Origin of the sequence: Sphingopyxis sp. MWB1 (assembly GCF_000763945.1) — a bacterium.
Lineage (GTDB): Bacteria > Pseudomonadota > Alphaproteobacteria > Sphingomonadales > Sphingomonadaceae > Sphingopyxis.
Genome location: NZ_JQFJ01000004.1, coordinates 1 through 56,385, shown reverse-complemented (window position 1 = coordinate 56,385; position 56,385 = coordinate 1). Strand labels below are relative to the sequence as shown.

At 62.7% G+C, this 56,385-nt stretch carries 53 protein-coding genes (1 of these 53 only partly in view); 33 read left to right on the top strand and 20 right to left on the bottom strand.

Translation table 11 applies throughout. The features are described 5' to 3' along the window. Positions 1–1,030: the 3' end of a family 20 glycosylhydrolase gene (locus JV18_RS0112985; protein WP_160174198.1), read on the top strand. Its footprint begins 1,529 nt before the window's first position; 1,030 of the gene's 2,559 nt are visible here — the last part of the coding sequence; the start codon falls outside the window, past its left edge; the stop codon is at positions 1,028–1,030. Positions 1,031–1,159: 129 nt separating this feature from the next. Next, a complete protein-coding gene (locus JV18_RS0112980) occupies positions 1,160–2,386 on the top strand; it encodes an NAD(P)/FAD-dependent oxidoreductase (protein ID WP_033075431.1) in 1,227 nt (408 codons plus the stop codon). 60 nt (positions 2,387–2,446) lie between these two features. On the opposite strand, the gene JV18_RS15745 is transcribed toward JV18_RS0112980, so the two are convergent. Then, the gene (locus tag JV18_RS15745) at positions 2,447–5,533 is read right to left on the bottom strand and encodes an autotransporter family protein (RefSeq protein WP_081944854.1); all 3,087 of its coding nucleotides are present in this window, start codon (positions 5,531–5,533) and stop codon (positions 2,447–2,449) included. A gap of 72 nt (positions 5,534–5,605) precedes the next feature. Next, complete coding sequence (locus JV18_RS0112970; RefSeq protein ID WP_443027799.1) at positions 5,606–6,160, bottom strand: DUF4126 domain-containing protein; 555 nt, start codon at positions 6,158–6,160, stop codon at positions 5,606–5,608. A 169-nt stretch (positions 6,161–6,329) separates the two neighbouring features. Here JV18_RS0112970 and JV18_RS0112965 point away from each other — a divergent pair, with 169 nt between their 5' ends. Together JV18_RS0112965 and JV18_RS0112960 are read left to right on the top strand one after the other, a co-directional pair. Beyond that, positions 6,330–7,130 (top strand): NUDIX hydrolase, encoded by an 801-nt coding sequence (locus JV18_RS0112965; protein ID WP_033075389.1) that lies wholly within the window; start codon positions 6,330–6,332, stop codon positions 7,128–7,130. A gap of 85 nt (positions 7,131–7,215) precedes the next feature. After that, positions 7,216–7,533: a hypothetical protein gene (locus JV18_RS0112960; protein WP_235303453.1), complete on the top strand. Its 318-nt coding sequence runs from the start codon at positions 7,216–7,218 to the stop codon at positions 7,531–7,533. 61 nt (positions 7,534–7,594) lie between these two features. Here the strand turns inward: JV18_RS0112960 and JV18_RS0112955 are convergent, their stop codons facing one another. Continuing rightward, complete coding sequence (locus tag JV18_RS0112955; RefSeq protein WP_052072237.1) at positions 7,595–8,461, bottom strand: carbon-nitrogen hydrolase family protein; 867 nt, start codon at positions 8,459–8,461, stop codon at positions 7,595–7,597. Positions 8,462–8,547: 86 nt separating this feature from the next. On the opposite strand from JV18_RS0112955, the gene JV18_RS0112950 reads away from it, so the two are divergent. After that, entirely contained in the window at positions 8,548–11,544 is a 2,997-nt protein-coding gene (locus JV18_RS0112950) for a M16 family metallopeptidase (RefSeq protein WP_081944853.1), read from the top strand. Positions 11,545–11,566: 22 nt separating this feature from the next. Here JV18_RS0112950 and JV18_RS0112945 read toward each other — a convergent pair whose 3' ends face one another. Next, positions 11,567–13,348, bottom strand: coding sequence for a cation:proton antiporter domain-containing protein (locus tag JV18_RS0112945; protein WP_033075426.1), 1,782 nt, complete (start codon positions 13,346–13,348; stop codon positions 11,567–11,569). A gap of 76 nt (positions 13,349–13,424) precedes the next feature. Further along, positions 13,425–14,639 (bottom strand): NADP-dependent isocitrate dehydrogenase, encoded by a 1,215-nt coding sequence (locus JV18_RS0112940; RefSeq protein WP_033075388.1) that lies wholly within the window; start codon positions 14,637–14,639, stop codon positions 13,425–13,427. Between the two features lie 210 nt (positions 14,640–14,849). Here JV18_RS0112940 and JV18_RS0112935 point away from each other — a divergent pair, with 210 nt between their 5' ends. Both JV18_RS0112935 and JV18_RS0112930 read left to right on the top strand, forming a co-directional pair. Next, a complete protein-coding gene (locus JV18_RS0112935) occupies positions 14,850–15,584 on the top strand; it encodes a phosphatidylserine decarboxylase (protein WP_033075387.1) in 735 nt (244 codons plus the stop codon). 53 nt (positions 15,585–15,637) lie between these two features. Next, positions 15,638–16,357 carry a CDP-alcohol phosphatidyltransferase family protein gene (locus tag JV18_RS0112930; protein WP_052072248.1) on the top strand — a complete coding sequence of 240 codons (720 nt, stop codon included), beginning with the start codon at positions 15,638–15,640 and terminating at the stop codon, positions 16,355–16,357. Here JV18_RS0112930 and JV18_RS15075 read toward each other — a convergent pair. Together JV18_RS15075 and JV18_RS15265 are read right to left on the bottom strand one after the other, a co-directional pair. Next, positions 16,341–16,595, bottom strand: coding sequence for a hypothetical protein (locus JV18_RS15075; RefSeq protein ID WP_081944852.1), 255 nt, complete (start codon positions 16,593–16,595; stop codon positions 16,341–16,343). The two genes, JV18_RS0112930 and JV18_RS15075, sit on opposite strands and share 17 nt — an antisense overlap. A gap of 66 nt (positions 16,596–16,661) precedes the next feature. Further along, complete coding sequence (locus JV18_RS15265; RefSeq protein ID WP_144243972.1) at positions 16,662–16,937, bottom strand: hypothetical protein; 276 nt, start codon at positions 16,935–16,937, stop codon at positions 16,662–16,664. Between JV18_RS15265 and rpsB the strand changes: the two genes are divergently transcribed. From rpsB to rpmE, 12 genes are all read left to right on the top strand, one after another. Beyond that, the gene (gene rpsB / locus JV18_RS0112925; protein WP_033075385.1) at positions 16,918–17,745 is read left to right on the top strand and encodes a 30S ribosomal protein S2; all 828 of its coding nucleotides are present in this window, start codon (positions 16,918–16,920) and stop codon (positions 17,743–17,745) included. The genes JV18_RS15265 and rpsB overlap by 20 nt on opposite strands. Positions 17,746–17,872: 127 nt before the next feature. Then, on the top strand, positions 17,873–18,799 hold the full coding sequence (tsf, locus tag JV18_RS0112920) for a translation elongation factor Ts (protein WP_033075384.1): 927 nt from the start codon (positions 17,873–17,875) through the stop codon (positions 18,797–18,799). Between the two features lie 115 nt (positions 18,800–18,914). Then, positions 18,915–19,646: a UMP kinase gene (gene pyrH / locus JV18_RS0112915; protein WP_033075383.1), complete on the top strand. Its 732-nt coding sequence runs from the start codon at positions 18,915–18,917 to the stop codon at positions 19,644–19,646. Between the two features lie 13 nt (positions 19,647–19,659). Then, positions 19,660–20,214, top strand: a complete 555-nt coding sequence (gene frr / locus JV18_RS0112910; protein WP_033075382.1) for a ribosome recycling factor — start codon at positions 19,660–19,662, stop codon at positions 20,212–20,214. Positions 20,215–20,317: 103 nt separating this feature from the next. After that, positions 20,318–21,004 (top strand): polyprenyl diphosphate synthase, encoded by a 687-nt coding sequence (gene uppS / locus JV18_RS0112905; RefSeq protein WP_033075381.1) that lies wholly within the window; start codon positions 20,318–20,320, stop codon positions 21,002–21,004. Then, the gene (locus JV18_RS0112900; protein ID WP_327195768.1) at positions 20,979–21,683 is read left to right on the top strand and encodes a phosphatidate cytidylyltransferase; all 705 of its coding nucleotides are present in this window, start codon (positions 20,979–20,981) and stop codon (positions 21,681–21,683) included. Before uppS ends, JV18_RS0112900 begins: the two co-directional genes overlap by 26 nt. A gap of 1 nt (position 21,684) precedes the next feature. After that, positions 21,685–22,848, top strand: a complete 1,164-nt coding sequence (locus tag JV18_RS0112895) for a 1-deoxy-D-xylulose-5-phosphate reductoisomerase (RefSeq protein WP_033075379.1) — start codon at positions 21,685–21,687, stop codon at positions 22,846–22,848. Further along, positions 22,841–23,974, top strand: a complete 1,134-nt coding sequence (rseP, locus tag JV18_RS0112890) for an RIP metalloprotease RseP (protein WP_033075425.1) — start codon at positions 22,841–22,843, stop codon at positions 23,972–23,974. The genes JV18_RS0112895 and rseP overlap by 8 nt, the downstream gene beginning before the upstream one ends. A 70-nt stretch (positions 23,975–24,044) precedes the next feature. Then, entirely contained in the window at positions 24,045–26,717 is a 2,673-nt protein-coding gene (gene bamA / locus JV18_RS0112885) for an outer membrane protein assembly factor BamA (RefSeq protein ID WP_052072235.1), read from the top strand. Next, positions 26,717–27,391, top strand: a complete 675-nt coding sequence (locus JV18_RS0112880) for an OmpH family outer membrane protein (RefSeq protein WP_033075378.1) — start codon at positions 26,717–26,719, stop codon at positions 27,389–27,391. Before bamA ends, JV18_RS0112880 begins: the two co-directional genes overlap by 1 nt. A gap of 2 nt (positions 27,392–27,393) precedes the next feature. Further along, the gene (gene fabZ / locus JV18_RS0112875) at positions 27,394–27,873 is read left to right on the top strand and encodes a 3-hydroxyacyl-ACP dehydratase FabZ (protein WP_033075377.1); all 480 of its coding nucleotides are present in this window, start codon (positions 27,394–27,396) and stop codon (positions 27,871–27,873) included. 163 nt (positions 27,874–28,036) lie between these two features. Next, positions 28,037–28,264: a 50S ribosomal protein L31 gene (gene rpmE, locus JV18_RS0112870; protein WP_033075376.1), complete on the top strand. Its 228-nt coding sequence runs from the start codon at positions 28,037–28,039 to the stop codon at positions 28,262–28,264. A 32-nt stretch (positions 28,265–28,296) separates the two neighbouring features. Here the strand turns inward: rpmE and JV18_RS0112865 are convergent, their stop codons facing one another. Beyond that, a complete protein-coding gene (locus JV18_RS0112865) occupies positions 28,297–29,769 on the bottom strand; it encodes a glycerol kinase (protein ID WP_033075375.1) in 1,473 nt (490 codons plus the stop codon). Positions 29,770–30,093: 324 nt separating this feature from the next. Between JV18_RS0112865 and JV18_RS0112860 the strand changes: the two genes are divergently transcribed. Together JV18_RS0112860 and JV18_RS0112855 are read left to right on the top strand one after the other, a co-directional pair. Beyond that, the gene (locus JV18_RS0112860; protein ID WP_033075374.1) at positions 30,094–31,488 is read left to right on the top strand and encodes a DEAD/DEAH box helicase; all 1,395 of its coding nucleotides are present in this window, start codon (positions 30,094–30,096) and stop codon (positions 31,486–31,488) included. A 114-nt stretch (positions 31,489–31,602) separates the two neighbouring features. Next, complete coding sequence (locus JV18_RS0112855) at positions 31,603–33,273, top strand: MFS transporter (protein ID WP_052072232.1); 1,671 nt, start codon at positions 31,603–31,605, stop codon at positions 33,271–33,273. Here the strand turns inward: JV18_RS0112855 and JV18_RS0112850 are convergent. The 3 genes from JV18_RS0112850 to rimO all read right to left on the bottom strand — a co-directional run bounded on the left by JV18_RS0112850 (position 33,267) and on the right by rimO (position 35,868). After that, a complete protein-coding gene (locus JV18_RS0112850; RefSeq protein WP_033075373.1) occupies positions 33,267–34,037 on the bottom strand; it encodes an alpha/beta fold hydrolase in 771 nt (256 codons plus the stop codon). The genes JV18_RS0112855 and JV18_RS0112850 overlap by 7 nt on opposite strands. 49 nt (positions 34,038–34,086) lie before the next feature. Then, complete coding sequence (locus JV18_RS0112845; RefSeq protein WP_033075372.1) at positions 34,087–34,332, bottom strand: hypothetical protein; 246 nt, start codon at positions 34,330–34,332, stop codon at positions 34,087–34,089. A gap of 168 nt (positions 34,333–34,500) precedes the next feature. Continuing rightward, entirely contained in the window at positions 34,501–35,868 is a 1,368-nt protein-coding gene (gene rimO / locus JV18_RS0112840; RefSeq protein WP_033075371.1) for a 30S ribosomal protein S12 methylthiotransferase RimO, read from the bottom strand. A 90-nt stretch (positions 35,869–35,958) separates the two neighbouring features. Here rimO and JV18_RS0112835 point away from each other — a divergent pair, with 90 nt between their 5' ends. Then, on the top strand, positions 35,959–36,360 hold the full coding sequence (locus JV18_RS0112835) for a DUF1761 domain-containing protein (protein WP_033075370.1): 402 nt from the start codon (positions 35,959–35,961) through the stop codon (positions 36,358–36,360). 131 nt (positions 36,361–36,491) lie between these two features. Here JV18_RS0112835 and JV18_RS0112830 read toward each other — a convergent pair whose 3' ends face one another. From JV18_RS0112830 to serS, 4 genes are all read right to left on the bottom strand, one after another. Further along, positions 36,492–37,550, bottom strand: a complete 1,059-nt coding sequence (locus JV18_RS0112830; RefSeq protein WP_033075369.1) for a potassium channel family protein — start codon at positions 37,548–37,550, stop codon at positions 36,492–36,494. 3 nt (positions 37,551–37,553) lie between these two features. Next, complete coding sequence (locus JV18_RS0112825) at positions 37,554–38,654, bottom strand: LysM peptidoglycan-binding domain-containing M23 family metallopeptidase (protein ID WP_052072231.1); 1,101 nt, start codon at positions 38,652–38,654, stop codon at positions 37,554–37,556. Between the two features lie 223 nt (positions 38,655–38,877). Then, entirely contained in the window at positions 38,878–39,645 is a 768-nt protein-coding gene (surE, locus tag JV18_RS0112820; RefSeq protein WP_033075368.1) for a 5'/3'-nucleotidase SurE, read from the bottom strand. Positions 39,646–39,740: 95 nt separating this feature from the next. Beyond that, positions 39,741–41,021 (bottom strand): serine--tRNA ligase, encoded by a 1,281-nt coding sequence (gene serS / locus JV18_RS0112815; protein WP_033075421.1) that lies wholly within the window; start codon positions 41,019–41,021, stop codon positions 39,741–39,743. 85 nt (positions 41,022–41,106) lie between these two features. Here serS and JV18_RS15675 point away from each other — a divergent pair, with 85 nt between their 5' ends. From JV18_RS15675 to JV18_RS0112795, 3 genes are all read left to right on the top strand, one after another. Next, positions 41,107–41,994: a hypothetical protein gene (locus JV18_RS15675; RefSeq protein WP_235303451.1), complete on the top strand. Its 888-nt coding sequence runs from the start codon at positions 41,107–41,109 to the stop codon at positions 41,992–41,994. A 786-nt stretch (positions 41,995–42,780) separates the two neighbouring features. Then, positions 42,781–43,242: an RNA polymerase-binding protein DksA gene (dksA, locus tag JV18_RS0112800; protein ID WP_033075367.1), complete on the top strand. Its 462-nt coding sequence runs from the start codon at positions 42,781–42,783 to the stop codon at positions 43,240–43,242. A gap of 301 nt (positions 43,243–43,543) precedes the next feature. Continuing rightward, on the top strand, positions 43,544–43,936 hold the full coding sequence (locus JV18_RS0112795) for a PilZ domain-containing protein (RefSeq protein WP_052072246.1): 393 nt from the start codon (positions 43,544–43,546) through the stop codon (positions 43,934–43,936). Positions 43,937–43,969: 33 nt separating this feature from the next. On the opposite strand, the gene JV18_RS15070 is transcribed toward JV18_RS0112795, so the two are convergent. Then, on the bottom strand, positions 43,970–44,128 hold the full coding sequence (locus JV18_RS15070; protein ID WP_081944851.1) for a DUF465 domain-containing protein: 159 nt from the start codon (positions 44,126–44,128) through the stop codon (positions 43,970–43,972). A 122-nt stretch (positions 44,129–44,250) separates the two neighbouring features. Here JV18_RS15070 and JV18_RS0112790 point away from each other — a divergent pair, with 122 nt between their 5' ends. After that, positions 44,251–44,451 carry a DUF465 domain-containing protein gene (locus tag JV18_RS0112790; protein WP_081944850.1) on the top strand — a complete coding sequence of 67 codons (201 nt, stop codon included), beginning with the start codon at positions 44,251–44,253 and terminating at the stop codon, positions 44,449–44,451. Positions 44,452–44,614: 163 nt separating this feature from the next. Continuing rightward, the gene (locus JV18_RS0112785) at positions 44,615–45,082 is read left to right on the top strand and encodes a DUF1465 family protein (RefSeq protein WP_052072230.1); all 468 of its coding nucleotides are present in this window, start codon (positions 44,615–44,617) and stop codon (positions 45,080–45,082) included. Between the two features lie 13 nt (positions 45,083–45,095). On the opposite strand, the gene JV18_RS0112780 is transcribed toward JV18_RS0112785, so the two are convergent. Next, a complete protein-coding gene (locus JV18_RS0112780; protein ID WP_033075366.1) occupies positions 45,096–46,190 on the bottom strand; it encodes a DUF2332 domain-containing protein in 1,095 nt (364 codons plus the stop codon). A 40-nt stretch (positions 46,191–46,230) separates the two neighbouring features. Here JV18_RS0112780 and hisG point away from each other — a divergent pair, with 40 nt between their 5' ends. The 5 genes from hisG to JV18_RS0112755 all read left to right on the top strand — a co-directional run bounded on the left by hisG (position 46,231) and on the right by JV18_RS0112755 (position 52,018). After that, positions 46,231–46,905 (top strand): ATP phosphoribosyltransferase, encoded by a 675-nt coding sequence (gene hisG, locus JV18_RS0112775; protein WP_033075365.1) that lies wholly within the window; start codon positions 46,231–46,233, stop codon positions 46,903–46,905. Beyond that, positions 46,892–48,190: a histidinol dehydrogenase gene (gene hisD / locus JV18_RS0112770; RefSeq protein ID WP_033075364.1), complete on the top strand. Its 1,299-nt coding sequence runs from the start codon at positions 46,892–46,894 to the stop codon at positions 48,188–48,190. The genes hisG and hisD overlap by 14 nt, the downstream gene beginning before the upstream one ends. Next, complete coding sequence (gene nusB / locus JV18_RS0112765) at positions 48,187–48,642, top strand: transcription antitermination factor NusB (protein ID WP_033075363.1); 456 nt, start codon at positions 48,187–48,189, stop codon at positions 48,640–48,642. Before hisD ends, nusB begins: the two co-directional genes overlap by 4 nt. A 130-nt stretch (positions 48,643–48,772) precedes the next feature. After that, positions 48,773–49,714: a thiamine-phosphate kinase gene (gene thiL, locus JV18_RS0112760; protein WP_033075362.1), complete on the top strand. Its 942-nt coding sequence runs from the start codon at positions 48,773–48,775 to the stop codon at positions 49,712–49,714. A gap of 186 nt (positions 49,715–49,900) precedes the next feature. Further along, the gene (locus JV18_RS0112755; RefSeq protein ID WP_033075361.1) at positions 49,901–52,018 is read left to right on the top strand and encodes a sodium-translocating pyrophosphatase; all 2,118 of its coding nucleotides are present in this window, start codon (positions 49,901–49,903) and stop codon (positions 52,016–52,018) included. Between the two features lie 639 nt (positions 52,019–52,657). On the opposite strand, the gene JV18_RS0112750 is transcribed toward JV18_RS0112755, so the two are convergent. Then, on the bottom strand, positions 52,658–53,485 hold the full coding sequence (locus JV18_RS0112750; protein ID WP_033075416.1) for an SDR family NAD(P)-dependent oxidoreductase: 828 nt from the start codon (positions 53,483–53,485) through the stop codon (positions 52,658–52,660). Positions 53,486–53,796: 311 nt separating this feature from the next. Between JV18_RS0112750 and JV18_RS0112745 the strand changes: the two genes are divergently transcribed. Continuing rightward, a complete protein-coding gene (locus JV18_RS0112745; RefSeq protein WP_033075360.1) occupies positions 53,797–54,324 on the top strand; it encodes a CarD family transcriptional regulator in 528 nt (175 codons plus the stop codon). A 148-nt stretch (positions 54,325–54,472) separates the two neighbouring features. Here the strand turns inward: JV18_RS0112745 and truA are convergent, their stop codons facing one another. Next, positions 54,473–55,213 (bottom strand): tRNA pseudouridine(38-40) synthase TruA, encoded by a 741-nt coding sequence (truA, locus tag JV18_RS0112740; protein ID WP_033075359.1) that lies wholly within the window; start codon positions 55,211–55,213, stop codon positions 54,473–54,475. A gap of 136 nt (positions 55,214–55,349) precedes the next feature. Beyond that, the gene (fmt, locus tag JV18_RS0112735; protein WP_033075358.1) at positions 55,350–56,270 is read right to left on the bottom strand and encodes a methionyl-tRNA formyltransferase; all 921 of its coding nucleotides are present in this window, start codon (positions 56,268–56,270) and stop codon (positions 55,350–55,352) included. Between the last annotated feature and the right edge of the window lie 115 nt (positions 56,271–56,385).

Below are 56,385 nucleotides of genomic sequence, written 5' to 3'. Positions count from 1 at the left end.
CATCGATACGGTGGTCGATGCGCTGGCCGAGATGCACCAGCAGGCGGGCGCGCCGCTCAAGGTCTTTCACCTGGGCGCCGACGAAACCGCGGGCGCCTGGGTCAATTCCCCGGCCTGCCAGGCGATGATCGCCGAAAATGGCGGCAAGGCGAGCGAACTGGGGCCGCGCTTCATCGAGAAGGTGGCAAAACAGCTCGAAGCCAAGGGCATTCGCACCGCCGGGTGGAGCGACGGCATGGGCCATACCCGGGCCGCCGCCATGCCCGCCAATGCCCAGACCAATATCTGGGGCGTGCTCCACCAGAATGCGGTTCGCGAAACCCATGAGCAGCTGGCGCGCGGCTGGGAAACGGTGCTTTCGATCCCCGATGTCACCTATTTCGACATGCCCCACACCACGCATCCGGCCGATGGCGGCTATGACTGGGCGGCGCGTGTCGTCGATGAATATGGCGTCTTTGGTTTCATGCCCGACAATCTGCCCGCCAATGCCGCGACGATGCGCGACATCATGGCACGGGCGCGCCCCATTGCCGATGACCCGGTGCGCGGCGCCGGGCAGCGGATCGCGGGGCTGCAGGGCCAGTTGTGGAGCGAGACGATCCGCATTCCCGCTCGCGCCGATTACATGCTGTTCCCGCGCCTTCTCGCGCTCGCCGAACGGGCCTGGGCGCCGGCCGACTGGGCGCCCGCTTATCGGGCGGGCCAAAGCTATGAATGGCAGGACAAGCGGGTTGATCACGCTGCGCTCAAGGCAGGGTGGCAGGATTTCGCGGGCCGCGTCGCCGCGCAATTCCCGATGCTCGACCGGCTCGACATCGCCTATCGCGTCGCGCCTCCCGGCGCTCGCATAAAGGGCGGCATGCTGGAGGCGAACAGCGTGTTTCCGGGCACCGCCATCGAATATCGCGCCTCGGGCGGAGACTGGACCCCCTATGCGGGGCCGGTGGCGGTCAACGGTGTGGTGGAACTGCGCAGCCGTTCCGCCGACGGTCGCCGGACAAGCCGCACGGTACAGGTCAAACCCTGATCGATCAGCAATGAACCGGGCGAGGTCGCGCAGGGGGCAACCCCCGCGCGGCCTTGCTTGCACCGCCGTCTTCCCCGTGCAAGGGACGCTGCCAAAGGGCAAGCGTGTCTGATCGGGAGAATGACGGCGATGCAGTTTGACGTGGTGATCGTGGGCGGCGGCCATGGGGGCGCGCAGGTCGCGGTGATGCTTCGCACCCAGAAATTCGAAGGCAGCATCGCGATCATCGGCGAAGAGCCGGAACTGCCTTATGAGCGCCCGCCCTTGTCGAAGGAATATTTCGCGGGCGAAAAAAGCTTCGAACGGATCCAGATTCGCCCCGCCAAATATTGGGAAGAACGCAGCGTCACCATGTTGCTGGGCCGGCGCGTGGTCGGCGTTGACCCGGCGGCGCATCAGGTCACCACCGCCGATGGCACGGTGATCGGTTATGGCAAGCTGGTGTGGGCCACCGGCGGCACGCCGCGGATGTTGCCGGTGCCGGGCGCCGACCTGCCGGGGGTGCAGGGGGTACGCACCCGCGCCGATGCCGATGCGATGAAAGCCGCGTCGGACACCGCGCGCCAGATCGTCGTGATCGGCGGCGGCTATATCGGGCTGGAAGCCGCCGCGGTTTTGACCAAGGCGGGCAAGAAAGTCGTGCTGCTGGAAGCCCAGCCGCGCGTGCTCGCGCGTGTCGCGGGGGAGGAGCTGTCGCGCTTTTTCGAACAGGAGCATCGCGCACACGGCGTCGATATTCGCCTGGGCGTTGGCATTTCCGCCCTAGAGGGCGATGGTCATGTTACCGGCATCCGCCTGTCGGATGGAGAGGTGATTCCCGCCGATCTGGTGATCGTTGGCATCGGCATTGTCCCGGCGGTCGAACCTTTGCTCGCGGCGGGGGCCGAGGGCGGAAATGGCGTGCGCGTCGACCCGCTTTGCAAGACCAGCCTTCCCGACATTTACGCCATTGGCGACTGCGCCGAACATGTGAATGATTTTGCCGATGGCGCCCATATCCGGCTGGAATCGGTGCAAAATGCCAATGATCAGGCGAATGTGGTGGCCAAGGGGATTTGCGGGGCAGAGGCGCCCTATCATGCCATCCCCTGGTTCTGGTCGAACCAATATGATCTGAAATTGCAGACCGCCGGGCTTTCGGGCGGCCATGATGCAACGGTGCTGCGCGGCGATCCGGCAACGCGCAGCTTTTCGATCCTTTATCTGAAGGCGGGCCGGGTGATCGCGCTCGACTGCGTCAATGCAACCAGGGATTATGTACAGGGGCGGATGGCGGTCACCGCCGGGTTGATGGCGCCGCGCGAACAATTGGCCGACGTCGCCACGCCGCTCAAGGCGCTGCTTCCGGCTGCCTGAATGCCGATGGCCGCACCCCCGCAAAGGGGCGCGGCCACCGGATATCAGGCCCTTGGTCGCTTACCAGCGGATCGTCAGACCCACCGTGCCGCCCATGCGGCGATTGCGCGGCCCCTTGACCTCAAAACCATAATCGCCCTTGGCATGCAGCGCGACGGCGCCAAATGTCGCAAGGAAACCGACGCCGACTTCGGCCTGGGTGCCGTCGAATTCGGTGCGAATGGGATCGGTGTCGAACCAGGTGGTCTGGCTACCCGACAGATTGTGGATCAGATTGGCGTGGAGATAGGGGCGCAGACGCGATCCTTCGCCGCCCGAATCGCCCTGCAGGCGCAATCCCAACCGGCCGGTCAGCGACTTCGCCGTCCCATAATCGACGGTCGAGAAAGCATCTTCACCATCGTCGAGGCGGATACGATGCCAGACGACCTGCGCTTGCGGCTCGAGCGTCCAGCGGCTTGAGAGGGCGAGCGGATAGCCGGTCTCGAAAGAGGCGGACAGCCCCTTGCCATCGATATCGAGCCCCATGCCGCTGGCGGCAACGGTTTTCCCATCGAACCAGCTATGCATGACGACGGCATCGACATACCAGCCGGGTTCGCCGACGACGGTGATATATCCAGCCAGATTTTTGGCATGAGCATCGATCTGACCGACGGTCAGGTCATTCCATCCGAGCGAGCGACCGCGTGTGGTGCCGTCGCCGTCCACCTGGCTGTAAAATACGCCCAGGCGGATATTGGCGCCGTCCTCGGGACCCAGATTGGCCAGATCCTGACCAATTTGAAATCCGGAGACATCGCCGTCAAAGGATGGGGCGACGTCGCCTTTCCATTTCAGTTCGCTGTCCTCGGCAAAAACGCGGCCCCAGGTGGCGGGCAGGACACTGCCACCGCGCAGCAGCGGCTGACCGCCGCGGCGCGTGTGGAAACTGCGGATCGAAAGGTCCGACAAATGCCGCAGAACGGGGGCCGACACGACAAAGGCGGCCACTTCGGGGCGATAGAGCGGCACCACTTCGGCGGTGTCGACCGTCGCCTTGGACGTGGGCGGCGGGGGCGGCGGCGGCGCGGGCTCCGGATCGGGACCGGGCTCGGGTTCCGGCGGCGGCGCGGGAACCGGTGCCGGCTGCGTCGGCGGCTCGGGCGGCGGCGGCGGCGGCGAAGGCTCCGGCGCGGGCGGCGGCGGGGGTGCCGGTGGAGGCGGCGGATCGGTGATGACCACCGGCGGTTCCGGATCGACGGGGTCGGGATTTTCCGGCGTCGGTTCGGGCGGCGGCGGCGGTGGTGGCGGCGCGGGCGGTGGAGGCGGAGCCGGGGGTTCCGGCGCTACCGGTGGCGGGGGCGGCGGCGGAGGGGGCTGAATGGGCGACGGCGCCGGCGCGGGCTGCGGCGGCGGGGGAGGGGGTGGCGGCGGCGGCTGATTGGGCGGCGGTGCCGGCGGCGCGGGCGGATTGACGATGGTGGAGCGCAGATACCAGCTATTCTCGCTGCCGTTTGACAGGCCGCCGCGGAACAGCAGATATTCGAACGCGCCCACCGCAACACGGTGGTTGAGCGCAAAGGCGCCGCTGCTCGTCGTCGCGCCGTTAAGCGCCTGGACGATCATGATGCCGTCGGCGATGGTCGCCGCGCCCCTTCCGCCCGCGTTCAGAATGCTGACGCCCGTCGTTCCCGACGCGCTGCCGCCGTCGATGACCAGCTTGTCCGACGCCGAGCTGTCGTCACCCAACACGGTGTTGAGCAACAGCATTCCGCCCTGACCGACATAATCGCCGAATATGGTGAAACTGTCGCCGGCATTACCCCCGCCATTGGTCAGGTCGATGCGGCCGGCATTGACCAGCCGCGCGCGCTGTCCGGCGGTAAAGGGCATGATGCCGCCATTCTGGCCGCCGCCAAACAGGCTGCTGGTGGCGTCCACCATCATCTGTCCCGTCCCCGTCCCGGCGTCGCCGAGGGTCAGGAAGGAATCAAAGGTCAGCTCGCTGTCGTTGGTGACGTTGACCGTCTCCCACCCGGTAAAGCGCGAGACGCGGTTGGCGGTGATATTGGACAGGTCGATCCGGTCATTGCCCGTACCGCCGCTGATTTCAGGCGTGTTGCCCATATGGGCGGCGGTCAGGTTGGTGAGGGTCGCGACGTCATCATCGCCCCCCATGTCGATCATGCCGTGAACGATGCCGCCGCTGTCCCAGACGAAAATATCCTCGCCCACACTCATGCGAACCTCACCGCCGACCGATCCGCCGGTGATGGTCACGCTGTCGGTGCCGCCCGACACGCTGATGTTCCCGCCGATGGTGCCGGCGGACAGGATGATGGTGTCATTGCCAAAGCCTGCGACCAGATTGCGGTCGATCGTGCCGCCCGACATGTCGAAGACATTGTCCGCCAGCTTCAGATTGACGCGGCCGATGCGGCCCCCGGTCATGATGGCATGGTCGCCATCGTCAAAGGCGTCGATAATCCGGCCGCCGGTCATGACAAAAGTGTCGAGGTCGCCGCCTTGATTGAGCGACTGGATCACGCCGCCGCTCATCTCGAAATGATCGAGCCCGTCGCCTTGCTGAACATTGCCGCCAATGGTGCCGTCGGTGATTTCAAATCGGTCGTCGCCATCGCCCTGGCCAATATCGCCGCTGACGGAGCCGCCGGTCATCATGAAAGCATTGGTGCCATGGCCTTGCCATATGCCGCCGCTGACCGTTCCGCCCGATATTTCGAAGCGATCCGCGCCATTTCCCTGGCTGATATTGCCGGTAATCGTCCCGCCGCTTAGCTCCAGAATATTGGCGCCATGACCCTGATCGATATTTCCCTGTACCCGGCCCGACCGCATGATGATCCGGTCATTCCCGCCGCCAAAGCGCACATTGCCATCCAGAATGCCGGTGCCATTCGCCGGAAAGGTCAGGCTGTTGCTACCCTGCAAATCTTCCAGCCCGCCAACGGAGGTTCCGCTATCGCAAACATAGCTGTCGTCGCCAATTGTCGGGGTAAAGTCGCAGGCGGCCTGAGCAGGAATTGCATATCCAACGGCAAGGCCCGCAACGCCGGCGAGAAGCAATCGCTTTGAACCGCGTGCGGCGTAACTTTTGATAACGGGTTCAGAGGAAAGAATAGGCGCAACGGATATAAGCGGCATAAGCCTCGCTCCCTGGCGGCAATTTCGGTCCCCACGGAAACTTAAGGGTCATCTATTGCTAAAATACTAATTTTACACGGGGGAATCGGTCCGCGCAGGGACCAGGCCTTTCAGGCTCGCCTTCACGTTGCGCAGCACCTTTTGCAACGTCCACAGCACCGCAACCGCCGCCGCCATCAGAAAAATGGCAATCAGAATGGCCAGCGGCGGAAAGGCGATGGCCAAAGCCAGCAAACCACCGGTCGCCACATCTTCGCCTGTTGAAACAGCGGCATTGCTATAGGGCTCGGGGCTCATATTGACCGCCGTGCGCGTCATCGCCTTGGCTCCATGGCTCAGCAGGGCGCCGCCACCGCCCAGCAGAAACACAACAACCTGCCAGACGGGATCGGACGCATCGACCAGCGCCAGCGCCAGAAGCGCCCCGCCAAGAGGGCGGATCAGGCTATGGATCGAATCCCATGCCGTATCGACCCATGCGATCTTGTCGGCCAGAAACTCGGCGGTCGTGCCCGCGGCAGCCACGGCAATAATCCAGGGGTTTGCCAATATTTGCAGCGATTGCAAATGATCGGGCAGCGGCAGCCAGCCGAAGTGCATCGCGACGCCGGTTGCAAATATAGTCAAATATAATCGCCAGCCAGCCAAAAGGCTCAAACTGCCCGCAACTCCCAAAATCTCCGCGATTCCCATGGGCTCGCTCCCGCTCTGTGCAGCGGTGTCACTTTGGAACTTGCGGGGCGAAACTGCAAGGTCGGGATGACAACGGCTTTTCTTATGCTATTCCAATATTCAAATGAACAATTCGGTGTCTTCTTCCTCATCCCCTTCTTCCGAGCTTCCCGAAGGCGCCGTGCCGGCCGCGACCCTTGTGATCATGCGCCCCGCGGCGGATGGCGGGCCTGACGAAATATTGATGGTAAAGCGCGCCCAGACCATGTCCTTTGCTCCGGGCGCCGTGGTCTTTCCGGGCGGCCGCGTCGATCCCGATGACTATCTGGTCGCCTCGCGCCATGGCTTTGCCGAAGGCGACCCTGACGGTGCGGCGCGCGTCGCCGCCTTGCGAGAGACAATGGAAGAAACCGGCCTGCCGATAGGCTGGCCCCATCTCGGAGACGCGGCGCGCACCGAGGTTCGCAAGGCCCTTCTCGGTGGCACCTTATTGTCCACGATTCTCGAAAGCTGTTCCGCACGGCTCGCGCTGGATTCGCTCATTCCCTTTGCGCGCTGGTGTCCCGATTTCAAAAAGGCGCGCAGTTTCGACACCCGCTTCTACGCGGTTCGCGCTCCCCAGCACCAACATGAATTGACCGTCGAAGAGGCCGAACATAGCGATATTTTCTGGGCAAGCGCCCAGTCGGCGCTCACCATGGCCGACAAGGGCGAGGTGTCCGTCATCTTTCCGACGCGCCGCAATCTCGAACGTCTCGCCCATGTGCCGGATTTTCAGCAGTTTTGCGTGCATTCAGCGCAATATCCCATCGAAGTCATCACGCCTTGGGTTGAAATTAAGGACGGGCAAGAGCGGCTGCATATTCCCGATCATCTTGGCTATCCGGTGACGAGCGAGCCATTGGAGAGCGTTCGGCGCCGATAAAAAACCCGGTTCGTTGCAACTTTAACGATACTTAGCCTTTTGATAAGAATTGCTGGTCTAGGGCAAATCATCGTTGCATTTGGGTGTGGCGATGCCTAAACAGGCGATGCAGAAGCAGACCGGGGAAAATTTCTGGTGTGATTCGAAGATAGCTATCCAGTGGACGGAGAATATGATGAACCTGCTGAAGAAGGCCGCGATCACTCTCGCGGCAACCTCGATGATTGCAGCTCCGGTTGCAGCATCGGCAGCCGATGCTACGCCTTCGGTTTCGACCGTTGACGGTCAGAGCGAACTGGCCGGTGGTTCGGGTTGGATCGTTGCAGTTCTCGCGCTTGCTGCCATCATCGGCGGTATCGTGATTGCTTCGGACAACGACGACGACAATCCGACCAGCCCCTAATAGGCTGTCGATTGATAGTTTAGAGAAGGGCTCCGGATATTCCGGGGCCCTTTTCTTTTGGTCAAAGCGTGATGTTTCGAGCAGCGCGAGAGCGACTTAGCGGAATGGCGGTGCGCGCTTTCTTGGTGGCAACGGGGTCGATTGGAACAAGCGCCAAGCGATAATCTTTCTCATCGCTTTCTCCACCTTCGATTTCCATGAGTATGCTTCCCCAAGGATTTATAGCGATGCTATGTCCATAGGTGGCGCGGCCATCCTCATGCTGCCCCTCCTGCGCCGTGGCGAGGATATGGCAGCCCGTCTCGATGGCGCGGGCGCGGAGCAGAATATGCCAATGCGCTTCTCCGGTGGGGACAGTGAAGGCGGCGGGAACCGCCAGCAACTCAGCACCCTCTTCCACCAGGCGGCGATATAATTCGGGAAAGCGCACATCGAAACAGATGCTCAGGCCCAGCCGACCCAGCGGCGTGTCGACCACGCAAATCTGTTCCCCTCCCAGAAACGCAGCCGATTCGACCCATTTTTCGCCCGTCGGCAGATCGACATCGAACATATGGATCTTATCATAATGCGCACGGAGGCTGCCGTCGGCGGCGATGACATGGCTGCGGTTGAGGCGCCGCCTTCCGTCGGAGGCAAGGAGCGGCTTTGATCCAGTATGTAGCCATATGCCATGGCGACGGGCAAAATCTTGCATGGCGCGGAGCCAAGCTTCGCCGCTTTCCAAGCTGATATGGTGGCTTGATCGTTCGCGATCCCGGTCGAGCAGAACCGACATTTCGGGCAAGAAGGCCATAGCGGCACCTTGGGCCGCGGCTTCGCCCAAGGCTTCCTCAATTGTCGCCAGATTGCGCTGGGGGTCGATTCCGCTCGTCATTTGAATCAGCGCCGCATGTGGCACGTCGCTTCTTTTCTGCGCTGTGGTCATGACCCCTCGCTATACCGGGTTATGCAAAGCCTCAAGGGCGGTGCAGTTCAGTGGTCAGCAAGCTTGGATCGCGATAAGGACAGGTGATGAATCATTTGATCGCGCCCGGCTCTACCAAGCCAGCCTCGCCTATCGCTCTCTCGGCCGTGATATTAGCGTTGGTCACAGCCCTTGGGCTGCTCTTGCCTGCGTCGGCCTCAGCGCGCGAGCCGCGTGTCGCCGCAGCGGCAGATAGCGCCACGTCCGACTGGCTCTATCGCGGGTCCGATATCCCGCGCGACCCAGCGTGGCATTTCGGGACGCTGCCCAACGGCGTGCGCTATGCTGTCCGCAACAATGGGGTGCCGCCAGGGCAGGTGTCGATCCGGGTGCGAATGGATGTCGGCTCGCTTTTCGAAAAGGAGAATGAACGGGGCTATGCCCATCTTCTCGAACATCTGAGCTTCCGCAGCTCGGTTCATATCCCGGACGGGGAGGCCAAGCGCATCTGGCAGCGCTTCGGGGTCAGCTTTGGCAGCGACTCCAATGCCCAGACGACGCCGACCCAAACTGTCTATCAGCTTGATCTGCCCAGCGTCACTGCCGCTTCGCTCGATGACAGCATGAAATTGCTCGCGGGCATGATCAAGGAGCCGCGTATCACGCCGCAAGCCGTGACGGCGGAGCGGGCGGTAGTTCTTGCCGAATTGCGCGAATCGAGTGGCCCTCAAAAGCGCATTGCTGATGCAACGAACGCTCATTTTTTTGCAGGGCAGCTTTTGGGTGATCGATCCCCGATAGGAACCAGCGCATCGCTGGCAAGCGCCGATGCGACCAGTGTCGGGGCTTTTCATCGGCGCTGGTATCGGCCGGAGCGTGCGTTGATCGTCGTGGTCGGGGACGGCGATCCGCAGGAGTTCGCGCAGCTGATTGCCAAACATTATGGCGGTTGGCGCGGCGAAGGCGCGCCAGCGCCCACGCCAGATTTTGGCGCGCCCGTGCCCGACGCGCCGGTTGCAAAGCTGGTGGTCGAGCCCGGCCAGCCCGCCACGCTGGCACTGGCCAAGATCCGTCCCTGGAAGAAAAGGGTGGACACCATCGCAAATACCCAGAGGCTTTATCTCGAATATCTTGCTCAGGCCCTCATCAATCGCCGTCTGGAAAACAGGGCGCGCACGGGTGGCAGCTATTTGGTTGCGAGCATAACCCAGGAATATCTCAGCCGAAGCGCCGATATAACCCTGGCCCAGATCGTTCCCCTAGGCGACTGGCGCGAGGCACTGGCCGATGTGCGCGGTGTGATCGCCGATGCCATAGAAACGCCGCCCTCTCAGGCCGATATTGACCGGGAGGCGAATGAAATTGAGGCCTTTCTTCGCAAGGAATTGGAGAATGCCCGTAACGAACCTGGCGCGCGATTGGCCGATGACCTGGTGCGGGCCGTTGACATAAATGAAGTCGTCACCAGCCCCCAGGGACAGGTGGACTTGTTCCGGGACATACGCCTCGCTGCCACGCCAGAAAAAATGCTGGAGGTCAGTCGTGCGATTTTCAATGCCCCGGTGACGCGCGCTATTCTGACCACGCCGGAACCCTTGCCCGGTGGAGAGGCGATGCTGCGAGCCGCGCTCAATGCCCCGATTGAGATTCGCAACGAACGCCTGGCGGCGGCGGACGTCGATTTTTCGCAGCTTCCTTCGCCCGGGCCGGCTGGGAAGGTGGTTGAGGCGTCGATCATCGCGGGGCTGGGTGCTGAACGGCTGGAATTTGCCAATGGTGTCACCGCGCTTGTATCGGACAATCGGGTGGAGCCGGGCAAGGTTCGGGTGAATCTGCGCTTTGGCAGTGGTCGGCGCAGCGTGGCCGCCGATGCTCCCAATCTCCTGTGGACTGGCGATTATGCCTTGATAGCCAGTGGATTAGGGCCGTGGGGCCAGAATGAGATCGATCAGATCACCAATGGCCGTCAGCTTCAGCTGGTGTTCGCCATTGACGACGATGCCTTTGAGCTTTCAGCGGAGAGCAGCACAGCGGATGTTGCCGACCAGCTTCGGCTGATGGCGGCTAAACTCTCGCATCCGCGATGGGATGCCGCCCCTGTGGAACGGCTGCGGATCGGTTTCCTGACCGGCTATGATCTTAATGACGCAACGCCCAACGCCGTGCTGGAACGCCATTTGCAGGGTTGGTTGACCGGCGGGGATCGCCGCTGGGCGCCGCCCGAACGTGCCGAGATGGAAGCGCTCACTCCCGACAGCTTTCGGAAATTCTGGGAACCCCGCCTTGCAAGCGGCCCGGTCGAGGTCCAGATATTCGGTGACCTGCAATCGGTGGATTATCGCAAGATATTGGCTGAAACATTGGGAGCTTTGCCGCCGCGGCCTGCGCTCGCCCCGCCGAGCGGCCACAATGTCGCTTTTGCAACACCCAATTCGCAGCCCATGATCGCCTATCATCGCGGCGACGGCGGGCAGGCCGCGGCGCTTACGGCGTGGCCTGCCGGAGCAGGGGTTGACGATCCACGCGACGCGCGGGCCATGGAGGTGCTTGCCGCAATTTTCAATGATCGGCTGTTCGATCGTCTGCGCGCCGAACAGGGAGCCTCTTATGGACCCGTGGTCGAAAGCCATTGGCCGACGGCTTTCGGGTCGAATGGCGGTTATTTGCTCGTCGGCAGTCTGCTTGCGCCCGGAGATATAGGGCGTTTTTACGAGATTGCCGATGCGATTGCCGCTGACCTAGTGGCGCGGCCCGTAAGCGCGGACGAATTAGCCCGCAATCTCACGCCTATTCGGGAACAGGTCGCGCGGGCTGCCACGGGCAATGTCTATTGGATGTTCCTGCTCGAAGGGGCCACGCGCGATCCCCGCATCATAGCCAATGCCTTGTCGATCCAGACGGATATGGCCGCGATTGATGCGACGGACATTCAACGGCTCGCGCGCCAATATCTGCGGGATGACCGGCGATGGTCGCTCGCCTTGCTGCCGCACGGCATGACTTTGGCCGAAGCCGCCACGCTGGACGAGGGAGAGGGCGGGCACACATCGCAGGCGTCGCGCGGTGTGACGGGTGGCGCAGGGGCCAGCAGCGGAACACGCTAACCCCTGCCAATCCTGCTAACGCCTATCTTTTGTCGTCCATCAGCCCCGCCATGCGGACGCGCTGGATACGTGGCTCGCGCTCCAGTTCGCCTTTGGTCATGATATCCTGCCGCATTTTGGCCCGGATATCATGAATGGATGCGACCACCGGCCCCATGGGCACGCCCAGATCGATGAGCACCGCCTCGGCGAGTTGCAAAGAGCTTTCGAGGGTTTCCGGCACGGCGTCGGTCGCACCCGAACGATAAAGTTCCGCGGCGTGATCGGCATCGCGGGCGCGGCAGATAATGGGGAGATCGGGATATTTCTGTCGCAGCATGCGTGTCATGCGAAGTTGTTGCACGGGGTCGTCCATCGTGAGAACGATGGCGTCCGCTTGCTCGATCCCCAGCTTGGCGAGGCTGTTGGGACGTGCGACATCGGCAAAGCGAATGGCGAGGCCCTCGCGCCGTGCCGACGCCACCGTATCGATATCGGCGTCGAGTGCGATATAGGGGCGCTCGTGCTTTTTGAGCAGTTCGACCACGGTGCGTCCTACGCGGCCGAAGCCGACAATGATGGTGCGATTGCTGGGGTCGACATCTTCTTCGGCATCGGCGCTCCCCATTTCAATACGCCGGGAAATATCATGCCCCACCCTTGCGAGGAGGGGGGTGATGGTAAGGCCGATCGCCGTAACCAGCTGCCAGAATTCGGCGGTGTTCCGCGTAATGAGCTGAGCATGAAGGGCGGCGGCCAGAACAATGAGTGTTGTTTCAGAAGGGCTGGCCATGAGCAGACCAACCTCTGCGGCTGTGCCGCGTCGAGCGCCCGAAAAGCGTAGCAAAAGTGCAGTAACCGTGGCTTTGATCGCCACCACCCCGATGACCGCTGCTGCAAGCAAGGGCCATTGCCGGGCGATGGTTTCCAGGTTGAGGCCCATGCCGACACTGATCAGGAAAACGCCGAGCGCCAGCCCCTTGAAGGGCGCGGTAATGGCTTCGACTTCTCCATGATATTCGGTTTCGGCAATCATGAGACCGGCCAAAAGCGCACCAACAATAGGGGAGAGCCCTACCGCGGCTGTCGCCAGCGCCGCTACAATGACCACCAACAGACTTGCGGCGAGAAAAAGTTCGGGGTCTTTGGCGCGTGCGGCCTGCGAGAAAATGCGCGGCAGCAGAAACCAGCCGGCAACAGCCAGAATCGCGACCACCAGCATGCCTTGCCATAAGGTGGTCAGGAGCAATTCGGTGTTGTTCCCTGCCGGATTGGGTGCAAAGGCGCCGAGAATGAAGATGATCGGGACAATTGCCAGATCTTCGAACAGCAGCATTGAGAAGGAAGCGCGCCCCACCGCAGATTTGGTGCCCGCTATGGGAAGAACCAGAGCGGTCGAAGAAAGCGCCAGGGCCACACCGAGCCCGATAGCTGCGGGCGTGGAGAGCGAACCCAGCATGTAAAGGGCGCCGCCCAAGATAAGCCCGCTGAAAAGAAGTTCCGCAGCGCCCACCCCGAAAACAAGGCGCCGCAGTTGCCACAAGCGACGGAAGGACAGCTCCAGCCCAATGGAGAAGAGCAGGAGGATGATCCCGAATTCGCCAAAGAGCGCGATGTCGTCGGCAGATTCGATGGTGACATGCTGGAGCCAGGGGTATTCGTCCGCGAGGGACCCCAGGCCGGAAGGGCCGACGAGCAGGCCCACGAGAATGAAGCCGATCACCGGTGTGATGCGAAAACGCGCAAAGGCAGGAATTACAATTCCTGCCGCGCCCAATACAATAAGCGCGTTACCAAGGCTCGCACCGTCCGCCGTTGTTTCCATCACCATGCGATGGTCTTAGGCAGAGGCGCGTGCCTTGGCTACCGCTTAATCTCAATCAAATTGATTTAATTAGGTGTCAGGCACCCATCGTCTTGTCTAGATTTTCGGCAATGGCTTCGAAGAAGCCTTCGGTGGTCAGCCAATTCTGATCGGGGCCGATCAACAGCGCAAGGTCTTTGGTCATCTTGCCGCTTTCGACCGTCTTGACGCAAACCTGCTCCAGTGTTTCGGCAAATTTGGTTACTTCAGGCGTGCCGTCGAGCTTGCCGCGATGCTTGAGTCCGCCGGTCCAGGCGAAGATCGATGCGATCGGGTTGGTCGACGTCGCCTTACCCTGCTGGTGCATGCGATAGTGGCGCGTGACGGTGCCGTGCGCAGCTTCGGATTCGACCGTCTGGCCATCGGGGGTCATCAGCACGCTGGTCATCAGGCCGAGCGAGCCGAAGCCCTGTGCGACCGTATCCGACTGGACGTCGCCATCGTAATTTTTGCAGGCCCAGACGAACTTGCCGCTCCACTTGAGCGCGGAGGCGACCATATCGTCGATCAGGCGGTGCTCATAGGTGATGCCGGCGGCTTCGAACTTGGCCTTGAATTCCTGTTCGAACACTTCCTCGAACAGGTCCTTGAAGCGCCCGTCATAGGCTTTCATGATCGTGTTCTTGGTCGACAGATAAACCGGCCACTGGCGCGCAAGGCCATAATTCATGCTAGCGCGCGCAAAGTCGCGGATCGAATCGTCGAGATTATACATCGCCATGGCGACGCCCGAGGAGGGGAACTGGAACACTTCCTCGTCGATCGTTTCGCCATTTTCGCCTTCGAACACCAGGCGCAGCTTGCCGGGACCGGGAACGCGGAAGTCGGTCGCGCGATACTGGTCGCCAAAGGCATGACGGCCCACGACGATGGGGTCGGTCCAGCCGGGGACAAGCCGTGGGACATTTTTAATCACGATGGGTTCGCGGAACACAACGCCGCCGAGGATGTTGCGGATCGTGCCGTTCGGCGACTTCCACATTTTCTTGAGGCCGAACTCCTCGACCCGCGCTTCGTCGGGAGTGATCGTGGCGCATTTGACGCCGACGCCATATTTTTTGATCGCATTGGCGGCATCGACCGTGATCTTGTCGTCGGTGCGGTCGCGCTCCTCGATGCCGAGGTCGTAATAATGAAGGTCGATGTCGAGATAGGGTTGGATCAGGCGTTCGCGGATCCATTGCCAGATGATCCGGGTCATTTCATCGCCGTCGAGTTCGACGACCGGGTTTACTACCTTGATCTTGCCCATGTTCGTGCCTTTTCCTGCGGGGAGTTGAGTTGAGCGGGCCTTAGGCAATGCGGCGCGATTGATCAACCGCCCTGGTGGCGCCGACCTATTGCATGTTTGGCGTTCACGGGGGAAGGGCGGGCAAGGCCGTTGGCCCTGCGGGAGCCTCCAGCCTTCATTTACGCGCCATATTCGATTGTCAGTCGCCCATCACGCTTTATAACGGCGCTCATGTCGAATAGCATTTCATCCAATCGACCGGGCGGCGGTATTAAATGGCGCTGGCCTTCGATTCATCCCGAAGGGCGCAAATTTGCGCTGATCGCGGCGATCGTCACCCTTTGTTTCTGGCTTTTGGGCTGGGAGATTGTCGGCTGGCTGATGGCGGGCGTGACTGCCTGGGTCTGCTCCTTTTTTCGCGACCCGGTGCGGGTGACGCCAACGAGCCCGGACTTGGTTATCTCTCCGGCCGATGGTTTGGTGACGCAGATCGCCGAAGTGCCGCCGCCGCCTGAAATTGCTGGCGCGGAAGGGCTGGGTGAGGGGCCGATGTTGCGGGTGTCCATTTTTATGAGTGTGTTTGACGTTCATATCAATCGCACGCCGATTGCCGGGACCTTGCGGAAAATAGCCTATATTCCCGGAAAGTTCGTCAATGCCGACCTCGACAAGGCGAGCGAGGAGAATGAGCGGCAGCATTTTGTCGTCGAGCGCGCGGACGGAGTGCGGATCGGCTTCACCCAGATTGCCGGGCTGGTGGCCAGGCGCATTCTCCCCTTTGTTAGCATGGGGCAGGATGTGAGCACGGGGCAACGTGTTGGCCTGATACGCTTTGGGAGCCGCGTCGACGTTTATCTGCCTGCCGGCACCACGCCGCAAGTGTTGCTGGGCCAGCGAGCCTTGGCGGGCGAAACGATTATCGCGCGGATCGGCGTGGCGGAGACGATGGACGGGGTCGCTCAATAGTGGGAGCGTCTGGCGAAGACCGTGTGCAGGACGAAGCGCGCCGTATCGGCGGTATGCCGCTGCGAGCGTTTGCGCCTAATGCAATTACAGCATTGGCGCTATGCTTTGGCTTGACCGGAGTTCGTTTCGCGATTGGCGAGGAATGGGAAAAGGCGTTGGCCGCCATCATTTTTGCAGGCGTGCTTGACGGCATGGATGGACGCATCGCCCGGCTTTTGCGCGCGCAAAGCCGTTTCGGCGCTGAACTGGATTCACTGTCCGACGTGATTGCCTTTGGCGTGGCGCCGGCGATGGTCCTGTTTCTCTGGTCCCTGCAATTTGCGCCGAAATTCGGCTGGACCGCTGCACTGGCTCTCGCGGTATGCTGCGCCTTGCGCCTCGCGCGGTTTAACTCGCGCATGGACGCGGAATTTCAGCCGCATAAATCAGCGGGTTTTATGACGGGCATTCCTGCGCCTGCCGGAGCCGGCCTAGCCTTCGTGCCCATTTACTGCTGGCTGGTCACGGGAAATGAAGTGTTTCGCCAATGGTATATTGTGATGCCATGGGCGCTGGCGGTGGCGATGCTGATGATCTCCGCCTTGCCGACCTATAGCTGGTCATCCATTCGTCTGCGCCGGTCCTGGCGGTTGTTCGCGTTAGCGGGCATCGGCTTGCTGGGCGCCGCCTTGATGACCGTCCCCTGGCTAACGTTGCTGGTTGTCTGTGCTGTTTATGTGGCGTTACTGCCTTTTGGCGTCGCCAGCTATGCAAAGGTCAGGCGGCGCAATTAAGTACGGCAGCCGGTAGCGCTTTCTTGGCTTGCGGGCTGCGGCGGTTTGAGGGCGCGCGCCGCGGGGGCAGGGAGTTGGGAGCAAGCCCGCTTTGGGGCGTGCGATAAGCCGGGAACGCCCCTTCGCCTATTAATGAGGACCAGATGGGTGCGGCATTTGAAGCGAGCATGGCTAAAATGACCATGACCGCCCCGCCGCCTGCAAGCGTGAAAAGGAGAGCGATGGCAATCTGCAGCATCAAATTTGTCCTTTCGGCATTTCTGTGCGAAACCCGTTTTCCTGAGCGGCAGGGTGCCGACGATTTCTAAAGGGGAATGTTCCATGTTCCCTTTTTGTTCTCAAATAATTTGCGGTGAAATGGTGTTTTCTGTCGACAGACTGAGATGTCGATGGCGGCGGCGGGGATTGGTGGGATGTCGCTGTCCTCTTGCTTTTCGTGTTCAACCCCGGTAACGGCGCGCGCATTCCACATGGAAGGCGCACATACCGGTGCCCGGCGATTCTTGAACGGATGAGCCAGGTTCTTGCCTTCCAGAGGATCAACCGGAAGGAGAAAGACTATGGCGGCACCTGTCGTCACGATGCAGAATCTTATTGAGGCCGGCGCGCACTTCGGCCACCAGACCCACCGTTGGAACCCGCGCATGAAGCCGTATATCTTCGGCGCGCGCAACGGCATCCACATCCTCGACCTGTCGCAGACCGTGCCGCTGTTCGCGCGCGCGCTCGACTTTATCGCGTCGACTTCGGCTGCGGGCGGCAAGGTGCTGTTCGTCGGCACCAAGCGTCAGGCGCAGGGGCCGATCGCTGATGCGGCGCGTGCTTCGGGCCAGCATTTCGTCAACCACCGCTGGCTGGGCGGCATGCTCACCAACTGGAAGACGATCTCGAACTCGATCAAGCGTCTCAAGACGCTCGAAGAGCAGCTTTCGGGCGACACCTCGGGCCTCACCAAAAAGGAAGTGCTCAACAAGACGCGCGAACGCGACAAGCTGGAACTCAGCCTGGGCGGCATCCGCGACATGGGCGGCATTCCTGACGTGATGTTCGTGATCGACGCGAACAAGGAAGAGCTTGCGATCAAGGAAGCCAATGTTCTTGGCATCCCCGTCGTCGCCATCCTCGATTCGAACGTCTCGCCCGACGGCATTGCTTTCCCGGTTCCGGCCAATGACGACGCGGCGCGCGCCATTCGCCTTTACTGCGAAGCCGTGGCCCAGGCGGCCACCCGTGGCGGCCAGCAGGCCCGTGCGGATCGCGGCGAAGACCTGGGTGCAGCGGTTGAGCCGGTTGCGGAAGCCGCGCTGACCGAAGCCGCCCCGGTGACCGAAGATGAACAGGTCCCTGCCGAAGCGGCAGCGGAAACCGAACGCCAGAGCGACGCCTGAGGCGCGCTTTTGACCGGGCGGCGCGCTATCAAGCCGCCGCCCTGTCATGGCTTTGACTTATCGCCCCGCCATGCGCGCGGGCGTCCGGCGGCCCCGATGGCGCCGCCCCTTTTGGAAAGGAACACTCATGGCTGAAATTACGGCCGCACTCGTCAAGGAACTGCGCGAACGCTCGGGCGCAGGCATGATGGACTGCAAAAAGGCGCTCGCCGAAAATGGCGGCGACATTGAAGCTTCGATCGACTGGCTGCGGACCAAGGGTCTTGCGGCTGCGGCCAAAAAGGCAGGCCGCGTCGCCGCTGAAGGTCTGGTTGGTGTTGCCACCGACGGGACGCGCGGTGCCATGGTCGAAGTCAACAGCGAAACCGACTTTGTTGCCAAGAATGAGCAGTTCCAGGCTTTTGTCAGCGACGTCGCCAAAGTGGCGCTCGACGGCAATATCTCGGACATTGAGGCGCTCGGCGCTGCTGCCTATCCGTCGGGCGGCACCGTTGCGGAAAAGCTGACCAACAATATCGCGACCATCGGCGAAAACCAGTCGCTGCGCCGTGCTGCCGTATTGGCGGTCGAATCGGGCGCGGTCACGGGCTATGTCCATAATGCCGCCGCCCCCGGAATGGGTAAGATCGGCGTGCTGGTTGCGCTGGAATCGACTGCCGGTGCGGACGTGCTGGAGCCGCTCGGCAAGCAGCTTGCAATGCATGTTGCTGCCGCGACCCCGCTGGCGCTCAATGGTGATGACCTTGATGCCGAACTGGTTGCGCGTGAGCGGGCGATTGCCGAAGAAAAGGCCGCCCAGTCGGGCAAGCCTGCCGACATCATCGCCAAGATGGTCGACGGCGCCATTGCGAAGTTCCGCAAAGAAAATGCGCTTCTGTCGCAGCCCTTTGTGATGGACGGCAAGACCCCCGTTGCGGAAGTCGTGGCGGCCGCTGGCAAGGATGTTGGCGCGACGATCACGCTCAAGGGCTTCATCCGCTTCCAGCTGGGTGAAGGCATTGAAAAGGAAGAAAGCGACTTCGCAGCCGAAGTCGCCGCAGCGGCTGGCCGCTAAGGCTTGTTGCGCGACTGCCGCGCTTTGGCGTGGCAGTCCGCTTGGCAATGGCGCGCACTCTGACTAGGGTGCGCGCCATTCGCATATAAACCCCTGACACAAGGTTCTTGATCACATGGCATTGCCCGGCCTGAAACGCATTCTTCTCAAATTATCGGGCGAGGCGCTGATGGGGCCCAATTCCTTTGGGATTGATCCCGATACCGTTGCCAGCATGGCCGCGGAGGTGAAGGAAGCGAAAGAGCGCGGGCTTGAAATCTGCCTGGTGATCGGCGGGGGTAATATTTTTCGCGGTATGGCGGGTGCCGCCAAAGGCATGGACCGGGCGCAGGCCGATTATATGGGTATGCTCGCCACCGTCATGAATGCCCTCGCCATGCAGAATGCGCTGGAGCAATTGGGCGTCCAGACCCGGGTGCAGTCGGCGATCGAGATGGACAAGGTGTGCGAGCCGGTGATCCGTCGCCGCGCCGAACGCCATATGGAAAAAGGGCGGGTGGTGATTTTTGCCGCCGGTGTCGGCGCCCCCTATTTCACCACCGACAGCGGCGCGGCGCTGCGCGCAGCCGAAATGAAATGCGATGCGCTGCTGAAGGGCACGAGCGTCGACGGCGTTTATAACGCCGACCCCAAAAAGGACCCCCAGGCGGTCCGCTATGCCAGTTTGAGCTATGACCGCGTCCTTGCCGACAATTTGAAGGTGATGGACGCGAGCGCGGTGGCTTTGTGCCGCGACAATCAAATCCCGATTGTTGTTTTCAACATTCGCGAACCCGGAAATCTGGCGCGCGTGCTGGCGGGCGAGGGCGTTGCCACCGTCGTCGGCGACGCAGCCGGTCACGCATAGAGAGGAAAGACAGATGGCGAAATATGACAAGGCGGACCTTGAGCGCCGCATGAATGGCGCACTCGAATCGCTTAAGCAGGACTTGGCGGGGCTGCGCACAGGACGCGCCAATTCAGCGCTGCTCGATCCGGTTACGGTTGAGGTCTATGGCGCGCAAATGCCGCTCAATCAGGTGGCTTCGGTGAGCGTCCCTGAACCGCGCATGCTGTCCGTGCAGGTGTGGGACAAATCCAATGTCGGTCCCGTGGACAAGGCGATCCGTTCGGCTGGCCTGGGCCTCAATCCGATTGTTGACGGGCAGCTCTTGCGCTTGCCCATTCCGGAAATGACGCAGGAACGCCGCAAGGAATTGTCGAAACTTGCCGGACAATATGCGGAAAAGGCCCGTGTGGCGGTTCGCAACGTCCGGCGCGATGGCATGGATGCGCTGAAGCAGGATGAGGCCAAAAAGGAAATCAGCGAAGATGACCGCAAGCGTGCCGAAACCGAGGTTCAGAAAATGACCGATGCGGTGATCGCGGATATTGATGCAGCCGCTACCGCCAAGGAAAAGGAAATATTGGGCTGACGCGCATGAGGCTCCGCTTTTGCGGCGCAAGGCGGGGTCGTGGGAAGGCGCCAGCTGTTCATGCAGGACAATGTCGCGCCCTGGACCGAATGACGGATTGAAGATGACCCAAACCCCTATCGGCGCGCGCCATGTCGCCATCATCATGGATGGCAATGGCCGCTGGGCGAAGAAGCGCCATCTTCCGCGCGTGGCAGGTCATCGCGCGGGCGTTGAGGCTGTGCGCAATATCGTCCGCGCTGCGGGGGATATGGGGCTGGAGGCAATGACGCTTTACGCCTTTTCCTCGGAAAATTGGAAAAGGCCGGAAGAAGAGGTCAGCGACCTGATGGGCCTGATGAAGCGCTTCATCCTTTCCGACCTTGATGAATTTGCCGCCAATGATGTGCGGCTCAAGGTGATTGGCGACTGGCGGGCGCTCGCGCCCGATGTGGTCGAACTGATCGACAAGGCGCTGGAGCGGACCGCGGGCAACAAGCGCACCACGCTGGCAGTGGCGCTCAACTATGGCGCGCAGGATGAGCTGGTGCGCGCGGCGCGCGCGGCGGCGGCCATGGGTGAGATCAGCGCAGAGGCCATTGAAGCCAATCTTGATACGGCAGATATGCCGCCGCTCGATCTGCTGATCCGCACGTCGGGCGAGGTGCGTCTGTCGAACTTTCTTTTGTGGCAGTCGGCCTATGCTGAACTTTATTTTACCGATTGCCTGTGGCCCGATTTCAAACCCGCTGATTTGAAAGCGGCGCTCGATCATTTTGCGCGGCGTGAACGCCGTTTCGGAGGCTTATAATATGGCAGCGGCGCGGAAATCGGATCTTCTGGTGCGGGCGGGATCGGCTCTTGTCCTTTTTGCCATCGCGGGCGTTGCACTCTGGTTCGGCGGGCTCGCCTTCGCCTTGTTGCTGCTCGTCGGGGCAGCGCTGGTCATGGTGGAATGGTTTGCGCTCGTGCGCGCCATGACACTGTCGGGCGCGGCGCGCGGCGCGCTGATGCTGCTCGGGCCGGTGCTGGTCGTCGGCGCGGTGGCGGGTCTTTGGTATATTCGCGAGCGTCTGGGGATGACAGCAGCCCTGTGGGTGTTCGGCATGGTCTGGGCCACCGATATCGGCGCCTATTTTGCCGGACGCGCTTTTGGCGGCACGCGGCTTGCCCCTTCGATCAGCCCGTCCAAAACCTGGTCGGGGCTGATCGGCGGCATGGTCGCTGCGCTGATCGCCAGCGCGACCATCGGCGACCGGGCGGGGGTGCAGGGTGTGCCCTTGTGGATCGGCCTGTTCGCCGGACTGGTCGCGCAATTGGGCGATCTGGCCCAAAGCTGGATGAAGCGGCGCGCAGGCGTCAAGGATTCGGGCCATCTCATTCCCGGTCATGGCGGGGTGTTCGACCGGCTGGATGGCTTGCTGCCGGTCGCGTGGATCTTTGGGCTGCTCGCCTTGACGGGCCATATTGCCGTCCGGGCGGTGGGCTGAGATGACGCGCCGCCTGTCGCTGTTCGGGGCGACCGGATCGGTCGGCCAATCCACGCTGGACCTCGTCCGGCGCGATCCCGGCGCCTGGCGCGTAACGGTGTTGACCGCGCATAGCGATGTCGCGGAGCTGGCCCGGCTCGCGCGCGAATTTCGCCCTGACGTGGCGGTGATTGCCGATCCGCGCCATTATGATGCCCTGAAAGAAGCGCTCGCCGGAACGGGGATCGAGGCCGCGGCCGGAAGCGATGCGCTGGTTGCAGCGGCGGAACGGCCCACCGATCTGGTGATGGCCGCCATTGTTGGCACCGCTGGACTGGCGCCAACCATGGCGGCGCTTGCCGCGGGCTATGATGTCGCGCTGGCGAACAAGGAAGCGCTGGTTTCGGCGGGCGCCCTGATGATGGCTGCGGCGCGCCTGTCGGGCGCGACCATCCTGCCGGTGGACAGCGAGCATAATGCCATTTTCCAATGCCTTGCCGGCGGACGGATTGACCAGGTGCGGCGCATCATCCTGACAGCGAGCGGCGGCCCCTTTCGCACGATGAGTGCCGAGGAGATGGCGCGGGTGACCCCGGCGCAGGCGGTGGCGCATCCCAATTGGTCGATGGGCGCAAAGATCAGCGTCGATTCGGCCACGATGATGAACAAGGGGCTCGAACTGATCGAGGCGCATCACCTGTTCCCCGTCGGCCTCGACCGGCTGGAAATATTGGTGCATCCGCAATCGGTGATCCACAGCCTGGTCGAATATGTCGATTGTTCGACCCTGGCGCAGCTTGGTTCCCCTGACATGCGGATTCCCATCGCCAGCGCGCTCGCCTGGCCCGAGCGTATGGCGACGCCCTGCATGCCGCTTGACCTGGCACAAATCGGGCGGCTGGATTTTGCCGCGCCCGACGAGGCGCGTTTTCCGGCTACCGCGCTTTGCCGTGCGGCGGTGGCCGAAGGGGGAGCGCGGCCCGCGCAACTCAATGCCGCAAATGAAGTGGCGGTGGCGGCTTTTCTGAAAGGGCGCATCGCTTTTCCGGCGATTGTCGATCTGGTAAAGCGGGTAATGGACGCCGAAGTGCCTGCTGTGCCGCAGACGCTTCAGGACATATTCAGCGTTGACGCCGCATCGCGCGCCGCCGCGCAGCAATTTGTGGACCAATATGAACATGCTTGAAGCGCCCGGCCTTGGCCTGACTATCCTCGCCTTTCTGCTGGTTCTCGGCCCGCTTGTCTTTGTCCATGAATATGGCCATTATATCGTCGGGCGCTGGTGCGGGGTGAAGGCGGACACTTTTTCCATCGGCTTTGGACGGCGCATTCTCGGCTGGACCGACAAGCGCGGTACGGAGTGGAAGATCGGCTGGTTGCCGCTCGGCGGCTATGTCCAGTTCGCTGGCGATCGCGACGCCGTCAGCCAGCCTGACGCGGGGTGGCGCGACCAGCCTGCCGCCGAACGGGCGCATAGCTTCCCGGCCCAGCCGGTGTGGAAGCGCGCGGCCATTGTCGCGGCGGGGCCGATCACCAATTTTCTGTTCGCCATCCTGATCCTTGCCGGCTTTGCCTGGATCAGCGGCACGCCGACCACGCCGCCGGTTGCGGGCGCGGTGATGGAGGGGTCGGCAGCCGAAGCGGCGGGGATTCGCCCCGGCGACCGGATTGTCGCGGTCGATGGGCGCGAGATGAAAGTCTTCACCGATATTCCCATGGCGGTTGCGCATCGTCCCGGCGAATCGATGGAGGTCAGGATCGAGCGGGGCGGCGCGACGGAGACGCTGCGCTTAACGCCGAAGCTGGTGAGCGATGCCGATCAATTCGGCAATAAATTCGAGCGCGGCGTGATCGGTATTCAGGCGGGCGCGGTGGAATTTGAGCGCGCGTCGTTGCTGGAGGCGCCCGTCATCGCGATGCGCCAGACGTGGCAGATAATTCGTCAGACTTTTGAGGTTCTGGGTCAATTGCTTACCGGCAATCGTTCGGTCAAAGATCTGAGCGGGCCGGTAAAGATCGCCAAGGTGTCGGGCGAAGCGGCAAGCCTGGGAGCGGCGTCGCTGATCTTCCTCGCGGCGCTGATTTCCATCAATCTGGGGTTCATAAACCTCTTGCCATTGCCCATGCTTGATGGCGGACATCTGCTCTTTTACGCCTATGAAGCGATCCGGCGGCGGCCTGCGCCCCCTCAGGCACAGGAATGGGCTTTTCGTTTTGGTTTCGTGGTCGTGGTCACGCTCATGCTGGTCGTGACTTTCAACGATTTGGCCTCATTCGGTCTGTGGGATCGGATCGCGCGCTTGATTGGATAGACGGACTGGGGCAGGGAGTGGCGCCGGCCCGCCATCAGGCGGGTTCGTCGCTTTTGAATTATTTTGCGGGATGAACAGCGTGGCTTCACAGAAATTTTCGACGCGGACGCAGCTGTCGGCACTCCTTTTGGCAGGAACGATGCTCGGCTGGCCGACAGCCTCGGCCTTGGCGCAGCAAGCCGCCACCCCGTCGACCGTCCCGGTGCCAACGCCGGAGGCTGCACCCGCAGCCTCGACGGTCAAGTCGATCACCGTTAGCGGCAATCAGCGGCTTGAGGCGCAGACCATCCTTTCCTACCTGCGCCTGCGCGTGGGGCAGCCTTATGATCGCGCGACGCTCGATCAGGCGCTCAAGGACCTTGCAGCCACCGAATTGTTCCAGGATTATCAGATCACCGACAATGATGGGGCGCTGACCATTCAGGTCACCGAAAATCCGGTGATCAACCGCGTCATCCTCGAGGGCAACAAGCGGCTGAAAGAGGACAAGATTCGCCCCGAGATCAAGATGGCGCCGCGCCAAATCTATACGCGCTCCAAAGTCCGCGCCGACGTTGCCCGCATTATCGAGCTTTACAAGCGGCAGGGCCGCTTTGCGGCGACCGTCGAGCCGAAAATGGTGCAGCTCGACCAGAACCGCGTCGATGTTGTTTTCGAAATCAGCGAAGGGCCGAAGTCGAAGGTTCGCCAGATCAACATCATCGGCAATGAGAAGTTCAGCGACGGTGACTTGAAGGACGAGATGGCGACGAAGGAGACGGGGCTTCTTACGATCCTGTCTTCGAACACCAGCTATGACCCCGACCGTCTGGCTTATGACCAGCAAAAGCTGCGTCTTTTCTATCTGCAAAATGGCTATGCCGATTTCCGCGTCATTTCGGCGGTGGCCGAGCTGACGAGCAACAAGCAGGATTTCATCATCACCTATGTGGTGGAGGAAGGCGAACGCTATAAATTCAGTGACGTAGAGGTCGAGAGCCAGATTCGCGACTTCCGCGCCGAAACGCTGAAGCCCCTGCTGCCCATGAAAAGCGGCGACTGGTATGATGCGAAACTGGTCGAGGATACGGTTGAAAGCCTCAGCGAAACCGCTGGCCTGTTCGGCTATGCTTTTGCCGATATCAATCCCGAGTTTCGCCGCGACCCGGAAAATCGCACGATGGCGATTACCTTCAACGTTAGCGAAAGCCCGCGCACCTATGTCGAGCGGATCGACGTCAACGGCAACACGCTGACCCATGACAAGGTGGTGCGCCGCGAATTTCGCTTGAACGAGGGCGATGCCTTCAACAGCTTTGGCGTGAAGCGTACCGAGAACCGGCTGAACAGCCTGGGTTACTTCCAGGAAAATCTGGAAATTGAGCGCAAGGAAGGCACGACGCCCGATCGCATCGTCCTTGAAACCAATGTCGAGGAAAAGCCGACGGGCGAGTTGTCGCTGTCGGCGGGCTTCTCGTCGATCGAGAATTTCCTGATGCAGGGCTCGATCCGCCAGCGCAATTTCCGCGGGTTGGGACAGCAGCTTCAGGCGTCGGTCAACTATTCCAGCTATTCGAAATCGGTCGAGTTCGGCTTTACCGAGCCTTATTTGTTCGATCGCAACATTTCGCTGGGCGGCAGCATCTATCGCCGCGACCTTAACTCCTTCAACTTCATCAATAATGATCGCCGCACCACCTTTGAACAGGTGACAACGGGTTTCCAGGTCAATACGGGCGTTCCGCTCACCGAATTCATGTCGTTGTTCGGGCGCTATAGCCTGAACTTTGATGATGTGACGCTCGATCGCGGTCTTTATTATTTCGACGGCGAGTGCGACCCGCTCGTTGCCGGACGCTATTTGTGCGATGCGATCGGCAAGCGGACGACCTCCTTGCTCGGCTTTACGCTCGCCTATGACGACCGCGACAATCGCATTCGTCCGACGCGCGGGCAGGCCCTGTCCTTGAGCCAGGACTTCGCGGGCCTTGGTGGCAGCGTCAAATATGTTCGCACCCGTGCTACCGGAAGCAAGCACTTCAATCTCGGCAGCAACTTCATCCTCAATATTTCAGCAGAAGGTGGATATATTCACCCGCTTGGTGAAGCCCCGACGCCGACTAGCGACAAGATTCGCTTGATTGATCGTTTCCAACTCGGTGAGCCGCAGATGCGCGGCTTTGACATTCGCGGCATTGGTCCGCGTGTCGTTCGCTACAGCAATGTCGATGTCACCGATCCTGCCAATCCGGTGCTCGATCTCACCAATGACGGGCGGCGGATTGACGATGCGCTCGGTGGCCGGGCTTATTATCGCGGCCGGTTTGAAATTGACATTCCGCTGGGTTCGGGCGCGAAGGAGCTGGGGCTGCGGCCATCGGTTTTTGTCGATGTCGGGTCGGTTTTCTCTGTGCGCAAGCCTGAGCTGACCACGCTGGAGAATTTCCGCGATCCCACCGATGGACTGACTAAAAATCTCTGCCGTAACTCGGCAACCGGCGATATCAGCTTTGGCGAACAGACGGTGGTCGATGGTGTGCCAACCGGGGCCTATAATGTCTGCCCCACGGGGACGACGTCGAACATGTCGCCCTTTGAAGAGCGCTTTTATGGTGATACATGGTTGCCGCGTGTCGCAATTGGCGCCGGGGTTAACTGGAACTCCCCCTTCGGTCCCTTCCGGATCGACTTCGCTTACGCCCTCCGCAAAGAAGAGGGTGATGATACCAAACGCTTCTCATTCAACGTAGGAACTCAATTCTGATGAAAAAACTTCTTGCCGCGTCGGCGATGGCCATTGCCACGCTGACCGTTTCGCCCATCCTGTCCGCGCCCGCCATTGCTCAGGCGAAGAGCGTCGCGGTTGCTGACGTTCGCGCGGCGGCTGCACGTTCCAATGCTTTCACCACGGCGTCGCAGCAGATTGAAACCACATATAAGGCGCAGATCGACCAGCAGCAGTCGCGCGGCCAGACGCTGCAGGCCGAAATCAACGTGCTGATCGCCAAATATCAGGAAGAAGCAAAGAAAAGCCCGCAAAATCAGGCCGCCCTTCAAGCGGCTGCGAAGGCTGTGCAGGACAAGCGTCAGGCGGCCGCGAACGAACTCGGCCAGATTGGTGCGCCGGTCGAACTCGCTGTCGCTTATGTCGAGGACCAGATCAGCGTTCGCATGAACGAAGCGATCAAGGCCGCAATGACGGCGCGCAAGGTCGATCTGCTGCTCAATCCCGATGCGGTTCTGGCGCGCGAAAATAATGTCGATATCACCGATGCGGTGGTTGCTGAACTCAACCGGATCCTGCCCAATGTGTCGATCGCTGTTCCCGCAGGCTATCAGCCCGGCCAGCTGGTCCAGGAACGCAACCAGCAACTGATCAATGCGGCGCGCGCGGCGCAGGGCGGCGCCCAGACCGGTACGCAGCCGACTTCGCGCTAATCATGACGGACGGGGCGCAAGAGGGCGAAGCGATGGGTCCGGCGGATATTCGCCGTGTCTTGTCGCTTCTTCCGCATCGTTATCCGATGCTGCTCGTCGATCGGGTGGAATCGATGGTGAAAGATACATCGATCCACGCGGTCAAAGCGGTAACGATGAACGAGCCCTTTTTCCAAGGGCATTTCCCCGGCCGGCCGATCATGCCGGGCGTTTTGATCGTGGAGGCGCTCGCGCAGGCGGGCGGCGTTCTCGCGATCGAATCGCTGGGGCTCGCGGGGAGCGGAAAGCTGGTCTATTTCATGGGTATTGACGGAGTGAAGTTCCGCAAGCCCGTGGAGCCCGGCCATTTGCTCGACCTTCATGTCACCATCCTTCAGGCGAAGCGGAATATCTGCAAATTTGAAGGTCGGGCCATGCTGGGCGACCAATTGGCAACCGAATGCCAGTTCACGGCCATGATCGCGGACCCGCCCGCCGACTGATCGGGCCTCCACTGGCTTTCCCGCGCCCGGACTTTCAGAAATGCGGGTAGCTGTTGCAATTTGCCCGTTTCGCCATTAGGGGACGCCGCTTCGCGGGTCCCATTGCGGGGACGCACAGACTCACGCGGCTGGTCGGAAACCAGCGGCACAGGAGCTTTAAGAAATGAAAAAAGGCATTCACCCCGATTATCACATGATCACCGTCAAAATGACCGACGGCACCGAATATCAGACGCGCTCCACCTGGGGCAGCGAAGGTGATGTGATGACCCTGGAAATCGACCCCACGGCTCACCCGGCGTGGACCGGTGGGCAGGGCCGTATGCTTGATGCGGGCGGTCAGGTCGCAAAGTTCAACAAGCGCTTCGGCGGCCTTACGCTCAAGCGCTAAAAGACTGTCGCCCCCGTCTTGGGGGGCGATGGTTATTCCAATATCTTCGCAAGCGCGCTTTGCCACCCGGCAAGGCGCGTTTTGCGTATGTCGGCGTCCATTGCGGGGGTGAAGCGGGTGGTGCGCCCCTGCATCGCCTCGCTAGCGTCGCGGAGGCGGGGATAAAGCCCGGCCCCGGTCGCTGCCAGCATGGCAGCGCCCAAGGCCGTGGTTTCGATAAAATTGGGGCGTTCGACGGTAAGGTCCAGCATGTCGGCCAGATCCTGCGCCATCCAGTCATTGGCGGCCATCCCGCCGTCGATGCGCACCCCACCCCATTTGACGCCATCGGCGGCAAAGGCCGTCATAAGGTCGTGCACCTGATAACTTTGCGCTTCCAATGCCGCGCGCGCGACATGCGCTTTGTTGCTCGCAAAGCTGAGGCCGGTGATCGATGCCAGCGCGTCAGGGCGCCAGTGGGGCGCGCCAAGGCCGGTGAGGGCGGGCACGAGATAAACGCCGCCATTGTCGTTCAGGGAACGGGCCAAAGCCTCGCTTTCCCCCGCGCTGGACAAGAGCCCCAATCCGTCGCGCAGCCATTTGATGAGGCTGCCCGCGACAAAGATCGACCCTTCGAGCGCATAGCTGCGCTCCTGCTCTTCCTGTACAAGCACCGTAGCGAGCAAGCGATTAGTCGAGCGGGGCCTTTTGGTTCCGCTGGCGGTGAGAATGAAGGCTCCCGTGCCGAAGGTGGCTTTGGTATCGCCCGGTGTCAGGCAACCCTGCCCGATGGTCGCCGCTTGCTGATCGCCCGCCATGCCGCAAATGGGAATGGCGCGGCCAAACAGTGCGGGATCGGTCTTGCCGACCTGTGCGGTGCATGCGACGATTTCGGGCAGGAGGCTTTGCGGAACGCCGAGAAGCTCGCACAAGGCCGGGTCCCAGCCTCCCTTGCCGTCAATGTCCATCAGCATCGTGCGCGAGGCATTGGTGGCATCGCTGACATGGACACCGCCAGTCAGCCGATAGACGAGATAGGATTCGATCGTCCCCACCGCGAGCCGCGACCCGGCTTCGGCAAGCTGCGGCCAGTTTTGAAGCGCCCAGCTGATTTTGCTGCCGGAAAAATAGGGATCGAGAAGTAGCCCGCTTTTTTCCTGCACCATCGCTTCCTGCCCCTCCTCTTTGAGGCGGTTGCACATGTCCGCGGTGCGCCGATCCTGCCAGACGATGGCGGGGGCCAGCGGTTCACCGCTTTTGCGGTCCCAGAACACAATGGTTTCGCGTTGATTGGTGATGCCAATTCCCGCCACGGCTGCTGGCCCGCCAGCCTTGTCGATCATGGCCCGGGTGCAGGCGAGCGTTGCCTTCCATATTTCCGCCGCATCATGCTCGACCCGGCCGGGCGCCGGATAATGCTGCCGAAATTCGCGCTGCGCGCTGCCGAGCGGCGTGCCATCGGCGGCGAACAACATGGTGCGGGTGGATGTCGTTCCTTCGTCAATGACGATAATCTTGTCAGCCAAGGCGTTTCCTCTCCTGTCGCGATGAACGTGCCAAAGGCGGGGGAGGGGAGCAAGGGGGAGCCGGGTTTTTGAGACGCGCTCGCTTGGTCGCGCAATTATCTTGCAATTTCCCCGGTGATGCGCCATCTATGCGGCAGCGCAGCATGATGGACAGATCCGTCACCCAGCCGGCAGCGTGATCGTCCCGCCCCCTAATCAGGCGGAAAGAGCCGGATTTGCGCCTTGTCCCCTTGAGGCACCCTTTCACGCGGGTCGTTTCGAACCCGCTTCGCCGCGCGCGACCGTTGGTTCGGCGCGCGCTTGGCGCTTTTGTGAGTTGATAAAATGGAATTTAAAGATTTTGGCCTCCACGCCGATATTGAGCGTGCGCTGACGGCCAAGCGCTATACGCAGCCGACACCTATCCAGCAGCAGGCTATTCCGGTGCTGCTTCAGGGTCGTGATTTGTGCGGTATCGCCCAGACAGGCACTGGCAAAACGGCCGCTTTTTCGCTTCCTTCGCTGCATCATATGTTGAGCAACCCCAAGCCGCCCGTGCCGCGCGGCTGCCGTATGCTGGTGCTGTCGCCGACGCGCGAGCTGGCGGCGCAAATTGCACAAAGCTGCCGCGACTATGGCCGCTTTACCAAATTATCCGTCTCCACCGTGTTTGGCGGTGTGCCGATTAACCGGCAGATCCGCGAGCTGGGACAGGGAGTCGATATTCTCGTCGCCACGCCCGGCCGCTTGCTCGACCTGATCGACCAGCGTGCGCTCCGGCTCGATGATGTCGATATTTTCGTGCTCGATGAAGCCGATCAGATGATGGACATGGGTTTCATTCATTCGCTGCGGCGCGTGGCCAAGCTGCTTCCCGCCAAGCGACAGAATCTCTTTTTCTCGGCTACCATGCCGAAAGAAATTGCCGCACTCGCCAAGCAGTTTCTGGAGGATCCGGTTACGGTTTCGGTAACGCCGCAGGCGACGACGGCGGAGAAGATCCGGCAGAGCGTGACCTTTGTCGAGCAAAAGGAAAAGCAGGCGCTGCTGCATCATGTGCTGCAAACCCAGGACATCGACCGCGCGCTCATCTTTACCCGCACCAAACATGGCGCTGACCGGGTTGTGCGCCATTTGAAGGGCGCAGGGATCGACGCTTTTGCCATCCATGGGAACAAGAGCCAAGCGCAGCGCACGACCGCGTTGCAGGCTTTTCGTTCGGGGAAGGTCAAGCTGCTGGTCGCCACGGACATTGCCGCGCGCGGTATTGACGTGTCGGGGGTGAGCCATGTGATCAATTTCGAAATCCCCAATGTTCCCGAACAATATGTCCATCGCATCGGACGCACCGCGCGCGCCGGGGCCGAAGGCGTGGCGATCAGCTTTGTCGCACCGGACGAGAAAGCCTATCTGCGCGACATTGAGCGGGTGACGCGTACACGCGCCGAACCGGTCAAGCTGCCTGAAGGTTTTTCGGAACTGGTCCGCAACCTGCCCAAGCCGGTAGCGCCCCCGCGCGATACGGGTGGCCAAGGCCGTAATCCGCAGCGCCAGCGTGAAGATGCCCGGCGCGGCAGAGGCGGTCAGGCGGGGCCCGGCGCCCAGAGCGACGGCAGTCAACGTAGCGGCGCGCGTCGCGAAGGCGGTGCGGTCGACGGACAGGACCAGCGCAAGCGGCGTTTCCGTCCTCGCAACAAGAGCGTCGGTGCGCATAAAGGGGCGGTGAAACGCGTCGGTTGATGGCTGGTCGCAACAGCTTTCCATGGTGATCGCGGTGTCGATGGGCTGAGCCCCATTGACGCTGCGCCGCCACCTATTACCCTTGCCGCAGAAAAGAGCGGAGAAGGGTAGAGGATGAACGAAAGCAGGGCGGTCGAGGCCAAAGGCCCGGGCAGACAGAGCGAACGCAAGGTCATTCTGGCCTCTTCGCTCGGCACCATTTTCGAATGGTATGACTTCTACCTCTATGGGTTGCTCGCCACGATTATTTCGGCGCAATTCTTTTCCGGAGTCAACGAAACCACCGGCTTCATTTTTGCGCTAGGCGCTTTTGCTGCGGGCTTTGCCGTGCGGCCTTTCGGGGCGCTGGTCTTCGGCCGGGTCGGCGATCTGGTCGGGCGCAAATATACGTTTCTGGTGACGATGGGCTTGATGGGGCTTGCGACCTTTTTGGTCGGGGTTCTGCCAAATTATGCGGCCATTGGCGTTGCCGCCCCGATCTTGCTGGTGCTGCTGCGGCTGCTTCAGGGATTGGCGCTTGGCGGCGAATATGGCGGCGCGGCAACCTATGTCGCCGAGCATGCGCCCGAGGGAAAACGCGGCCTCTTCACCAGTTTTATCCAGACGACCGCGACGCTGGGCCTGTTTGCTGCGCTGCTGGTCGTCATTGCGGTGCGTTATGCGCTCGGCGAAGAGGCATTCGCGGCCTGGGGCTGGCGAATTCCCTTTCTTGTCTCGGTGATCCTGCTCGGCGTGTCGCTGTGGATCCGGATGCAATTGGAAGAGAGCCCGGTCTTCAAGCGGATGAAGGAACAGGGGACGACCTCAAAGGCGCCGCTGACCGAGGCTTTTGGCCAATGGGCCAATCTCAAATGGGTGCTTGTCGCGCTGCTCGGCGCCGTCGCGGGGCAAGCGGTGGTCTGGTATACGGGGCAGTTTTATGCGCTTTTCTTTCTGGAAAAGACGCTGAAGGTCGATGGTGCGACCGCCAATATATTGATCGCCATCGCGCTGATGATCGGCACGCCCTTTTTTATCATCTTTGGCTGGCTGAGCGACAAGATCGGGCGCAAGCCAATCATTATGGCAGGCTGCGCGCTGGCAGCGCTGACCTATTTCCCGGCATTTCAGATGCTGACGGCGGCAGCGAACCCCGCCATGGCGGAGGCGCAGAGGAGCGCCGCCGTGCGCGTCATCGCCGATCCCGACAATTGTTCATTTCAGTTCGATCCGATTGGCGGCAATAAATTTGAAGGGTCGGGCTGCGACATTGCCAAATCGACCCTGGCAAAAGCGGGCGTTTCCTATAGCGCCGTGATACGCGAGGCGCGCAGCGGTGAGCCTGCGCGCGTGGAAATCGGATCGACCAAGCTGAACGCGCCCGACCCCTGGCGCTTGCCCGAAGAAGAACGCGCCGGAGCAATCCAGCAATTTCGCGAAACGCTGATCGCGGCGACATCGGAGGCGGGCTATCCCGCAGCCGCCGATCCCAAGGCGATCAACAAGCCGCTGGTTGTCGCCATTCTCTTCTACCTCGTGCTGCTCGTGACGATGGTTTATGGGCCGATTGCGGCCCTGCTGGTCGAGCTATTCCCCAGCCGCATCCGCTATTCGGCGATGTCGCTGCCCTATCATATCGGCAATGGCTGGTTCGGCGGTTTCCTGCCCACCACGGCCTTTGCCATGGTCGCGGCGACGGGGAATATCTATTATGGGCTTTGGTATCCGGTGGTCGTCGCGGTGCTGACCTTGATCGTCGGTTTGCTCTTCTTGCCGGAAACCTTCCGCCGCCCGATTGATCAATAGGCGGCCACCGGCGCGCCTTTTGCGGGCGTGTTTGCGGGCTGGTCCAGAAAGTCGGTGAGGCGCGCGGCCACGCGGGACGCGTGGGTGAAGGGGAAGAGATGCGATCCGGGCATTTCTTCCAATTCGGCCCCCTCGATCAGCGCGGCGAGCCTCGCGCCATGGGAGGCAGGGACGATGCCATCGCGTGCGCCAGTGAGAATGAGTACGGGGCGTTCACGCGGCGCGGGCAGCGTGGCGGTGCCATTCCATCCGGCCATCGCCAACGCCTGATAAGCAATCCCCAGCGGCGTGGCGGTGGGAAGGCGCAGGCCGCTGGCGAGCATGTCGCTGTCGTTCCAGACGCTCCAGCCGAGCCCGGGTGCCTCTATGGATCCGGTGGTGGCGAGCAGCGCCAAGCGGCGGATGCGCGCGGGATGGTTCGCGCCAATTTGCTGGGCGAGCGCGCCGCCCCAACTGAAGCCTGCTACATCGAAAAACCGGTGCCCCAACCGATCGGCAATGTCGATGACTGCCCCCGCCATGCTGGAAAGCGCATAGGGGAAGAAACTGTCGGGCGACCCGCCGACGCCGGGCATGTCGAGCGTCCACACCTCCCGCCCCTGAATCCGGCTGAGCAGCGGTGCGGCGGCGGCGATGTCGGCGCCGATGCCGTTGAGGAACAGCAACGGAACCGCGCCCGCGCCGATCCGCCAGCGCGCGACGCGCAGGCGAAAGCCGCGCGCCTGTTCCATGCTGATCTGTGGGTGGCCGGGGAGGCGGGTCATGCCGCCTTGTGCCATGTTCGGGCGGCGGACGAAAGCGGCGTGCGAGGGGTCAGGAGGCGGGGGTGTCTTCACTTGATCGGCGGGCGCGTTCGTAGCGCAGGCAATCGAAAATCTTGGCGCCGGCGAGGAAGACCGCGCCGCTGCAGGCGGCCATGAGGAGTTGTCCGCCGATTCCGGGATAGGTTTCGAGATACGCGGTGCCGCGCGCCATCGCGCCCATGGCCAGTGCGAAGATCACCAGGCAGGCCTCGAACCGGGTCTTGATGACAAATAATCGTCCGATTTTTTTCAGCATTGTCATTGCTGACATATACAGCAAAAGCCGTGCCAGTGGCAGAAAAACCGGGTTTCGGGGGCGCGGCATCGGGTCGACTGTAAAGCAGGCCGACAGGGGGCGGGGGAAGGCAGCCGCGGGGCAAGCCCGGGGTGACGAACCGGGCGCCGCCGGGGAAGGCGGGATCGCTTAGCCGATCACCCCGAACAGATCATGTTCGTCGGCATCCTCTATCGCGACATCGACGATATCCCCGGCTTTCAGCGTCGGGGCGACGTCGCGCAGATAGACATGGCCGTCGATTTCGGGGGCGTCGGCCTGGCTGCGGCCGGTGGCGCCGATGCTGCCCTCTTCATCGGCCTCGCCCACCTCGTCGATGATGACGGGGAGGGTGCGGCCGATTTTGGCGGCGAGCTTGGCGGCGCTGATCGCGGCGGTTTTGGCCATGATGCGCTGAAACCGCTCTTCCTTCACGTCTTCGGGGACGGGGTCGGGCAGGGCATTGGCCTGCGCGCCCTCGACGGGTTCAAAGCGGAAGGCGCCGACGCGGTCGAGCTGCGCTTCGTCGAGCCAGTCGAGGAGATATTGGAAATCCTCCTCGGTTTCCCCCGGAAAGCCGACGACGAAGCTGGAGCGGATGGCGATGTCGGGGGCGATGGCGCGCCAGCTTTTCAGCCGTTCGAGCACCTTGGCGTCATTGGCGGGGCGCTTCATCCGCTTGAGGACGGCGGGGCTCGCATGCTGGAAAGGGATGTCGAGATAGGGGGTGAGCAGCCCTTCGGCCATCAGCGGGATCACCGCATCGACATGGGGGTAGGGATAGACATAGTGGAGGCGGACCCAGGGTGCGTGGCCGTCGGGGGTTCGAAGCTGGCCAAGGTGCCGCGCAAGGTCGGTCATGTGGGCGCGCACTTCCTGCTCTTTCCACATGCGAGTTTCATGTTTGATATCAACGCCATAGGCCGAAGTGTCCTGGCTGATGACCAGCAATTCCTTCGTTCCGGCGGCGACAAGCTTTTCCGCCTCGCGCAGCACGGCATCGACCCGCCGCGAGGCCAGTTTTCCGCGCAGATCGGGGATGATACAGAAGGCGCAGCTATGGTTGCAGCCTTCGGAGATCTTCAGATAACTATAGTGCCGGGGGGTGAGCTTCAGCCCCCCTTCGGGCACCAGATCGATGAAGGGGCCCTGGGTCGGCGGCGCAGCTTCATGAACGGCATCAACGACTTGCTCATATTGATGCGCGCCGGTGACCGCCAGCACCTTTGGAAAGCGGGCGCGGATCGCCTCCGCCTCATTGCCCATGCAGCCGGTGACGATGACGCGGCCATTTTCGGCCATCGCCTCGCCAATGGCTTCGAGGCTTTCCTCCTTGGCCGAATCGAGAAAGCCGCAGGTGTTGACGAGCACGACATCGGCGCCCGCATAATCGGGCGACAGGCCATAGCCGTCGGAGCGCAGCTTGGTCAAAATGCGTTCGCTGTCGACCAATGCCTTGGGGCAGCCGAGCGATACCATGCCGACTTTCGGCTGGGCAGGGAGGGTTTTGCTTGTCATGATTGGGCGCGCGCATAGGCGATTTTGCGTCGCTTGTCACCTGTGCAGCGCGGGAAGCAGGATGAGCGATCGAAACAAGGGGAGGCTGTCATGGCCAATATGAGCTGGATTGCGGTGTTTGTGGCGGCGCTGGCGGGCTTTGTCGTCGGTGGCATCTGGTATGGACCGCTGTGCGGCAAGATGTGGATGAAGGAACGCGGGCTGACCGCGGAGGATATCAAGACCGACAAAATGGGGCTGATTTACGGCACGGCCTTTATCCTCAGCATCGTGTCGGCGATTTTCCTCGGCCATTTTCTGGCCCATTTCGGCGCGATGAGCGTGCGGTCGACGATGATGATTTCGGTCGGCGTCGCGCTGGGCTTCATCATTCCGGCGATCGGGACCAATTATCTGTTCAGCGGGGCGAGCCGCCGCCTGTTCCTGATTGATGCGGGCTATTGGCTGCTTTTCTATGCCGCCATGGGCGCCGTGTTCGTCATGCTGGGGTGAAGCTGAGCGCGTCGCTCTCCCGCCACTTGGGTTGCCAGTCGATAGCGGGGATTGCTTCGTCCCGCGGATCAAGTCCGGGGTCCTCGCAATGACGGAAAAGATGACGGGGCCGCCCGGATCGAGCCGGAGAGTCAGGCGCCGTTTTCGCTGGCTTCGCAGGGGACCACTTCGACGATCAGGTCGCCATGTTGCAGCTTTTGCGCCTCTGCTTCCCAAAAACCATAAGCGGTGCCGGCGCGGTAGATGCGCAGGCCGCGGCCGCCGGTGGCCAGATGGTCGATGCTGCCGCCCACTTCCTCTGCCCGCACCGGGCGTTCATCGAGCTGGACGCGGCCCGAGACCGAGGCGAGGTCGGCCATATAGTCGGCGACATGCGCGCCCTGCGCCGATCCGGCAAGAAGCAGGCCGGTGAAATTCACCGGGTTGATGACATTATTCGCCCCCGCCTGCCGCGCGAGCAGTTCATTGTCCCGCGCGCGGATGACGACGCTGATCGGCACATGCGGGGCAAGGTGGCGAACGGTGAGGACGATCAGGATCGAGCTGTCGTCGCGCCCCGCCGACACCAGCACCGATTGCGCCGCGCCGATGCGGACGTCGAGCAAGGTCTGATCGGTCGTGGCGTCGCCCTGAAGGACGTTGCAGCCCATATCCTCTGCCGCGGCGATCCGCGATGCGGAGGGTTCGATCACGACGATGTCGGCCGGGTCGGTCCCCCGGGCGATCAGTTCCTGGACTGCCTCGCTGCCGCTGACGCCGAAACCGAGCACGACAATATGGTTGGTGAGCTTTGCCTGGATGCGGGCCATGCGCCATTTTTCCCATGAGCGTTTGAGGACGAAATTATAGGCGGTGCCGACGAAAATGAAGAGCACCGCAATGCGGATCGGCGTGATAAGCACCGCCTCGATCAGGCGCGACCGGTCGGAAATCGGCGCAATATCGCCAAAACCCGTGGTGGTGACCGAGATCATCGTGAAATAGACGACGTCAAGAAAACTTACCTTGCCGTCATAATGATCGACCAGCCCTTCGCGATCGGACCAGTGCAGCAGCACTGCAAGGCCGATGAGCGCAAAGGCGATGCTGAGGCGCACCGCCACATCGGCCCACACCGGCCATTTGCTGGCGCGGCGCAACGGCTGAAAGCGCCTTGCGACGCGCGGACGAATCGGCTTGCGATTCTCCATGGCTTATTGCGGGGGCAATTGTTTCATCGGGTCGACGGGTAAACGATTCTTTCGCAACTGAAAATGGAGTTGCGAACTTTGCACCTGTCCCGAAGCCCCGGCGCGGCCGATCAGGTCACCGCCCGCGACCTGTTGCCCGCGCTGGACGGCAATTTGTTCGGCATGGCCATAGGCGCTGACCCAGCCGCTGCCATGGTCGATCAGGATCAGTCCGCCATAAACGGCGATCTGGTCGCCCGCGAAAGCGACAACGCCATCGGCGGCGGCGCGGATCGGCGTGCCGCGCGCGACGGCAATATTGATGCCGTCATTGATTTTTCCGGGTGCAAGCTTGCCGAATTTCGCAACGACGGCGCCGTGGAGCGGCCATTGAAAGGGGCCGGAAAAGCTTTTGGGAGAGGCGATGGCGCCGACCACGGGGCGGCGCGGCGCGGCGCTGGCCGCAAGCGGTTCGGCGCGGGCGGCCAGCGCAGGCTGGCTGCCCGTTGCAATATCGCCAATATCAAGCTGAAAGGCCTCGGCCCGCGCCGCCACATCAACCTCGCGCGGGGTGAGCGGGCGGGCTTCGCGCGGGAGGCGGAGCCGCTGGCCGACGCGCAATATATAGGGTTCGGAAAGCGCGTTGAGGGTGATGATATCGCCCCAATCGACGCCATAGGCGCGCGCGATACCGATGCCCGTTTCCCCCGACGCAACGCGGTGGAACAGGCCGCCGGGAATGCGAAGCGACTGCCCGGGGATCAGGGTGAAGGGCGGCGACAGGTCGTTTTCGAGCGCTATCGCCTCTGACCCCGCCCCCGTCATCGCGCCAATGGCGCGCAGCGTATCGCCGCGCCGCACGGTGTAGACGCTGGACTCGACCGTGCGGATATTGGCGACGACCGGTTTCAGTGTCCAGGTGGGTGCGGGGTCGCCGCCGCGGACATCAGCGAGCGAACGGCGTTCAAAATCGAAATCGGCGGGCAGCGCGTCCGTTGGGGCGACGACGGCGGGGCGCGCGAGGGGCGCCGCGCTGCGCTGCGGCGGGGTGACCGACGGAATGCAGCCGGCGAGCGCAAATGCCCCCGGCAGCACCAGCCAAAATGGATGCAGCCTTCCCCCCATGTCGCTGCTTTTGCCAAAGGCTGCGCCGCTTGGCTATCATTTCCGTCCCGATTTGGTTCAAAAATGGCATTTAGCGGCCGGGGCGCTCCGTTCCGATGCGGCCGCAGGCTGACGGATCAAGCTGTGCAGGGGCCTGCCTCACGACGATGCAAGGTGGCAGAAACAGATGATGGGTCCCTGCCTTCGCGGGGACACACAGCTATCATGATGTCTGAATATCGCTTCAGTCGGCGGCATAGGCGCCGCGCAGGGCAGCGAGCGAGGCATCGTGGGTGAGGTCGAGCTGGAGCGGGGTCACCGAGATAAAGCCATCGTCGATGGCTTCCAGATCGCTGTCATGCGCCAGCGAATGTTCGATGCCGTGCAGGCCGAACCAATAATAGGGATAGCCGCGCGGATCGACGCCTTCGACGATGGAGCCGCGGCTGTAATCGTGAAACCCCTGCCGTGCGACGCGAATGCCCTTTACCTCGGCGGCGGGCAGCGCGGGGAAGTTGATGTTGACGAGGGTGCGCGGCGCCATCTCCATCGCGAGCAGCGGGGCGAGCGCCTTGGCGCCCCAGGCCTCGGCGGCTTCGAAGGGGACGGTGTCGCCCATGCCCTCGCGCGCATAAACCTGACTCAGCGCAATGGCGGGAATGCCCGCGAGCGCGCCCTCGATCGCCGCCGAGACAGTGCCCGAATAGGTGATATCGTCGCCCAGATTGGCGCCGCGGTTGACGCCAGAGAGGATGAGGTCGGGCTTGTCGGGCATCAGCTTGCCGATCGCCATCATCACCGAATCGGTCGGCGTCCCGCTACACGACCAGCGGCGCGGCCCATGTTCGCGCACCCGCACCGGGCGCGACAGGGTGAGCGAATGGCCCGCGCCCGACTGCTCCTCCGCCGGGGCGCAGACCCAGATATCGTCCGACAATTGGCGCGCAATGCGTTCGAGCACCGCAAAGCCGGGGGCGTGATAGCCATCGTCATTGGTGAGGAGGATACGCATTTTTCTGTCTTTCCCGCTTCGTCACCCCGGACTTGATCCGGGGTCCATTACACCAGCGCCAGATGGACCCCGGATCAAGTCCGGGGTGGCGATATTCAATTGATCGGTTCAAGCCGCGTGATGCCACCCATATAGGGGTGGAGGACGGCGGGGATATCGACGCTGCCATCGGCCTGCTGGTAATTTTCGAGGATGGCGACGAGGGTGCGGCCCACGGCGAGGCCCGATCCGTTGAGCGTGTGGACGAATTCATTGCCCTTCACCCCTTCGCGGCGAAAGCGGGTGTTCATGCGCCGCGCCTGAAAATCGCCGCAGTTGGAGCAGCTCGAAATCTCGCGATAGCTGTTCTGCCCCGGCAGCCAGACCTCGAGATCATAGGTTTTGCGCGCGGCAAAGCCCATGTCACCCGCGCACAGCAGCATCTTGCGATAGGGAAGCTCCAATGCTTCCAAAATCTCTTCGGCGGCGCGCGTCTTGCGTTCCAGTTCGGCGTCGCTGTCCTCGGGGCGGGTGATCGACACCAGCTCGACCTTTGAAAACTGATGCTGGCGGATATAGCCGCGCGTGTCGCGCCCCGCCGACCCGGCTTCTGAGCGGAAACAGGGAGTAAGTGCGGTCATACGGATCGGCAGGTCGGCCTCGGCCAATATCTCCTCGCGCACCGCATTGGTGAGGCTCATTTCCGAGGTGGAGATGAGCCAGCGCCCGTCGGTCGTCTGGAACAGATCCTCGCGAAATTTGGGAAGCTGCGCGGTGCCGAAGGCGGCCTCGTCGCGGACCATCAGCGGGGTGACGCATTCGCTATAGCCCGCGCCTTCGGTCTGGCGGTCGAGCATATATTGGCCGAGCGCGCGTTCGAGCCGCGCCATCGGGCCTTTGAGGAAGGCGAAGCGCGCGCCCGACATTTTGGCGGCGGTTTCGAAATCGAGGCCCAATGCGGGCGCGAAATCGGCATGTTCCTGCGGGGTGAAGTCGAACGTCCGGGGCGTGCCCCAGCGCGAAATTTCGACATTGCCTTCCTCATCCTCGCCATCGGGCACATCGTCGGCGGGAAGATTGGGGAGGGCGGCGAGAAGGGCCTGCAGCGCGGCAAGTTGCTCGCGCTCGGCAGCTTCCTGTTCGGGAAGATCGGCCTTCAGCGCGGCGACTTCGCTTTTCAGCGCTTCGGCGCCGTCCTTGTCGCCCCTGGCCATGGCCTGGCCGATGGCTTTTGACGCCTCGTTGCGGCGGGCGAGCGCAGTCTGGATCCCGGTCTGCAGCGCGCGCAGCGATGTGTCGGCGGCGAGGATGGCGTCGGACTGCGGCGCGACGCCCCGGCGGGCGAGGGCGGCATCGAAGGCGGCGGGATTGTCGCGGATCTGGCGGATATCATGCATGGTCGCCGCTATGGCGCTGGCGCGCGCGCGGTGCAACCCTGCGCTGTGCAAGCGCGCGGCGATAATGGCATGAGAAAGAGAGAGCATGAAAAAAGGGCCGCCCCAACGGGACGACCCTTTTCAGCTGGCCGGTGCGACCCGACCGCCAGTGGAAATCTATGCTGCCTCGCTTTGCGTCGCCGCGCCGCGTAGCGCGCTGCGCCGGCGGGCCACCAAGGCGGCTGCGGCTGCGCCGAAGAGGATTAGCATCGGCGGCGCCGGGACGGGCGTGGGATCGCCCGACGAAGTGCTCGACGAGGATGACGAAGAGGAGCTGCTGCTCGACGAAGAAGAGGAGCTGCTGCTGCTGCTGCTCGAGCTGCCGAAGCTGCTCGATCCGCTCGTCGCGCCGGACGAGGTGCTGCTGCTCGACGACGAGGAAGACGAGCTGCTCGAGGAGCTGCTGCTGCTTCCACCGCTTGTGGTCGATCCGTCCGAGCTGCTGCCGTCCGATGAACTGCCGCCCGAAGAGGAGGAGCTCGACGATGAGGAACTGCTCGAGGAGGAGGAACTGCTGCTCGATGACGAGGAAGAGGAAGTGCTGACGCCGCCGGTCGATGTGGAGACGCTGCCCGTGGACGTGCTTACGCTGCCCGTCGAAGTCGAAACACTGCCGCTGGAGGTGGAAACACCCCCGGTCGAGGTCGAGACACTGCCGGTGGACGTGGACACGCCGCCGGTGGACGTCGAGGTGCTGACGCCGCCGGTCGAGGTCGAAACACCGCCCGAGGTGCTGCTGCTCGTCGTGCTGAGGCCGCCGGTCGTGGTCGAGGTCACGACGATGCTGCCGCTGCTGCCGCCCGAGCTGCCGCCGAAAAAGCCCCCGAAGAAGCCGCCGCCAAAGCCGCTTCCAAAACCGCCGCCAACCACAGTCACGCCGCTGCCGCCGCTGCTGCCGCCTTCGAAACCGCCGCGCTGGGGGAAAGGCGCATAGGGAATGGGGGGCAGGGGAATCGTCTGGGTGACGACTTGGGTCTGGGGTGCGGCCTGGCGAATCACCCGTTTGGTGGTGACGACACGGCGCACGCGCTTCACCGGCTTGCGCGCTGCATAGCGTTTGCGAACGACCTTCTTCTTTTTGCAGCAGCTTTCGGCCTTGCGCACCTGAGACTGGGCGGCGGGAACGTCAGCGACCTTCATCGCTCCCGTTCCGATGATCGCACCGCCGCAGGTGCAGGCGCAAAGCTTGGCGAGGGCCATTCGGACAGACATATATAGCTCTTTCTTTCCCCTGGCAGGTCCAGCATCGGAATGCGGACCCGTTTCGACCTTCTCTCGCTCCAAAAGGCCAAAGCTTTATGAACGCGGCAATTGCGTTAACCGCTTTTACCTGTCCGAGAGCGGGAAAAGAACGGCAGAATCAACCTTAGGCATCCCGCTTGTCCCAAAATGATACGAAAACTGCAAGGTTTCTGTGAAAAAGTGCGGGCCGACGGTTAATCATCTCGGCGCATTTTATCCGCTTTCTGAGCGATGTGGCGCGTTTCGTGCCGCTGTTCTTATACGGACAGGAGCGAAAGGAAGATGATCTGGCGTCCGCCTTCCTTTTTCCTTCCACCCTGATGGCGGGTTGCGGCAATGCTTTTCGAGCGTGTCGATCATAGCAAAGGCGCCCTTGTCTCGGCGCTTGTATCGGACCTCGCGGCTGGTTATAGGCGCGGCGCAACCTTGGTCGCCACCTTGGGCGGCAAGGGGACAGGAAAGGACGCGAACGCCCGCCATGCCGACCCAGACCGCCGACATTGGAGCCGACGCCCTACAACAAGCCAAGGCCCGGCTCGACACCGACTATATTCCCAGCGAAAACGAAGAGTTCATGAATGAGCGGCAGCAGGAATATTTCCGCGGCCTGCTGATCGCTTGGAAAAAATCCATATTGAGCGAAGCCGAATCGACGCTCGCCCATCTGCAGGACGGGCCGCTGCGCGAACCCGACCTTGCCGACCGCGCATCGAGCGAGACCGATTGGGCGATCGAGCTTCGTACCCGCGATCGCCAGCGCAAGCTGATCGCCAAGATCGACGCCGCGATTCGCCGGATCGACGAGGGGGAATATGGATATTGCCAGGTGACCGGTGAGCCGATTTCGCTCGCCCGGCTTCAGGCGCGACCCATTGCGACCATGACGCTGGAGGCGCAGGAGCGCCACGAGCGCAATGAGCGGATTTCGCGCGAAGATTGAGCAAGATGAAAAAGGCGCCCGGAAGGGCGTTTTTTATGCGAGCAATGCGCTTTATCGCATGGGAAACGACGCGCGCGATATAGTCACCCGCCCGCCCATTTGCCCGCGGCTGCTAAACCAGGGGCAGCATGATGAGCCGCGCGAGGGGATTGTGATCGATGCCCCAAAGGCGCCCCTGTCCTTTTTCTGGACGGGGCAAGATGTTTTGCGGGATTTAAGGGCGGCGGGTTTACATTTCAGCAAGGCATCGGACCTACACATCGCGCGCACTTATAGAGCGAAATGTGGGGTTGGGCCGAAAATGGATTCGCACGGACCAGAGTGGCTGGACGAAAAAGTGGCGGCATTGTCGCGCAGCAGCGATCGCGACAGCCTGTTCATGAAAGCGTCGATGATGCTGCGCGAAGACGGCCGGACATTCGACGTGCGCGTTCGCAACCTGTCGAGCGGCGGGATGCTGGCCGAAACCGACGAAAAACTCAATCAGAGCACCGCGGTCGAGATCGAACTGCGCAATGTCGGTCCCGTTCCGGGGCGCATCGTGTGGGTCGGCGAAGGCAAATGCGGTATCGCCTTTGACCGGGCGGTTAATCCGCAGGCGGTGCGCCGCCAGGTCGTGCAGAAGTCGGATGATATTCCGCCTCATTTGCGGCGCACGGGGCGTGAGATCAGCCCGCTATATCGCCGCCGCTGACAAAAAGTCAGCGAGGGCGATGGGAAATGCCGGTCAGACCGTCGACAACATTTCCTCTTTCAGTTTCAGCTTTTGCTTTTTGAGCTGCGCCAGTCGGCTTGTGTCCGGAGCAGGTCGGCGCTCTTCATTCGCAATTTTCGCGTCAAGGTCCGCGTGGCGGGACTTCAGGGCGGAAAGGTGCGACATGCTCATGGGCCATTCTCCTTTTTCGACTCGATTGGCAGGACCGAGTAAATCACGAATCTCGGCCCAAGTCCTGCCCATTCGACCAGCCGGTTCCCGTTGCGGACGGCCCGTGATCGTGGCAGGAGAAAATGGTGAACGCCGAAGACATCACCTCGCGCCTTGAAAGGCTCCGCCTGGAACATCGCGACCTGGATGTCGCGATCAGCGCGTTGGCGGAAGCTGCTATGGTCGACCAGTTGCAATTGGCGCGGCTCAAAAAGCGCAAGCTGCGACTGCGCGATGAAATCGCCTGGTGCGAAGATCAATTGCTGCCCGATATCATCGCCTGACAAGCCAGACCGGCATTGGGGCCAAATACCCGCTGCGCCACCGGATTATTCAAGGTTGATATGACGGCCTGCGGAAAAGCCACTCAGCTATGACATTAAAGCCGGATGAAATTCATGGTTAGCGCCGTTGCGGAGGCAGGATGCTCCGTGGCAACAAGGGGGCATGGCCAGCGATAGCACCGACGAGACGCCGCCCTGCACCCCGGTCCAGCGCGCGCAGGTCGAAAATCTCTATGTCGAGGCGATGTTGCTTGCCGATGAGGCGCAGGCCGTGTTTGCTGTGCAGCGCGATCGCAGCACGCCACAGGACGACCCGTTGCTGCTTGTCGGGCTGGCGTGCGAAGCGCTGAAAACGACGACGCGGCTGATGCATGTCATCGCCTGGCTGCTTCACCGCCGCGCAATGATCGCGGGCGAGCCGGGCGCGACGCTGAACGACAGCGCCGCGCATATCGGCGAGCCAGTCGCGGCCGATTGGGATATTTGCCAATATCTGGACGTCGAGCTTCGCCGGATTGTCGCAGCAAGCGAGCGGCTGTTCGAACGGGTCGCGATGCTGGAAACCGGCTGGAACGCGCCCGCCGTCGCCCCGGTGCAGGGACTGATCGCTCGCCTGCGCGCGCGGCTGTAAGCGGCGAAGCTTTTTACGGCGCCAGCCACTCGACCCAGGCGCCATGGGCGTGGGCATAGGCGAGGTGACGCGGCATGGGGTCGGCGGGCCAGTGGCGCACGGTCAGCTCATGGCGGTGCGACGAGCGATTGGCTTCGAGTGCAATCCAGGCGAGCGGTCGCTCGGCGGTCGCGCGGGTGCCTGCGGCCTGCATGGCGGCGGTAACGCGCGCCTGCTGATCGGCGGGGACATATTGCCAGACGATCGAATGCATGAGCAGGCGGGTGGTGCCCGCTTCCTGCGGCTTTGCAAGTTCGCCCTCGATGAAATCGGCGGCATTGGCGCGCACGATCTCGGGCGGGGCGGCGGTCGCGGCGGCGATGGCGGCCTCCATGCGCGCAAAGCGGATATGATGTTCGGGCCAGATATAGGCCTTGAGCCGCAGCGCCTGTTCGGGATCGGTAAGATCGACGGGTGCGACGTCGCAGCCCTTTAGTCCGGCAAAGGCGATTGGGTGCTGCGGCGGGTGGTGGCCCTGCCATTCGGGGGCGAAGGCCATGGCGCCGGGGTTAGGGCCGACCTGAACCCCTGCCAGATCATAATGATAGCGGTCGATCATCAGATTGATTCCCGCGCTCGACCCGATTTCGAGGCATTGGAAACTGGCGGGCAATCCTTCTTCGGCGAGCCAGAGCATCGCCGCGATGAAGCTGGCCGATCGCCCCGCCTCATTGGTTTGTGGCGGGCCGTCGAGCCAGGGGAGCAGCAGGGGCTCGTGATGGCGGACGATGCCCGCAATGATGGCGGCGTCATTCACCCCGTCAGCGTCGGCATAAATGGGCGCAAGGTCGGGCGCTATGCCGCCGAGATAGAGGGCGTGAAGCCCGCCCGCGGCGCGCAGCGGCAATGCATCGGCGAGCGGCGCGCCCGGCCAGTCGGCGATGCGGCGGGCAAAATCGCTGCCGGGCGCATCGAGCAAGGTGGCGAGGGCAGCGACGACGCGGGCGGTGACGGGGGCGCCATTGGCGCGGCAATAGGCGGCCTGGTTGGCAAAGGCGGTGCGGACGGCATCGGGGCCTGTGGCGCCTATATCGACCATTTTTCCGCTGCCGGAATGACGCTGGCTCATTGCCCTTTCTCCCGCTGGCGCTTATGTGCGCGCCTTGCTTATGCCCGAACCGATCATCTTTGCCATCCCCAAGGGACGCATCCTCGACGACGCGCTGCCGCTGCTGGCACGCGCAGGGATCGAGCCGGCGGCGGATTTCTTTGACAAGAAAAGCCGCGCGCTGGTGTTCGGGACGAACCAGCCGCATATCTCGCTGATCCGCGTGCGCGCCTTTGATGTCGCCACCTTTGTCGCCCATGGCGCGGCGCAGCTTGGCATTGTCGGGTCGGACGTCGTCGACGAATTCAACTATAGCGAGCTTTATGCGCCGGTGGATTTGGGCATCGGTCATTGCCGCCTGTCGCTGGCCGGACCCGAAGGCAGCCGCCCGCCGGGCGTGGGCGAGAGCCATATTCGCGTGGCGACCAAATATCCCGCCACCACGCGCCGCTGGTTCGAAGGCCAGGGGATTCAGGCCGAGTGCATCAAGCTGAATGGCGCGATGGAGATTGCGCCGAAGCTGGGACTGGCGTCGCATATCGTCGATCTGGTTTCGACGGGGCGTACGCTCGTTGAAAATGCGCTGAGCGAGCAGAAGGTGATTAGCGAGGTTTCGGCGCGGCTGATCGTCAATCGCGCGGCCTTCAAGCTGCGCTCTGCCGAGGTGCCGGCGCTGGTCGAGCGTTTCCGCGAAATAGTGGGGCCGATGGGGGGCGCGGGCGATGCGGCGGCTTGACGCCTCCGATCCCGCTTTTGCGGCCGATTTCGATGCGCTGGTCAATGACCGGCGCGAGAGCGCGTCCGATGTGTCCGCCGATGTCGCGGCGATCATCGCGCGGGTGAAGGTCGAGGGCGATGCAGCGCTGGCCGATTATACGGCGAAGTTCGACCGCTTTGACCTGGATACGCGCGGCTGGCGGATTTCGCGTGAGGAATGCGCGGCGGCCTATGAGGCGCTGGCGCCGGAACTGCGCTATGCGCTGACCCTCGCGGCGGAACGCATCCGCGCCTATCATGCTGCGCAATTGCCCGAGGATCGCGACTATCGTGATGCGGCGGGGGCGCGGCTGGGCGCGCGCTGGCGCGGGGTCGATGCCGCGGGCGTCTATGTCCCCGGCGGCCGCGCCGCCTATCCCTCCTCGGTGCTGATGAACATCATCCCCGCCAAGGTGGCCGGGGTCGAACGCATCGTCATGGTAACGCCGACGCCGGGCGGTGAAACCAATGCAGTCGTGATGGCCGCCGCCCATATGGGCGGGGTCGATGAAATTTGGCGTGTTGGCGGCGCCCATGCCATTGCCGCGCTGGCCTATGGGACCGATCGCATTGCGCCGGTCGATGTCGTCACCGGGCCGGGCAATGCCTGGGTCGCCGAAGCGAAGCGCCAGCTTTATGGCGTCGTCGGTATCGACATGGTGGCCGGGCCGAGCGAGATTGTTGTGGTCGCCGACAGCGCCAATGATCCGCATGTCATCGCCGCCGATCTGATGAGCCAGTCCGAACATGATCCGACGAGCCAGTCGATCCTGTTCACCGATGATGCGGGCTTTGCCGATGCGATGGCAGCGGCGGTCGAGGCGGTCATCCCCACGCTCTCCACCGCGGAAACGATGCGGGCGAGCTGGGGCGACAATGGCGCGATCATCACCGTGCCGCGCCTTGCCGATGCCATTCCCCTGTGCGACCGGCTCGCGCCCGAACATCTGGAGCTGGCGGTCGATATGGACGAGGCCGAGACGCTGTTCGCCAAGGTGCGCCACGCCGGATCGGTCTTTCTGGGCCGCCAGACGCCCGAAGCCATCGGCGACTATGTCGCTGGCCCTAACCATGTCCTTCCCACCGGACGCCGCGCGCGCTTTTCGAGCGGGCTGTCGGTTACCGATTTTATGAAGCGCACCAGCTTCCTTGCGCTCGACGCGGCAAGCCTTGCGGTCATCGGGCCGGCGGCGGTCACGCTGGCCGAGGCCGAGGGGTTGCCCGCCCATGCGCTGAGCGTCCAGAACAGATTGCAGAGCTTATGAACAAACGCGCCCAATCCCGCTCCGCCGCCCGGCTTGCCGCCGTGCAGGCGCTCTATCAGCATGAAATGGAAGGGACGCCGGTGGCGCCCCTGATCCATGAGTTTCACCAGCATCGCATCGGCGCCATCATCGAGGATGCTGAATATGCCGAGGCCGATGTCCCCTTTTTTGACGATATCGTCCGGGGCGTGCTGGCGCGGCAGGAAGAGGTGGATGCGGCGATCACTGCGCGGCTTGCCTCGGGCTGGACGATGGAGCGGCTCGACCGCACGATGAAGGCGATTTTGCGCGCGGGCGCCTATGAGCTGATGGCGCGGGGCGATGTGCCGATGGGCGCGGTGGTCAGTGAATATGTCGATGTTGCCAAGGCCTTTTTTGAGGGGCGCGAACCGGGCTTTGCCAATGGGCTGCTCGATGCCATTGGCAAGGATGTGCGCGGAACCGACGCTTAAGCTATCCATTGCCTCCCAATAAGCTGGTCCTTTGTATGGAACCGGCCGGCGGCCTTCGCGGGCGTGACGTGTCTCGACTTCGCTCGACACGAACGGACAAAGGGCTTTCTGGCGGGCGAGGAGAGGCGCAATGAACGAAGCTGATTTCATCGACCGGATGCGCGATCTGGCGACCGACCGCGCGGCGCGGGGGCTCGCTGATGATACGGCGGTGTGGGAAGGGCTGGTGCTCACCCATGACATGATCATTGAGGGCGTGCATTTCCTGCCTGATGATCCACCCGCCGATGTGGCGTGGAAACTGGTTGCGGTGAATTTGTCGGACCTCGCCGCCAAGGGGGCGACGCCGGTGGGCGTGCTGCTGGGTCATTCGCTGGGCGATGACCAGTGGGATACCGCCTTCGCCGAAGGGCTGGGCCATGCGCTGCGGCGTTTTGGCGTGACGCTGTTGGGCGGGGACACGGTACGCGGACCGGCGGGCGCGCCGCGCGGTTTCGGCCTGACTGCCATTGGCCGCGCCCCGCCGAGCGGCGCCCCGGCGCGCAGCGGCGCGCGGGTTGGGGATGATATCTGGGTGAGCGGGAGCATCGGCAATGCCGGGCTGGGCCTGTCGATGCTGCTGGGCGAGGTCGAAGCGAATGAGACCTGCATCGCCGCCTATCGCCGTCCGCAGCCGCAAGTGATGCTGGGGCAGGCACTGGCGCCGCATGTCCATGCGATGATGGATATTTCGGACGGCCTGCTGATCGATGCCGGGCGGATGGCAGCGGCGAGCGATTGCACGATGGCGCTGGATATCGGCGCCATGCCGCTGTCGGCGGCGCTGCTCGCGGTGCGGCCGGACATATTGGATACGCGCATGGCGGCGGCGACAGCGGGCGACGATTATCAGCTGCTGTTCACCGCCGATCCGGGGGAGGGTGATGCGATCCGCGCGGCGGCGAGCGCGGTGGACGTCATCGTCACGCCGCTGGGCCGGGCGGAGGCCATGGACGCCGACGGCGCGGCGCTGCGCCTTTCTTATGAAGGGCGGCCGGTTGCGGTGCCCGAGCGTCCCGGTTTCGAACATTGAGTCCAAAGCGGCGGAATTGCGCCGAATAAGCGGGCTTGCCCTGTCAGGTCTTTCTCCGCATAACTTGAGCGTTAAAAATATTCGGGGCGGTCGCATCTGGGGAGAGAGCGAACCGGCAACAATAGTCGGACGTGCTCGACTGCTACACTGTGATCACCTCTTTCATTGGGGAAGGAACAGTCACGCATGAACGATCCGGTTTTGATCGCGATAGCGTGCGGCCTTTTGGCCGTGCTCTATGGCTTCATTACCTCGCGTCAGGTGCTCAGCGCATCGGCGGGTAATGAGAAGATGCAGCAAATCGCCGGCGCCATTCAGGAAGGCGCCAAGGCCTATCTGGGCCGCCAATATCGCACCATCGCCATTGTCGGCGTTGTCGTCGCCATTTTGGTCGGCCTGTTTCTGGGGCCGATTTCGGCGACCGGATTTGTCATCGGGGCCGTTTTGTCCGGGGTGGCGGGTTTCGTCGGCATGAACATCTCGGTCAAGGCGAACGTCCGCACCGCGGCGGCTGCCCAGACCGGGCTTCAAGCGGGCCTCACGATGGCTTTCCGCGCAGGGGCGATCACCGGGATGCTGGTGGCGGGGCTGGCGCTTCTCGCGATCTCGGTCTTCTTCTGGTATCTGACCGGCCCCGGCGGCTTTACTGTCGGCGGCGACGACCGGACCGTGGTCGACGCGCTCGTCGCGCTCGCTTTCGGCGCCTCGCTTATCTCGATCTTCGCGCGTCTTGGCGGCGGCATCTTTACCAAAGCCGCCGACGTCGGCGCCGACCTCGTCGGCAAGGTCGAGGCGGGCATTCCGGAGGATGACCCGCGCAACCCCGCGGTGATTGCCGATAACGTCGGCGACAATGTCGGCGACTGCGCGGGCATGGCGGCCGACTTGTTCGAAACCTATGTCGTCACCGTCGGCGCGACGATGGTGCTCATCGCGCTGTTGCTGAAGGGTTCGGGCGACATGCTGATGCCGCTGATGACCCTGCCGCTGCTGATGGGCGGCGTGTGCATCATCACTTCGATCATCGGCACCTATTTCGTGCGTCTCGGCAGCGGGACCAATGTCATGGGTGCGATGTACAAAGGGTTCCTTGTCACCGCCGTCCTGTCGATCCCGGCGATCTGGTTTTCGACCCAATATGCGCTCGGCAGCATGGATGCGATCATCCCGGGCACCGAATTCAACGGCCGCAGCCTTTTCTATTGTTCGCTGCTCGGCCTTGTTATCACCGGGCTGATCATCTGGATCACCGAATATTATACCGGCACCAATTACCGTCCAGTGCGCTCGATCGCCAAGGCATCTGAAACGGGCCACGGCACCAATGTCATCCAGGGCCTGGCGATCAGCCTGGAATCGACCGCATTGCCGACGCTTGTCATCTGCGCGGGCATCATCATCGCCTATCTGCTGGCGGGCATCATCGGCATTGCTTTTGCAGCGACCGCGATGCTGGCGCTCGCGGGGATGGTCGTTGCGCTCGATGCCTATGGCCCGGTGACCGACAATGCCGGCGGCATTGCCGAAATGGCGGGGCTCGACGACAGCGTGCGTGAAAAGACCGACCTTCTCGATGCGGTGGGCAACACGACGAAGGCGGTTACCAAAGGCTATGCCATTGGTTCGGCGGGTCTTGCGGCGTTGGTGCTGTTCGGCACCTATACCGCCGACATCACCGAATATTCGGCGGCGCTGGGTCTCGAGGCGCCGCTGACCTTCTCGCTGTCCTCGCCCTATGTCATCGTCGGGCTGCTGCTCGGTGCGCTCTTGCCCTACCTCTTCGGGGCAATGGGCATGACTGCGGTGGGGCGTGCGGCGGGTGAAGTGGTGAAGGACGTGCGCGACCAGTTCGCGAACGATCCCGGCATCATGGCCTTTACGTCAAAGCCCGACTATGCCCGCACCGTCGATCTGGTGACCAAGGCGGCGATCAAGGAAATGATCGTACCCAGCCTGCTTCCCGTGCTGGCGCCGATTGTCGTTTATTTCGTCATCCTGTGGGTCGCGGGTCCGGCCGCAGCGCTGGAAGCGCTGGGCGCGCTGCTCCTCGGCGTGATCGTCGGCGGGCTGTTTGTCGCCATCTCGATGACCTCGGGCGGCGGCGCGTGGGACAATGCCAAGAAATATATCGAGGACGGCAACCACGGCGGCAAGGGCAGCGAAGCCCATAAGGCAGCGGTGACCGGCGATACCGTCGGCGATCCGTACAAGGATACCGCCGGACCGGCGGTGAACCCGATGATCAAGATCACCAATATTGTGGCGATCCTGCTGCTCGCCGCCCTGGCGCACGGCGCGGCCTAGGCTGCGCTGCCCCTTTCGGGTGACAGGAACCCCGCCGGAGCGATCCGGCGGGGTTTTTTGCGGGCTTTCGGGCGGAGGGGCGGCCGTTGGCGCCCCTGCCATCCGGTCCAAAGTTCAGTAAAGTTCAGCCTTGTGCAACGCCCTGCGAGGGGCCTTTTGGCGTTGAGCGCGCGCGCCGGGGCGGGCCTGCGCGGGGGGACGCGGGCGAAGGGGATTGTCTACACGGTGAAAGAGCCGGGCTTGAAGGCTTGGCAGGCGCGCGCGGTGTAGGACAGCGGTTTTTTGGGGGGAGGCGGCGGCTCCACTTTTGTAGTCTCGGCCAGCGACGCGCGCAGGCGGCTTGATCCGAGGCAAGGCCGCGGCGTGGTTGTGGATCCCGGATCAAGTCCGGGATGACGATGTGGGGTGGGGGCTGTTCCCTTCTTCGTCACCCCGGACTTGATCCGGGGTCCATATTGAATCGCCGCCGTGGATCCCGGATCAAGTCCGGGATGACGATGTGGGGTGGGGGGCTGTTCCTTTCTTCGTCACCCCGGACTTGATCCGGGGTCCATATTGAACCGCCGTCGTGGACCCGGGATCAAGCCTGTCCTGAGCGTGTCGAGGGGTGCGGGATGACGGTAGGAGAGAGGGCCCCGCTCAGCTTTCGGTGGCCGCCATTTGCCTGGCATAGCCTGCTTGCACCATGGCGTTCATCCGGTCGAACAGCGCGTCGGGGTCGCTGCGGCGGAGCGCCGGGATTTCGGCTTCCATGCCTTCGGCGACGACGATCTCGCGCTTGCCCTCATCGAGGGCGGTCAGGATCTGGCGCGCCGCTTCTTCGGGGGGCAGGCCATTGTCGATGGCCTTGTCGCTCTGCCCGCGCACATTGCCATCGGCGCTCAGCGCATTGCGGCTGACATTGGTGCGGACCGAGCCGGGGGCGACGACGAGCACCTTCAGCCCCATATGCTCATTTTCGGCGCGCACGCTGTCATGATAGCCGATGAGGCCATGTTTGGCGGCGCAATAGGCGCTGCGCAGCGGAATGCCTGCCATCCCCGCAACGCTGGAAATGGCGATGATATGCCCGCCGCCCGCGCCCAGCATTTGCGGCAAAAGCTGCTGCGTCAGTGCGATCGGGGCCAAGAGGTCGACGGCGATGATCTTCTCATAAACCGAGAAATCGGTTTCGACCGCGAGGCTCCGCTGCGAAATACCGGCGTTGTTGATCAGCCCGTCGACCTGTCCGCGCCAAGCCCACGCCTGCTGCGCGATGGCGGGAAGCGCGGCATAGTCGGTCGCCTCGAACGGCAGGATCAGCGTGTCGGGGGCGCCATCGTCGCGGCATTGATGCGCCACGCTTTCCAGCGCGGCGACGTCACGCCCCGACAGGATCAAAAAAGCGCCCCGTGCGGCGAGCGCGCGGGCCAATGCCGCGCCGATTCCCGATGATGCGCCTGTAATCCACCAACATTTATTCGTCATATCGCTCACCCAACCGCTGATTTGGTTGCAGGGTGAAACCCATGGCGCGGCCCGTCAAGCCATTGCGCTTTGGGAATCTGTGCGGGGGTGGCAATTTTGTTGCGAATCTGTTATAATTCGTAACAACGCGCCGACATAATGCCTCTTCCCATCGCAGGGGGAGGGCGTTTGCAGCGCTTCCGATGGAGCCAAATCCCTTGTCACTCTGATTGGCTGGCGCCGCTCGAATGTAATCCCCTTTTCGAAAAGGGGGCGTGCAGACTTGTTGTCGCAATAGCCGCTCGAGGTCAAGGCATCAGAAAGGAATGTGAATGTCCGCCAACACGCTCTTGTTCGAGGTCGGGGATTATGTCGTTTATCCAAAGCATGGCGTGGGGCGCGTCATCGAGCTGCAAAAGTCGGAAATTGCCGGCATGCAGCTGGAACTTTACGTCCTCCGCTTTGAAAAGGAAAAAATGACCCTTCGCGTCCCGACGAACAAGGCGGAAGGCGTGGGCATGCGCAAATTGTCTTCGGACAAGACGCTGAAGGAAGCGTTGCAGGTGCTGACCACCAAGCCGAAGGTAAAGCGCACCATGTGGTCGCGCCGCGCGCAGGAATATGAAGCGAAGATCAATTCGGGCGACCTGGTGTCGATTGCCGAAGTGACCCGCGACCTGTTCCGCGCCGACGACCAGCCCGAGCAAAGCTATTCGGAGCGTCAGATTTTCGAAGCGGCATCGAGCCGCCTTGCGCGCGAACTCGCCGCGATGGAAGAAAGCGACGAAAAGACCGCGCAGGCGAAGATCCTCGAAATTTTGAACGAACATGCGCCGAAATATTATGCCGAAAAGGCATAAGCGCGGCGTATCGTGAAACCCGAAAGGGCGGTCCTGCGGGGCCGCCCTTTTTTTGCCCCATCATCGTCATGCCGGACTTAATCCGGCATCCATTGCGGCGACGCCGGCCTGGACCCCGGATCAAGTCCGGGGTGACGAGGAGTTTCTGTCAGGGATAGCGCGCCTCGACGAAATAGAGGCCGTCGGGCGGGGCGTTGAGGCCGAGGGCGTTGCGGTCGGCGGCGTCGAGCGCGGCTTTCAGGTCGCGCGCCGACCATTTTCCCTGACCGACGAGGGTCAGGCAGCCGACCATCGAGCGCACCTGATGGTGAAGGAAGCTGCGCGCTGCGGCTTCGATAATGATTTCCTCCCCGTGACGGCTGACCGAGAGGCGGTCGAGCGTCTTGACGGGGCTTTCGGCCTGGCAATGGACCGAGCGGAAGGTGGTGAAATCATGCTGCCCGACGAGCGCCTGCGCCGCGCCGTGCATCGCTTCGGAATCGAGCGGCTTGGCGAATTGCCACGACAGCCCCTTGTCCCACGTCAGCGGCGCGCGGCGGTTGACGATGCGATATTCATAGGCGCGCCCGATGCACGAAAAACGTGCGTGCCAGTCGTCCGCCACCTCTTCGCACGCGAGGATCGCGACGGGGGCGGGGCGAAGCTGCGCGTTGAGCGCCTCCATCAGGCGGAAGGGGGTGAGCGGCTTTTCGATATCGACATGGGCGCGCATCGCAATGGCATGGACGCCCGCATCGGTGCGTCCCGCGCCATGCACCGGCACCTCTTCGCCGGTGATGCGGGTGACGGCCTCCTCCAGCGCCTGTTGCACGCTGGGGCCGTGCGACTGGCGCTGCCAGCCCATGAAGGGGCGGCCGTCGAATTCGATGGTGAGGGCGAAGCGGGTCATGGGCGCTGCGCCTTTCCGCTGTCGTCACCCCGGACTTGATCCGGGGCCCATTTTGCCAAGGTTGCGCGACTGGACCCTAGATCCCGGATCAAGTCCGGGATGACGAGTCCGGGGTGACGAGGGAGAAGGAACATGGTCATCCGAGCCGCACCCCCTTTGCAATGGGGCGCCCGCGTAGCAGGTCGGCGGCGTCCATCGCGGGCTTGCCCGCGCGCTGGATGCGGGTCACGCGGATCGCGCCGGGGTTGCAGGCGATGGTGAGGCTGTCGTCGAGCGTGATCCCCGGCGGCGCTCCGGCTGTGGTGTCGGCGGGGTGCACGACCTCTGCGCCCAGGATTTTATAACGCTCGCCGTCAAATTCGAAAAAGGCGCCGGGCATGGGGTTGAAGGCGCGGATCTGACGTTCGACCTGCACCGCGCTCGGCAAGAAATCGAGGCGGGCCTCACTCTTGTCGATCTTGGCGGCATAGGTGACCCCCGCGTCCGGCTGGGCCTCTGGCGGGCAGGCGGCAAGGTCGGCGAGCACGCGGACCATCATCGCCGCACCCATGGCAGCAAGCTCGTCGGTGAGCTCGCCCGCCGTCTTGCCGTCGATGGGGGTGCGCTCGATCAGCCGCATCGCGCCCGTGTCGAGGCCCGCGTCCATCTGCATGATGGTGACGCCGGTTTCGCTGTCGCCCGCAAGGATCGCGCGCTGCACCGGGGCGGCGCCGCGCCAGCGCGGCAGGATCGAGCCATGGACGTTGAGGCAACCCTCGCGCGGGGCGTCGAGGATCACCTGCGGCAGGATCAGGCCATAGGCGGCGACCACCGCGACATCGAGGTCGAGGGCGGTGAAGGCATGCTGTTCTTCGGCGCCTTTCAGGCTTTTGGGGGCGTGGACGGGCAGGCCATGCTCTTCGGCCCAGAGGTGGACGGCGCTTTTCTGCACCTTTTTCCCGCGCCGCGCGGGGCGGGGCGGCTGGGTATAGACGGCCGCAATCTCATGCCCCGCCGCATGAAGCGCGGCGAGGGTCGGCACGGCAAAGGGCGGTGTTCCCATGAAGGCGATACGCATGGGCAGGGGCTTTGGCGGAGGATCGGGGGGAGTGCAAGGTGGATGCGTCCCCGTGGGGGGCGTGGCGGGGGGCTGGACCCCGGATCCCGGATCCCAGATCAAGTCCGGGATGACG

Excerpts from the sequence above, each read along its gene's own strand:
- JV18_RS0112980 (WP_033075431.1), top strand. The coding sequence starts at position 1,160 with ATGCAGTTTGACGTGGTGATCGTGGGCGGCGGCCATGGGGGCGCGCAG.
- JV18_RS15745 (WP_081944854.1), bottom strand. The coding sequence starts at position 5,533 with ATGCCGCTTATATCCGTTGCGCCTATTCTTTCCTCTGAACCCGTTATC.
- JV18_RS0112965 (WP_033075389.1), top strand. The coding sequence starts at position 6,330 with ATGAACAATTCGGTGTCTTCTTCCTCATCCCCTTCTTCCGAGCTTCCC.
- JV18_RS0112955 (WP_052072237.1), bottom strand. The coding sequence starts at position 8,461 with ATGACCACAGCGCAGAAAAGAAGCGACGTGCCACATGCGGCGCTGATT.
- JV18_RS0112950 (WP_081944853.1), top strand. The coding sequence starts at position 8,548 with ATGAATCATTTGATCGCGCCCGGCTCTACCAAGCCAGCCTCGCCTATC.
- JV18_RS0112945 (WP_033075426.1), bottom strand. The coding sequence starts at position 13,348 with ATGGAAACAACGGCGGACGGTGCGAGCCTTGGTAACGCGCTTATTGTA.
- JV18_RS0112940 (WP_033075388.1), bottom strand. The coding sequence starts at position 14,639 with ATGGGCAAGATCAAGGTAGTAAACCCGGTCGTCGAACTCGACGGCGAT.
- JV18_RS0112935 (WP_033075387.1), top strand. The coding sequence starts at position 14,850 with ATGTCGAATAGCATTTCATCCAATCGACCGGGCGGCGGTATTAAATGG.
- JV18_RS0112930 (WP_052072248.1), top strand. The coding sequence starts at position 15,638 with ATGCCGCTGCGAGCGTTTGCGCCTAATGCAATTACAGCATTGGCGCTA.
- JV18_RS15075 (WP_081944852.1), bottom strand. The coding sequence starts at position 16,595 with ATGCTGCAGATTGCCATCGCTCTCCTTTTCACGCTTGCAGGCGGCGGG.
- rpsB (WP_033075385.1), top strand. The coding sequence starts at position 16,918 with ATGGCGGCACCTGTCGTCACGATGCAGAATCTTATTGAGGCCGGCGCG.
- tsf (WP_033075384.1), top strand. The coding sequence starts at position 17,873 with ATGGCTGAAATTACGGCCGCACTCGTCAAGGAACTGCGCGAACGCTCG.
- pyrH (WP_033075383.1), top strand. The coding sequence starts at position 18,915 with ATGGCATTGCCCGGCCTGAAACGCATTCTTCTCAAATTATCGGGCGAG.
- frr (WP_033075382.1), top strand. The coding sequence starts at position 19,660 with ATGGCGAAATATGACAAGGCGGACCTTGAGCGCCGCATGAATGGCGCA.
- uppS (WP_033075381.1), top strand. The coding sequence starts at position 20,318 with ATGACCCAAACCCCTATCGGCGCGCGCCATGTCGCCATCATCATGGAT.
- JV18_RS0112895 (WP_033075379.1), top strand. The coding sequence starts at position 21,685 with ATGACGCGCCGCCTGTCGCTGTTCGGGGCGACCGGATCGGTCGGCCAA.
- rseP (WP_033075425.1), top strand. The coding sequence starts at position 22,841 with ATGCTTGAAGCGCCCGGCCTTGGCCTGACTATCCTCGCCTTTCTGCTG.
- bamA (WP_052072235.1), top strand. The coding sequence starts at position 24,045 with ATGAACAGCGTGGCTTCACAGAAATTTTCGACGCGGACGCAGCTGTCG.
- JV18_RS0112880 (WP_033075378.1), top strand. The coding sequence starts at position 26,717 with ATGAAAAAACTTCTTGCCGCGTCGGCGATGGCCATTGCCACGCTGACC.
- fabZ (WP_033075377.1), top strand. The coding sequence starts at position 27,394 with ATGACGGACGGGGCGCAAGAGGGCGAAGCGATGGGTCCGGCGGATATT.
- rpmE (WP_033075376.1), top strand. The coding sequence starts at position 28,037 with ATGAAAAAAGGCATTCACCCCGATTATCACATGATCACCGTCAAAATG.
- JV18_RS0112860 (WP_033075374.1), top strand. The coding sequence starts at position 30,094 with ATGGAATTTAAAGATTTTGGCCTCCACGCCGATATTGAGCGTGCGCTG.
- JV18_RS0112855 (WP_052072232.1), top strand. The coding sequence starts at position 31,603 with ATGAACGAAAGCAGGGCGGTCGAGGCCAAAGGCCCGGGCAGACAGAGC.
- JV18_RS0112850 (WP_033075373.1), bottom strand. The coding sequence starts at position 34,037 with ATGACCCGCCTCCCCGGCCACCCACAGATCAGCATGGAACAGGCGCGC.
- JV18_RS0112845 (WP_033075372.1), bottom strand. The coding sequence starts at position 34,332 with ATGCTGAAAAAAATCGGACGATTATTTGTCATCAAGACCCGGTTCGAG.
- rimO (WP_033075371.1), bottom strand. The coding sequence starts at position 35,868 with ATGACAAGCAAAACCCTCCCTGCCCAGCCGAAAGTCGGCATGGTATCG.
- JV18_RS0112835 (WP_033075370.1), top strand. The coding sequence starts at position 35,959 with ATGGCCAATATGAGCTGGATTGCGGTGTTTGTGGCGGCGCTGGCGGGC.
- JV18_RS0112830 (WP_033075369.1), bottom strand. The coding sequence starts at position 37,550 with ATGGAGAATCGCAAGCCGATTCGTCCGCGCGTCGCAAGGCGCTTTCAG.
- JV18_RS0112825 (WP_052072231.1), bottom strand. The coding sequence starts at position 38,654 with ATGGGGGGAAGGCTGCATCCATTTTGGCTGGTGCTGCCGGGGGCATTT.
- surE (WP_033075368.1), bottom strand. The coding sequence starts at position 39,645 with ATGCGTATCCTCCTCACCAATGACGATGGCTATCACGCCCCCGGCTTT.
- serS (WP_033075421.1), bottom strand. The coding sequence starts at position 41,021 with ATGCATGATATCCGCCAGATCCGCGACAATCCCGCCGCCTTCGATGCC.
- JV18_RS15675 (WP_235303451.1), top strand. The coding sequence starts at position 41,107 with ATGAAAAAAGGGCCGCCCCAACGGGACGACCCTTTTCAGCTGGCCGGT.
- dksA (WP_033075367.1), top strand. The coding sequence starts at position 42,781 with ATGCCGACCCAGACCGCCGACATTGGAGCCGACGCCCTACAACAAGCC.
- JV18_RS0112795 (WP_052072246.1), top strand. The coding sequence starts at position 43,544 with ATGGATTCGCACGGACCAGAGTGGCTGGACGAAAAAGTGGCGGCATTG.
- JV18_RS15070 (WP_081944851.1), bottom strand. The coding sequence starts at position 44,128 with ATGAGCATGTCGCACCTTTCCGCCCTGAAGTCCCGCCACGCGGACCTT.
- JV18_RS0112790 (WP_081944850.1), top strand. The coding sequence starts at position 44,251 with ATGGTGAACGCCGAAGACATCACCTCGCGCCTTGAAAGGCTCCGCCTG.
- JV18_RS0112785 (WP_052072230.1), top strand. The coding sequence starts at position 44,615 with ATGGCCAGCGATAGCACCGACGAGACGCCGCCCTGCACCCCGGTCCAG.
- JV18_RS0112780 (WP_033075366.1), bottom strand. The coding sequence starts at position 46,190 with ATGAGCCAGCGTCATTCCGGCAGCGGAAAAATGGTCGATATAGGCGCC.
- hisG (WP_033075365.1), top strand. The coding sequence starts at position 46,231 with ATGCCCGAACCGATCATCTTTGCCATCCCCAAGGGACGCATCCTCGAC.
- hisD (WP_033075364.1), top strand. The coding sequence starts at position 46,892 with ATGCGGCGGCTTGACGCCTCCGATCCCGCTTTTGCGGCCGATTTCGAT.
- nusB (WP_033075363.1), top strand. The coding sequence starts at position 48,187 with ATGAACAAACGCGCCCAATCCCGCTCCGCCGCCCGGCTTGCCGCCGTG.
- thiL (WP_033075362.1), top strand. The coding sequence starts at position 48,773 with ATGAACGAAGCTGATTTCATCGACCGGATGCGCGATCTGGCGACCGAC.
- JV18_RS0112755 (WP_033075361.1), top strand. The coding sequence starts at position 49,901 with ATGAACGATCCGGTTTTGATCGCGATAGCGTGCGGCCTTTTGGCCGTG.
- JV18_RS0112750 (WP_033075416.1), bottom strand. The coding sequence starts at position 53,485 with ATGACGAATAAATGTTGGTGGATTACAGGCGCATCATCGGGAATCGGC.
- JV18_RS0112745 (WP_033075360.1), top strand. The coding sequence starts at position 53,797 with ATGTCCGCCAACACGCTCTTGTTCGAGGTCGGGGATTATGTCGTTTAT.
- truA (WP_033075359.1), bottom strand. The coding sequence starts at position 55,213 with ATGACCCGCTTCGCCCTCACCATCGAATTCGACGGCCGCCCCTTCATG.
- fmt (WP_033075358.1), bottom strand. The coding sequence starts at position 56,270 with ATGCGTATCGCCTTCATGGGAACACCGCCCTTTGCCGTGCCGACCCTC.